The organism is Pseudomonas sp. LBUM1671 (genome assembly GCF_059695685.1).
On the sequence record NZ_CP166782.1, the window covers coordinates 1206838 to 1263781 of the forward strand.

The following is a 56944-nucleotide window of genomic DNA, read 5'->3' on the forward strand; positions in this document are numbered from 1 at the left end:
TCGCGGCAACAGGAAGTGGCGCAGGGCAGCCCGGTAGAACAGGCGCTGCTGGTGTCTGTGGCGGGGATTGCTGCCGGATTGCGAAATACCGGCTAAGGTTTTCGTCGTGGGGGAAGGCGCCCGACGCGAGGTTCGGGTGCCGGTGGGCGAGGGGCGGAAAAGGTCTGCCAGGCGACAGTTAATGATGGGGTTGCGACTTGGGGTACCCCGTCGCAAGGTCACGCAAGGCGCGGGTTTCTCCGACTTTCGGCGGCTTGTGTGGTCCGGGCCTGCTGTGTATCTTGAGCAGCCTTTGACCGTTTGGGCGGTCACGACCCTGTTTTTGAGATTGGCCCCACGAGGCGAATCCGTTGTTATCTATATAAAAAATTGAGGAGCACATCGATGCGCGTCATTCTGCTGGGAGCTCCCGGGGCCGGTAAAGGTACTCAGGCTAAGTTCATCACCGAAAAGTTCGGCATCCCGCAAATCTCCACCGGCGACATGCTGCGTGCCGCGGTCAAGGCCGGCACCGAGCTGGGCCTGATCGCCAAGAGCGTCATGGACAGCGGTGGCCTGGTTTCCGATGACCTGATCATCAATCTGGTCAAGGAACGCATCAGCCAGGCCGATTGTGCCAACGGTTTCCTGTTCGACGGTTTCCCGCGCACCATTCCCCAGGCTGAAGCCCTGGTGAAAGCCGGCGTCGAGCTGGACCACGTATTGGAAATCGACGTTAAAGACGAAGACATCGTCCAGCGTATCGCTGGCCGTCGTGTTCACGAGGCCAGCGGCCGCGTGTACCACATCGTCTACAACCCGCCGAAAATTGCCGGTAAAGACGACATCACCGGTGAAGAGCTGGTACAGCGCAAAGACGACACCGAAGAAACCGTGCGTCATCGCCTGTCGGTCTACCACGCCCAGACCGAGCCTCTGGTGAAGTTTTACCAGGAGCTGTCCGTCGCTCAAGGCAAACCGAAGTACAGCCACGTCGAAGGTATTGGCTCGGTTGAAGCGATCACCGGCAAGGTGCTTGAAGCGCTGAACTGAAAAGACTGATCCGCTTCATCTTCTACGGCCCGCTTGCGGGCCGTAGTTGTTTATACTGGCGCACTTTTTCTGACCTCTCTTACGGAAACATCGATGAGCACCTTGCTGGCCCTGGACACCGCGACTGAAGCTTGCTCCGTTGCCTTGCTGCATGACGGCAAGGTCACGAGCCATTACGAGGTGATCCCGCGCCTGCATGCGCAGAAACTGTTGCCGATGATCCAGCAGTTGCTCGCCGATGCCGGGACCACCCTGCAAGCGGTCGATGCCATCGCATTCGGTCGCGGGCCGGGCGCATTCACCGGCGTGCGGATCGCCATTGGCGTGGTGCAAGGCCTGGCGTTTGCACTGGAACGCCCGGTGCTGCCGGTGTCCAACCTGGCGGTGCTGGCGCAGCGAGCGTATCGCGAACACGGCGTGAGCCAGGTTGCGGCCGCCATCGATGCGCGCATGGATGAAGTGTATTGGGGTTGCTACCGCGAAACGGCGGGCGAGATGCGCTTGGTGGGTAATGAGGCGGTGTTGGCGCCGGAAGTGGCGGCGTTACCGGCCGATGCCAGCGGTGAATGGTTCGGCGCTGGCACGGGTTGGGGATATGCCGAACGCATCGCCGTCAGCCTGAGCGGGCAGGACGCGGGCATGCTGCCCCACGCTGAAGACTTGCTGACGCTGGCGCGATTTGCCTGGGAACGCGGCGAGGCGATTGTGGCGGATGAGGCTCAGCCGGTTTATCTGCGCGATAAAGTGGCGACGCCGAAAGCGCGTTGATCCGAGACCGAGTTGAACCCTTCGCGGGCAAGCCTCGCTCCTACAGGTTTGAGCCGATCGCAAAATGCGTGAACGACACAAACCCTGTAGGAGCGAGGCTTGCCCGCGAAAGCGATCTAACAGAAGTAGCCAATCGTCGATTTATCCCGCCGCTTTTAAACCTTTTCGTATTTCTGTGTTCTAGTTATCACTCGGCGGTTTGCGAAGTGGGTTATGTGCCACTAGACTGCCACTACTGATACCGGACATGTACTCCATGCGTATAGACGGCGTTTCCTCCCAGTCCTACCCCATCAAGCGCAAGCCCCGCAAAGGCTCGGTGGCGGATGACGACTACGTCGATATCGACGGCGAGCTGGAAATCCCGTCCGAAGAGCAAATGGCCGCCCGTGCCGCCAAAGCCTCCGCGCAACGCCTGAGCAACCTTCCGGCCCGTCAGCAAGACATGATCTACCACCGCGCCATGAGCAAAAGCGTCGCCACGGCACTCGCCAGCTACCTGAGCACTGCCGGTTTTGTCGATTGGGATACCGATGTAATGGGCCTCGACCTGTACATCTGATGTTGCTGCCTTACTACCTCGGCTGCCCGTCCTGGAGTGAAAACTCTTGGCGCGATTATCTGTATCCGCCGGACGCCAAACCCGCCGAATTTCTGAATCTCTATTCCCAAGTATTCAACGCCGTAGAAGGCAATACGACCTTCTACGCGAGCCCGGCTGCCAGCACGGTGCAGCGCTGGGCCGAGACCATGCCCGAACACTTTCGCTTCACCGCCAAGTTTCCCGGCGACATCAGCCACGGCGGTGACCTGCGCGAACAACTGACCGCCGCCGACACCTTCCTGCAGTTGCTCAGCCCACTCGGTGAGCGGGTTTCGCCGCTGTGGCTGCAACTGTCCAAAAGCTTCACCCCGCACCGATTGCCCGAATTGGCCGGCTTCATCGATGCACTTGAGCGACCGCTGGCGGTTGAAGTGCGGCATGACGAGTTCTTCGCCAAAGGTGATAGCGAGCGAGTGCTCAATCGTCTGCTGCTGGACCGTGGCGTCGAGCGCATTTGCCTTGATCCACGAGCGCTGTTCAGCTGCACGTCGACCGATCCTTCGGTGCTTCACGCCCAATCGAAAAAGCCCAGGGTGCCGACGCGTCCGGCAGCGTTTACCCAATTCCCGCAGGTGCGTTTCATCGGCCATCCACAGCTTGAGGCGAACGATCCGTTCCTGGAGCCCTGGGTCGAGAAAATCGCCGTGTGGATCGAAGAGGGCCGTACACCCTACATCTTCCTGCACACCGCCGATAACCTGCTGGCCGCCAGACTGGCGCAACGTTTTCACGCAAAACTGATGCTGCGTTTGCCTGGCTTGCCGCCGTTGCCTGAGCTATACAGAGAGCCCGCCGCCGAGCAACTTGGCCTGCTCTGAGGCGGACTCGTCCCCCATTCAGGAGCCTGCCAATGGATGCGCAAACCCTTCGAGCCCAGACGTTCAAAGCACTGCACGAACGCGAGGGCGCTTTTGTCATTCCCAATCCGTGGGACGCCGGCTCGGCGAAGATGCTCGCCAGCCTGGGGTTCGAGGCGCTGGCGACCACCAGTGCCGGTTATGCCTTTTCCAACGCGCGGCCCGATGGCGGGTTGACGCTGGACGATACGCTGGCGAACGTCCGGGCGATTGTCGCGGCAACCGACTTGCCGGTGGCAGTGGACCTGGAAAACGGTTTTGCGGACGACCCGGCCGAATGCGCGCAAAGCATTTTGCAGGCTGCGGCGGCGGGCGCTGTTGGTGGCTCGATCGAAGATGCCACGGGCCGTGAAGACGCGCCAATCTACTGCTTCGAACATGCCGTGGCGCGCATTGAAGCCGCCGTCGCAGCGGCGCGCAGCTTGCCTTTCCCTTTTGTCCTGACCGCCCGTGCCGAGAATTTTCTGCACGGCAATCCTGACCTGGCCGATACCATTCGCCGTTTGCAGGCATTCGCTGAGGCGGGGGCCGACGTTTTGTATGCGCCGGGTCTGCGCAGCGCTGACGACGTGTTGGCGGTGGTCCGCGCCGTGGCGCCGAAACCGGTCAACGTGTTGATGTCCGGCGGACTCAAATTGACGGTCGGGCAGTTGAGCGAGATGGGCGTCAAACGCGTCAGCGTCGGTTCGGCCCTGGCCTTGGCGGCGTATGGCGAGTTTTTCCGTGCGGCCGAAGAGATCAAGACGTCGGGCACCTTCGGGTTCACGTCGCGGTCCATGCCCTATGCGCAGGCCAATCAATTGTTCAAAGGCTGACGATGCGGTTTCGGTGGTGGCTGTTGTTGATGCTGTTGATCATCGGTGCGGCGGGCGCGAGCGTCTGGCGCGGCTGGATTTCGCTGCCGCCCCAATGGAACCCTTGGGCACCGCTGGACGTGAAGGCCAAGCCGAACGTTCTGACGCGCTACAAACTGATGCGCCTGCGTGATGATCCGCAATTGTGTGATCAGGCCTTGAGCAGTTCCGGGTTGCGGGTCACGCATCAGGCCGACAGTCCCGGCGCGACGTGTCCATTGATCAACAACTTGCGTGTGCAGGGCGGTGATGTCGCGCTAAGCAGCAGCTTTCTCGCCAGTTGCCGCCTGGCGGTTTCGTTTGCCCTGTTCGAACACCATGCCCTGCAACCCGCCGCACAAGCGGTGTACGGGCAGTCCGTCAGCCGGGTCGATCACCTCGGCAGCTTTGCCTGCCGCAACGTCTACGGCCGCGAAAACGGCAGACGAAGCCAGCACGCCAGCGCCGATGCGCTGGACATTGCCGGTTTCCGCCTGGCGGACGGTCGAGCCATCAGCGTGCTCAAGGATTGGCCGAAGGATAATCAGGACGCACGGTTTCTGCGCCAGGTTCGCGATGGCGCCTGTGGCTTGTTCAGTGTGGTATTGAGCCCGGACTACAACGCCGCCCATCGCAATCACTTTCATGTCGATGTCGGGCCGTGGTGGGTGTGTCGCTGACTGCCTGTTATTAACGATCAGGCGGCGATGCGCAGGTTCTGCAGGACGATCGGGCGAGCCCAGCCGTTATCGAAGTCGAGTTGTTTCTGTTGCTCCACCAGTTCTTCGGGGGAGAACGGCGGGAACGGTTTGTCCAGCAGGTCCATTTCGAATTCAGCGATCGGCAAGCGCAGCGGACGCGGTTGTGGCGCCGGGCCGGCTTCTGGCACGGGCTGGCCGGCGGTGAGCACGATCGGACGCACCCAGCCACTTTCGAAGTCTTGTTGTTTCTGTTGCGCGACGATTTCTTCGGCCGGGAACGGTGGGAAAGGTTTGTCGGCCAGGTCCATTTCGAACTCGGCGATCGGCAGGAACAGCGGCTCGGGTGGCTTGACTTCGGTTTCTTTCACATCGCATTCGCGCTGGCTGACGATGTGCGCCAACAGCTCGCTGCCGACGGTAGGCTCGACCGGGCTTTCAAGATCAACCGGTGGAAAAGTCCCACACGCCGGCACCACATCGGTCGACTGTTCGGCCAGGGCCTGGGCAAAAAAATCCTGCCACAGGTGACTGACGCCGCTCAGTGCCTGTGAATTTCGCAGGCCATAATCGCCATGACGCGATAGGTAGCCTACGGATGTGGATTGAATGCCTGACATTTTTCTCGGTCGACGCTCAGCTCTGGCAAAATGCTCGTTAGTTTTGTTATCGGCCGTTTTTGCCGATCATTAATTTTTTGAGCGTGTTTTCCCATGATTGAGCAACCTGCGGCTTGCCGCATCCACGTCGAGGCCTCGGCCCCGGCGTTTCAGCCACAAGCGGAGCAATGGGCCGAACGCCTGGGCTTGCCTTTGCATGTGGATGACGGCGAGTTTGCCTTGCAGGTGGGCGAACAGGGTTTGCAGCTGCAACAGCTCGGGCCGGACGCACCGGGGCCGGTGCGGGTGGACTTCGTCGAAGGTGGTGCGGCGCATCGCCGGTTGTTCGGTGGTGGCACCGGGCAGATGATCGCCAAGGCGGTTGGCATTGCCCAGGGCGTACGTCCGCGGGTGCTGGATGCCACGGCGGGGCTGGGCAAGGATGCGTTCGTGTTGGCGAGCCTGGGCTGCGAGATGAGCCTGATCGAGCGTCAGCCGTTGATTGGGGCGTTGCTTGAGGATGGGCTTGCCCGTGGCGCGGAAGATTTCGACGTGGCACCGATTGTGGCGCGGATGAAGTTGCTCAAGGGCAATTCGATCGAGGTCATGCGCAACTGGGAAGGCGAGCCGCCACAGGTGATCTACCTCGACCCGATGTTCCCGCACCGTGAGAAAACGGCGTTGGTGAAGAAGGAAATGCGCTTGTTCCGGCCGTTGGTCGGCGATGATCCGGATGCGCCGGCATTGCTCGAAGCCGCGTTGGCACTGGCCAGCCATCGGGTAGTAGTCAAGCGCCCGCGCAAGGCGCCTTGTATTGCGGGGCCCAAGCCGAGTCATGCGCTGGACGGGAAATCCAGTCGGTATGATATTTATCCGAAGAAAGCGCTTAAGCCATAAGACCGTGTCGCGCCCTTCGCGGGCAAGCCTCGCTCCTACAGAATCTGTGCTAAACCCTGTAGGAGCGAGGCTTGCCCGCGAAGGCGTCAGTCCAGACAACCAGAACCCATCAGTCTGTCCCAGGCCTGTAAGCCCGCATAAACAACCCCACCACTTCCCGCACATGCTCCTCGGCCGCATCGCCGGTCACCGGCTCGCCGCAGCCATACAGCAAGCGGAAATTCCCGGCGCCCTTGAGCAGGCAGAAGAAATGCTCGGCTGCATTGCGCGGTTTATCGATGCTCAACGCGCCGCACTGATCAACCTTGGTCAGCAACCGCTCCATGCCGTGCAGCATGCGTTGCGGTCCGGCCTCGAAGAAGATCAGCGAGAGTTTCGGGTCCTGGCTGCCCAGGGCCATCATCAGCCGATGCAGGTTCACCGATTCATCGCTGTTGATCAGCTGATGAAAGCCGCGCGCGATGTTCAGCAGTACCGTTTCTACCGAAATGCCGTCCGGCAATTCGAAAAACAGCGTGGGCAACTGCTCTTCGCACTTGGCCATCACGGCGGCGGAGAACAGCGTCTCTTTGTCGTTGAAATGGCTATAGACCGTGAGCTTCGACACACCGGCTTCCGCCGCCACTGCATCCATGCTGGTGCTGGCGTAACCATTACTCAGAAACAGAATTTTCGCCGCATCGAGGATGGCCTGGCGCTTGGCCAGATCCTTTGGACGGCCCGGACCGTTGGGTGCTGAAAGATTGTTCGACATTCTTCGCTTTAATACTGGACTGGTGAGTTTGCTATTAATAACATACTCACCAGTATAATTATTCCAAGCACCATTAGCGAAAGGTCCTTCACCATGTTCCGCTATGCCTTGCCCCTCGCGTTGCCAGTCTGTCTGGCGTTTTTATTGTCTGCGTGTGGCCACGAAGAGGCGCCTAAAGCCACTGTCCGCCCGGCGATGGTCGTGCAGCCAGAGCCTTCGGCCCAGGCAATGGAAAGTTTTCCCGGTGAAGTACGGGCTCGTTATGAGCCGGACCTGGCGTTTCGCATTGGCGGCAAAGTCAGCCGACGACTGGTTGAAGAAGGGCAGCGGGTCAAGGCCGATCAGCCACTGGCCGAACTCGATCCTCAGGACGTACGCCTGCAACTGGAAGCCACCCGTGCCCAAGTGGCCGCCGCCGAGGCCAATCTGAGCCTGGTGCGCGCCGAGCGTGATCGCTACAAGACCCTGATGGACCGTCAGATGGTCAGCCGTTCGCAGTACGACAATGCCGAAAACCTTTACCGATCCGGTGAAGCGCGCCTCAAGCAAATCAAAGCCGAATTTAACGTGTCGACCAATCAGGCCAGCTACGCGGTGCTGCGTGCACCCCAGGATGGTGTGGTTGCTAAACGCGCAGTTGAAGTCGGACAAGTGGTGGCGGCCGGGCAAACCGTGTTTACCCTGGCCACCGATGGCGAGCGGGAAGTGTTGATCAGCCTGCCGGAGCAGAGTTTCGGCCGCTTCAAGGTCGGTCAGCCAGTGTCGGTAGAGCTCTGGACCCAACCCGATCAGCGTTTCGCCGGGCGCATCCGTGAGCTGTCGCCCGCTGCCGATCCCAAGTCGCGCACCTTCGCGGCCCGGATTTCGTTCACTGGCGGCAAGGTCCCGGCCGAACTCGGCCAGAGCGCCCGGGTGTTCGTCCAGACCGCTGACGTGATACCGCTGTCTGTGCCGCTGTCGGCACTGACGGCGGAAAACGGCGCGACCTACGTCTGGGTCGTCAGTGCCAACAATACCTTGAAGAAAACCCCGGTCCGGGTCGGTGCCTTCGGCGAGAAAACCGTCCCAGTGCTCGAGGGCCTGAATGCCAGCGACTGGGTGGTGGCCGCTGGCGTCCATGTCCTGCTCGAAGGGCAGCAAGTGCGCCCGGTGGATCGCTCCAACCGCGTGGTCAATCTGGCGGACAAGGAGTAATCCCCGATGGGTTTCAATCTTTCCGAATGGGCGCTGCGCAATCGCCAGATCGTACTGTTCCTGATGCTCTTGCTGGCCGTCGTCGGCGCGCTTTCCTACACCAAACTCGGCCAAAGCGAAGACCCGCCGTTCACCTTCAAAGCCATGGTGATCCGCACCAACTGGCCGGGCGCCACGGCGCAGGAAGTCTCGCGCCAGGTCACCGAGCGCATTGAAAAGAAGCTGATGGAAACCGGCGAATACGAGCGCATTGTCTCTTTCTCGCGCCCCGGCGAATCCCAGGTGACCTTCATTGCCCGTGACTCCATGCATTCGGTACAGATTCCGGACCTGTGGTATCAGGTCCGCAAAAAGGTCAGTGACATTCGGCACACTTTGCCGCCGGGTATTCAGGGGCCGTTTTTCAACGATGAGTTTGGCACCACCTTCGGCAATATCTACGCGCTGACCGGCGACGGTTTTGATTACGCAGTGCTCAAGGATTACGCCGACCGCATCCAGATCCAGCTGCAACGGGTCAAGGATGTGGGTAAGGTCGATCTGCTCGGGCTGCAGGACGAGAAGATCTGGATCGAACTCTCCAACGTCAAACTCGCCACGCTCGGCTTGCCATTGGCCGCTGTGCAGCAGGCGCTTGAAGAGCAGAACGCGGTGTCCACGGCCGGGTTCTTTGAAACCACCAGCGAGCGATTGCAGCTACGGGTTTCGGGGAATTTTCAGACCGTCGACGAGATCAAGAACTTCCCGATCCGCGTCGGTGACCGTACCTTCCGCATCTCCGATGTGGCGGACGTGCGCCGTGGATTCAACGACCCACCGGCACCGCGCATGCGTTTCATGGCGGAAAACGCCATCGGTCTGGCCGTGGCGATGAAGGACGGCGGCGACATTCTGGTGCTGGGCAAGGCGCTGGAAATCGAGTTCGACCGCATTCAGAAAAACCTCCCGGCCGGCATGCAACTGCGCAAGGTTTCCGATCAGCCTGCCGCAGTGAAAACCGGCGTTGGCGAGTTCGTTCAAGTGCTGGTGGAAGCCCTGGCGATTGTGTTGCTGGTGAGTTTTTTCTCCCTCGGCGTGCGCACCGGCATGGTGGTGGCGCTGGCGATTCCGCTGGTGCTGGCGATGACCTTCGCCTGCATGTATTACCTCGGCATCGGCCTGCACAAAATTTCCCTCGGTGCGCTGGTTTTGGCGCTGGGCTTGTTGGTGGACGACGCAATCATCGCCGTGGAAATGATGGCGATCAAAATGGAGCAGGGCTTCGACCGCATCAAGGCGGCCAGTTATGCCTGGACCAGCACCGCGTTCCCGATGCTCACCGGCACCCTGATTACCGCTGCCGGGTTTCTGCCGATCGCCACTGCGCAGTCGGGCACCGGCGAATACACGCGCTCGATCTTCCAAGTGGTGACCATCGCGTTGTTGGCCTCATGGATTGTCGCGGTGGTTTTCGTGCCGTACCTGGGGGAAAAACTTCTGCCGGACCTGGCGAAAATTCATGCCGCCAAACATGGCACCGGTCAGCCCGACCCTTACGGCACGCCGTTCTATCAGCGGGTCAGGCGTTTGGTGGAGTGGTGCGTGCGCTGGCGTAAAACCGTCATCGTGCTGACCGTGGTGTTGTTCATCGGCTCCATCGTGCTGTTCCGCTTTGTGCCGCAACAGTTCTTCCCGGCTTCGGGGCGGCTCGAGTTGATGGTCGATCTGAAACTCGCTGAAGGCGCGTCCCTGAGCAACACCGCCGACGAGGTCAAACGCCTTGAAGCGCTTCTGAAGGATCACGCCGGCATCGACAACTACGTGGCCTACGTCGGCACCGGTTCGCCGCGTTTCTACCTGCCGCTGGATCAGCAACTGCCGGCGGCGAGCTTCGCCCAGTTTGTCGTCCTGGCCAAGACCATCGAGGAGCGCGAAACCCTGCGCACCTGGCTGATCGAAACTCTCAACGAACAATTCCCGACCCTGCGCTCGCGGGTTACACGCCTTGAAAATGGTCCGCCGGTTGGCTATCCGGTGCAGTTCCGGGTGACCGGCGAGCACATCGAGGAAGTCCGCGCGCTGGCCCGCAAAGTGGCGGCCAAGGTTCGCGAAAATCCGCATGTGGTGAACGTCCATCTGGACTGGGAAGAGCCGAGCAAAGTCGTCTACCTTAACGTTGATCAGGACCGCGCCCGGGCGCTGGGTGTGAGCACGGCCAACCTGTCGAAGTTCTTGCAAAGCTCCCTGACCGGTTCCAGCGTCAGCCAGTACCGCGAAGACAACGAGTTGATCGAGATCCTGCTGCGCGGCACGTTGCATGAACGGACCGAACTGTCGTTGCTGCCGAGTCTGGCGGTGCCGACCGACAACGGCCGCAGCGTGGCGCTGTCGCAAATCGCGACGCTGGAATACGGCTTCGAAGAAGGCATCATCTGGCACCGCAACCGCCTGCCGAACGTGACGATCCGCGCCGACATCTATGGCAAGGAACAACCGGCGACGCTGGTGCAGCAGATCATGCCGACCCTCGACCCGATTCGCGCCGAACTGCCGGACGGTTACTTGCTGGACGTCGGCGGTACGGTGGAAGACTCGGCCCGTGGCCAGAACTCGGTGAAGGCCGGCGTGCCGCTGTTCATCGTGGTGGTGCTGACTTTGCTGATGCTGCAATTGCGCAGTTTCTCACGCACGGTGATGGTGTTCCTGACCGCGCCGCTGGGCTTGATCGGGGTGACGCTGTTCCTGATGGTGTTCCGCCAGCCGTTCGGCTTTGTGGCAATGCTCGGGACCATCGCGCTGTCCGGGATGATCATGCGTAACTCGGTGATCCTGGTGGACCAGATCGAGCAGGACATCGCCGCCGGGCTCAAGCCGTGGCAAGCAATTATCGAAGCCACGGTGCGGCGTTTCCGGCCGATCGTGTTGACGGCACTTGCGGCAGTGCTGGCGATGATCCCGTTGTCCCGCAGCGTGTTCTTCGGGCCGATGGCGGTGGCGATCATGGGCGGGTTGATCGTGGCGACGGCGCTGACGCTGCTGTTTTTGCCGGCGTTGTATGCGGCGTGGTTCAGGATCAAGAAAGAGTCGGTGTAATCTCGGCGGCCTTCGGGCCGCCCGCTCTCTTGCTGACGTTCACCGCTCTAAATTGTGGGAGATTCTATGTTGCCCGGCAACCCTGAATTCTCAGGCTGACAGGTATTTGCTCTGATTTTTCATCAGGGCAAATGCCACTCGACAGAGCTTTCGGGCCAAGGCAACCAAGGCCTGGGTTTTCGAGAAGCCTCTAGCCAGGTATGCCTCGTAAAACGGCTTCCATTTAGGCGAGCGACACGCCGCCATTGCGGCGTTGTACGCCAAACGACGAACCTCCGGATCTCCTTTTTTGGTCAGGTACCGCTGCCCATTCTTCTTGCCGGAGTCTTCGACTGCCAAGTCCATTCCCAGGAATGCGATGAACGCATCGCTGTTCGCAAAATCGCCCCGCATAAAGGTCGTCGCCAACCCGGTTGCGGTCAGTTCCCCAACGCCTTCGATGGCTTTGCAGCGATCAATATTCGCCTCAATTCCCGCCTCTTTGCTGACCTTGCGCAGCAGTTTCTGAATCGCCTGATCCGCTTGCTTGAACGCCTTCTGCTGAGCGACCTGCACTTTCTTCAACAAGGGTTCATTGGCCCAACTCAACATCAGCCCAGCATGGTTCTGGATCAGCGTTGCACGTCTGTGAAGCAGGCTTTTCAGCGAGCTGTAGGCCTTGGGTGGCGGGCTCCAGACCCGCAGTTTGCTTTGTTCATTCTCCAGGTAACGCGCCAGCAAACGCGCATCGCAGGGATCGTTCTTGGCTCGTTGACCAACGCCACGGCGGTAATGACTCACGCGATAAGCATCCACCACGTAGACCTGATGACCCATCTCATGGGCCAGCTCTACCGTGTCCAAGTGGTAGATGTTGGTGGCTTCAACGGCGATAGCGCTTTGGGCAGGCAGGGTTTTAAGCCAACGCTTGAGGGCGGTTCGATCGTTCTTGATGTCTTGAATGATTTGCAGGTCGGTGCGATAGACAGCAATTTGGGCCTTGGCGATATCGATACCAACAACCGTCTGCGAAGTAAGGATTGTCATGACGAATCCTCGGAGCTAGGGTTTAAGTGCTTGTTGGGGGCTACCGTTGCGCTGGCTTGTCTCTATCGTCGGTTTACCGATGAATTCCTTATCGGCGCTTTGGGTAGAAGGGGCGGGACGAGAAGTCTCCCACAGTCTGTACTGGTCAGAGTCAGAATCGAGTCTGTAGTCCCACCCACCCCTTCAAGTCTAAACATACAAGCGAGCCTGCTCGCGATGGCGTCGTGTCAGGCAATACATTTCGCAAATGGACGACCGCTTTCGCGAGCAGGCTCGCTCCCACAGTTAATCTTCTGAATACAAATACCGTGTACGACACAAAACCCTGTGGGAGCGGGCTTGCCCGCGATGGCGATCTGGCAGGCGACTATGTTTAAAGATCTGCCAAAACATCAGAACCTTCCCACGAAATTTTCAGGTTGTCTGTCGGAAGCGCGATCTCTAGGCTTTTGGGTGTCGCTGCAAAAAGCAGCGACCGGGTTTCGCAGCCCGGTTAAACTTCAGACGCACAGCGTCCACCATCCGAAAGCGGGCGTTTTTTTATGCCTGTGTTATGGCGGCTGTGCGCGGGAGATCTTCGGGTCTGCCGGGTTCCTGAAGTCCCGGTCTGCGAACCTGCGTACAGCTGCCACCTTATGTTCGTTTCGCAGCGAACGGTGACAGCTCCACTACTTCAGGAGTTACACGATGATTAAAGACAGCCCAAATCCTCCATACACGGAAGCAGAACTGGAAAAAGAAACCGACCCGGTTTCCCCCTACGCCTTTCTCGATTCCAAAAAACTCCACGACGCGGCAATTCGCGCTCTTGATCACTATTTGGCGCCACCACCCGAAAAAAAGGCTAAAGCTGACCGTCGTCCCAGCTCGGTTTTCGTCATCGCCCCCAACGTTGATTCCGAAACCCTTTTGGCTCACGCCTGCGAAACCCTCGCTTCGGCAAATGTGATGGCCAGTGAGTTAGCCTTCGGTTTGAACGGACCGAAATGCAATCTTATGTTGGCGGTTCAACAGATGATTTCGCTGGCGGAGTTATCGGTAAATCGCGTTCTGGATCAGGTTGATCCGCACCAGTAGCGCAAACGGAAAAAGCCCACTGACCTGTAAAGACCAGTGGGCTTTTTTGCGAGTTTCAATTGCCTGGAATTAAAGCGTACCAAAGACTTTCTTCGCCAGACTCGTCGCCGCAGCCGCCGGATTCTGGCGGATGGTTTCTTCCTGTTTACCGATCATCTCGAACAAACCGTTCAACGCCTGCTCGGTCACGTAGCTTTCGATGTTGGCGTTCTTCGCATCCAGCACGCCCATGGTCGCTGCCTGGCCCGCGAAGGTGTTGTATTGCTTGGCCAGGCCGACCTGGTCGGTGGCTTGTTTGACGATAGGGAGGAACTTGACGCGAATCTGTTCGCGGCTGGTTTTGCTCAGGTATTGGGTGGCCGAATCTTTGCCGCCGCTGAGAATCCCTTTGGCGTCCTCGACGCTCATCTTCTTGACCGCTTCCACCAGAATTGGCTGGGCCTGGGTCACGGCGGTTTCCGCCGCTTTGTTCATGCTGGTTTCCAGCTGAGTGACCTGGTCGCCCATGCCGAACTGTTTCATTTTGCTGGCGACTTTGCCCAGTTTGCCCGGCAGTTCGATTTTCACGTCCGGGTTGTTGCTGAAGCCGCCCGGCGTGCCGAGTTGTTTGACGGCCAGCTGCGCGCCTTGGGTCAGGGCGTCTTTGAGGCCGCCGGTGGCGTCTTTTTGCGACAGGTCGTTGAGCGACAGCGCCAGTGCGCTGGCGGAGATCATCAAGCCTGCGAAAAGGCCGGCGAAGCGAAGGGTAGGGCGGAGCATGGCGGCTTCCTTGTTCAAAAAAAGAAATTAGCGAACGGCGTCGACGCGGATTTTCAGGGGTTGCGGATCGCGGCCATCAAGCTGCACGGCGTGGTGTTCGGTGGTGATGAATATCAGCTTGCCGTCGACTTCGATGCGCGCGCTGACCGAATAGCGATGACCAGGTTTGACCTGGGCCGGATCGTAACTCAGATGAAACGGCAGTGGCACCTGGCCTCTGACCGGGCCTTTCTGTTCATTGAGGATAACGGCGGGCGCATCCGCGAGCGACACGTCCTGCAGGCTGACGCTCAAGGTGGCGCTCGCCGGCAGGGCGATGCGTTGGAGGTAGAAGACTTCGCCATCGAGGCTGGTTTTCGCGGCAGGTTGCAGGGTCTGGCAGGCGCTGAGCAAAGCAGCCAGTCCCAGAAGCGAGCATTTTTTCATGAACTTGATCCTTGTCCCTGGCGCCCGAAGAAGACCGGCGCCAATGACAATTTAACGGATTTTTTCAGCTCAAGACTTAGAAGTTACTGTCTGGTTTCGTACGAACGTTGCGGACAATAACGTCCTCGGGACAGAGGTGGTCGACACCCAGTTGCACTGCGTGATCCTTCGTGGTCGCGAAGATCACTTGTTCGGTGGTTTCGATCCGCGCACGGATGGCATAGCGGTGATCAGGCAGGACATCGGCAACCTTGTACAGCAAGTTAAAGTCCAAGCCCGTTGTCTCTGCGTTAGGGATGACTTGCCTTGCGAGTTCTTTGGCCGGAGCGTCTGTGGAAGTGACATCCAGCAGATTGACGTGAAGTGTTGAGTTGGGTGGTAACTGAATTCTCAACAGATAGTGCACGGTGCCGCCGATGCTCTTTTCATATTCGTTGCTCATTTTGATTTCCTTATCAAATGAATCGTCGGGAATGACGAATTGTCAGCATATCGTCGAGAGCCGCGAACGCTATGTAGGGTATTTCCTTACTTGTTGACCGAATAGGCTGCGAAATAGATGGCGCGCAACAAATTACATTTTTCGACTTTCTTTCAAGTCGTGCTGAAGGGCTTCAATACAACGGAGCCCGGATAGACCGCTATTGAATTCAGGTATTCGTTTTCAGTGGCGGTCAGGGTGTAGCGTTTACCGGGGACGACAGTGGCTGGATCGTATTCCAGGTAAAACGCCTGCGCCTGATTTTCGCTGATATGTATCTGAGTGACGAGGGCTTGGGTGTCGTCGTGCTCGTGGGCGGCAACGGTGACGGCGTGTTCGGGTTCGACCGCTCGAGGTGCTTGCGCCTGTATGTAGAGACGGCCTATCGGGCTCAGGTGCAGGATCTGTCGGTGCGGCGCGTGGTGGACGATCACGAAGTAGTCCAGGTCAATCAACAGGGGAACTCCGTTATGGGTCATGTTGATGGTCACAAGGTATTTGACGCTGATATCGGAATAGTTGTGTGGGAACGAAAAGTTCCAGGATCCGCTGTACAGGTTTGGTGTACGCGATTGCGCCACGTTGATGGGGAAGGAGGAGTTGGCAGTTTGCACGCCTATAAAGGTTTCGCCGTTGCCATCGTCTGGGGGCAGAAAGTCTTCAGGCAAACTGAAAGTGAGGGTGACGTAGTTGCTAGTGTTTTCAAGCGGGGTCATCGCGATATCCATATCGGAATTTAAGAGGGCCTCTATTAATTCATAATTGACAGATTATAAGAACATCCGTGTTCTTATAGTCATTGTCAGAAAGTTACAACCGACTGCAACTAAGCCTGGTCCGCCGCATCTTCACTTCGATGCAAGGCCACCTGGCGGATCGACAACCGGATCTCCGCCGGCAGCACCCGTTTGGCCGCACCTTCCGCCAGTTCACCCAGCAACTCGTGATAGCTCAACTTGCCGGCTTCGTCGCGCTTGAGCACGTCGAGATCCAGCATCGTCTGAATGAAGTGGCGGAACAGACTCTTGTCGAAGAACTCCGGGGCATTCAGGCCATGGAGGATCGACAGGCGCTGAGCCATGACGGTGCACAGGTCTTCCAGTTCTTCGGCGCTGATGCTGTTCTGGCCGCTGTTGAGCAGCAGGGACACGGTCATGTAGAAGCGTTGCAGCGTCTGGGCGATGCTCTTCGACAACAACGTCAGCAACACAAAATGCCGTGAGCTTGGTGCCGGGCGCAGGTAAACGTCGTTCTCGAAACGCAGCAGACCTTGCTCGACGAACGCGTCGAGCCATTGATCGATCACGCCATCCAATTCATCCAGCGTCCAGCGAATGAACAGCTCCGATTGCAGGTACGGATACAGCGCCCGGGTGTAGCGCAGGATCTGTTCGCGGCTCATGCGCGACGCGCTCTGGAAGAAACTCGCGAGCAGCGCCGGCAGGGCGAAGATGTGCAGCACGTTGTTGCGGTAGTAGGTCATCAGGACGGCGTTCTGCTCGTCCAGATACAGAATCTTGCCCAGCGCATCGCTCTGTTCGGACAGCAGGTCCATGTCCTTCACATGCTCGATCAGCGCCCGGCCATCACCTTCCGGCAGCGTGGTGTGCGGCGAATACGGCACCTTGCGCAACAGCGCCAGATACAAATCCAGTACCCGCGCCATGGCGCGATCATCCAGGGCCAGACGGGTGGTGGACAGCAGCGCCAGGGCGACCAGGTTCACCGGGTTGATCGCCGCCGCTTCGTTCAGATGCTGCGCGACTTTCTCGCCGAGACGGTTGGTGGTTTCGTTGAGCCACGCGGGTTTGAACTGCGGGCCGAGTTCCTGTTTACGCCAGTCGGGCTGTTCGCTGTCGAGGAATTCCGCGAGTTTGATCGGCTCGCCGAAGTTCACCGCCACCTGACCAAAACGCTGCTTGAGCGCGCCGATGACTTTGAAGATGTCGAAGATCGATTCTTTCTTCTTGCTCGCGCCGCGCAGTTCGCCGAGGTAGGTCCGGCCTTCCAGCACACGCTCGTAACCGATGTACACCGGAATGAAGACGATGGGCATGCGCGACGAACGCAGGAAACTGCGCAGGGTAATCGCCAGCATCCCGGTCTTCGGTTGCAGCATGCGCCCGGTGCGCGAACGGCCGCCCTCGACGAAGTATTCGACCGGGAAACCTTTGGTGAACAAGGTGTGCAGGTATTCGTTGAACACCGAGGTGTACAGCGGGTTGCCCTTGAAGGTGCGGCGCATGAAGAACGCGCCGCCACGCCGCAGCAGGCTGCCGATCACCGGCATGTTGAGGTTGATCCCGGCGGCGATGTGCGGCGGGGTCAGGCCGTTTCGGAACAGCAAGTAAGACAGCAGCAGGTAGTCGATGTGGCTGCGATGGCACGGCACATAGATCACTTCGTGACCCTGAGCGACTTTCTGCACGCCTTCGATGTGGTTGACCTTGATCCCGTCGTAGATCTTGTTCCAGAACCAGCTCAGCACCACTTCCAGGAAACGGATTGCGGTGTAGGTGTAGTCCGAGGCGATCTCGTTGCCGTAGCGCAGGGCCTGGGCCTTGGCTTTCTCCGGGGAGATGTTTTCCCGTTCGGCTTCGTCGAGGATCGCTTGCTTGACCAACGGCTGATTGAGCAAGCCTTTGACCAGGTTGCGTCGGTGGGAAATGTCCGGGCCTATCACCGCGGCCTTGAGGTTGCGGAAGTGCACGCGCAGGATCCGCTGGGCCATGCGCACGGTGCGCTCGTGGCCTTTGTTGTGGTCGATCAATTCGCGCAGGTGAATCGGCGCGGAGAACTGCACTCGGGTCTTGCGGCCCAGCACGATGATGCTGAGCAACCGACGCAGGCGACCGGTCACGGCCCAGCTATCGGCAAAAAGTAGCTTCCACGGGCTCGATTCGCTGTCCGGCGACTGCCCCCAGAACACGCTGACCGGAATGATCTGCGCGTCTTCGGCGGCATTCTGGCTCAGGGCGCTGACCAGGCGGGTCAGCGTCGGCGGTGCGCCACGTTTGTCCTGGCGGCCGAGCCAGTCGGGCTCCGGCGTGAGGTAGAAAAACGCGGCGGGTTCCACCAGGTTGCCTACCGACACGGGCAGCACCGGGCGGGGCAGGCCGGCCTTGCTGCATTCGGTGTCGACCACGGCCAGGTCGGTCAGCGAAGGGTTTTGCAGGACGTAGAACACCGGACGACTGCGGTCGAGGTTGAGGGTGAACGACGACTGATTGATCGTCTCCGAGCGAACCCAGAGATAGAGCAGTCGGCGCAGGGTGCCAAACACAAGACGGCGGAACGGGGAACGGGTCATACGGCATCTGCGTGAGTGAATAAAACCGAGCGTTTGCTCGGGCGGCCGATAGTGTGCCGGATTCGCCGAAAATCGGCAAAAAAGCGGGTAAGTAAAGTTGAGTTGAGAGTTTTGGCGCCTGTCATATACTCGGCGGCTCAACAATAAAAAGAAGGGGGTATCGATTCATGGCTACGCGCGAAACCGGCAATGTGAAGTGGTTCAACGACGCCAAGGGCTACGGCTTCATTCAGCGCGAGGACGGGGTGGACGTGTTCGTGCATTACCGCGCGATCCGCGGCGAGGGGCATCGTTCGCTGGCTGAAGGTCAGCAGGTTGAATACGCCGTGGTGACGGGCGAGAAGGGGTTGCAGGCTGAGGATGTGATAGGTCTGTAAACCCACCTTCCAGTTCACCCAAAACCACTGTGGGAGCGGGCTTGCTCGCGAATGCGGTGTCTCAGTCAACATCTTTGCTGCCTGACACACCGCATTCGCGAGCAAGCCCGCTCCCACATGGGGTTGGTGTCGTTCTTACGCGGTTTTCCAGGTGATCTCTTCTTCACCGTCGGCGCTGATGCGCATCCAGCGATCCGCCGTCTCTTCACCTTCTTCCTCGACCCACGTACCCGGCGCACAACGCACTTCGACGTTCAGCGCGGCAAACGCGGCGCGGGCGCAAGCGATGTCGTCTTCCCACGGGGTCTGGTCGCTGTCCAGGAACAGGCTGTTCCATTTGCCGACGGCTTTTGGCAGCCAGGTGACGGGCACGTTGCCGGCCTTGCACTTGTAGGTCTGGCCCTTCTTGACCCATTCACTGCACTGGCCCAACGCTTCGCTAAGCCAGTCTGCGACGGCCTTGTAGTCGACGTCGGCGTCTTTCAGGTAAATCTCGATATCGGGTTGGCGCATGGATGTCCTCACTGCGGGTCTGAAAAATCCATTCGCGGATTTAGCCGGCCTCGAGCCATTGCTCAAGACCAAAAATTATTGAAGCACGAAGTAATCGTAGCGCATCGAAACGGTGACCTCGAACGGCTCAACCTGCTCGATGACCGCCGCTCGGCGTTCGGCACTGGCGCGCCAGCCGTGGGGCGTCATGGCCAGCAGGTTGGCGCGATCCTGACCCTTTGAAAGCGTCAGTTTGAATTCCAGGGTTTCGCTGTGTTGCAGCGCCATGCCTTCCGGCACCAGGGCCAGATGCTTGTCGTCGGTGTATTCACGGACTTCGTCGTACAGCCGCTCGCGCAATTCCATCAGATGGCCGCTGGTCGGCCCGACTTTCATCAAGCCGCCGCCGGGGCTGAGCAAGCGCTTGGCTTCCTCCCAATCCAGCGGACTGAAGACGCTGGCGAGAAACTGGCAGCTCCCCGAGGCCAACGGCACCCGCGCCATGCTGGCGATCAACCAGGTCAGCTGCGGGTTGCGTTTGCAGGCGCGTTTCACCGCTTCCCGGGAGATGTCCAGGGCGTACCCGTCAGCGTTGGGCAAGGCCTCGGCGATTTGCGCGGTGTAATAACCCTCGCCACACCCGATGTCCAGCCAGCGCTGCGGCGCGTATTGCGCAGCCAGCTCTGCCAGGCGCTTTGCCACCGGTGCGTAATGGCCGGCGTTCAGGAAGTCGCGACGGGCTTCGACCATGGCGAGGTTATCCCCTGGGTCGCGGCTGTTCTTGTGCTGCACCGGCAGCAGGTTCAGGTAACCCTGCCGCGCACGGTCGAAACGATGCCCGGCGGGGCAGGCCACGCCGTTGTCCACCGCGTTCAGCGGTTCGCTGCAGATCGGGCAGGCGAGCATCAGGCGAGCAACTTGATCAGGGTCTGGTAGTAGATTTCGGTCAGCACGTCGAGGTCGGCAGCCAGTACGCGCTCGTTGACCTGGTGGATCGTCGCGTTGACCGGGCCCAGTTCAACCACCTGAGTGCCCATGGTCGCAATAAAGCGTCCATCGGAGGTGCCACCGCTGGTGGAGGCTTTGGTGTCGCGACCGGTTACGTCCTTGATGCTTGAAGCGACGGCATCCAGCAACGCGCCCGGTTCGGTCAGGAACGGCAGACCGGACAGCGCCCAGTCGATGTGCCAGTCCAGGCCATGTTTGTCGAGGATGTCGGCGACGCGCTTTTGCAAGCCTTCAACGGTGGATTCGGTGGAGAAACGGAAGTTGAACACCGCCACCAGGTCGCCCGGAATCACGTTGGTCGCGCCGGTGCCGGAATTGACGTTGGAGATCTGGAAACTGGTCGGCGGGAAGAAATCGTTGCCGTGGTCCCAATGCTCGGCGGCCAGTTCGGCCAGGGCCGGGGCGGCGAGGTGGATCGGGTTCTTCGCGAGATGTGGATAGGCCACGTGACCCTGCACACCGCGTACGGTCAGCTTGGCGCCGAGGGAGCCACGACGGCCGTTCTTGACCACGTCACCCACCAGGGTGGTGCTCGACGGTTCGCCGACGATGCACCAGTCCAGACGTTCCTTACGGGCGGCAAGGCGTTCGACCACTGCCTTGGTGCCGTGGTGCGCCGGGCCTTCTTCGTCGCTGGTGATCAGGAAAGCGACCTTGCCCTTGTGGTCCGGGTAGTCGGCGACAAAGCGCTCGGCCGCCACTGTCATCGAGGCGAGGCTGCCTTTCATGTCCGCCGCGCCACGGCCACAGAGCATGCCGTGTTCGTCGATCAGCGCGTTGAACGGGTCGATCTGCCAGGCGGTTACCGGGCCGGTCGGCACCACGTCGGTGTGACCGGCGAAGCACAGCACCGGGCCGTCGTGTTTGCCGTGGGTGGCCCAGAAGTTATCCACATCTTCGATGCGCATCGGTTCCAGGGTGAAGCCGGCATCGCCCAGGCGCTGCATCATCTGCTTCTGGCAATCGGCGTCAACCGGCGTCACGGACGGACGGCGGATCAGGTCGATGGCGAGTTGAAGGGTCGGCGAAAGGTCGGCGTGGGCCGTCATGGAAAACTCCGGAAATCTTGAATATGGGCGCGGACTAAATGTGGGAGCCAGCCTGCTGGCGATGGCGGTGTGTCAGTCAACATAAACGTTGATTGTTACATTGCCATCGCCAGCAGGCTGGCTCCCACAGGGATGGATATCACGCCAAGCCCCGCAAAATGGCGGTTATCTTAAAGCAAAACGGCGACCATTGGCCGCCGTTTAGTGCATCTGTAGAGATTTAGACTGCCGGTGCCGTCTCTGTCGCGACCACCGGTTTCGGCAGCGAAGACAGGAACGCCATGATCAGCGCCGCCAGGTACGGCAGCGACTGAACCAGCAACATGGTCACCCAGAAGCGCATGTCGTTGCTCGGCATGCCGTTCACCAAGTAAATCCCCAGTGCCGCGCCCCACAACAGCAGCATGATGAACACCTCTTCGCGCGCCTCCGAGATCGCCACCCAGAAACCGTGGTTATCGGCGTTCTTCGGTGTGCGGAAAAACGGAATGCTGCTGGTGAAGAAGCCGTACAGCACCGCTTTGGCGATGGTGTGCGACAACGCCAGGCCGGCCAGTGCCGCGCAGAACGCATCCTTGAGGTTGACCCCCACTGCACGACGGTAGAGGAAGATGATCTTGCCGACCTTGAACACGAACAGCGCCAGTGGCGGGATCGCGAAAATCAGCAACGGCGGATCGACCCGCTGCGGCACGATGATCATCGCCGCCGACCACAACAAGGCGCCCACGGTGAAGAAGATGTTCATGCCGTCCGCGACCCACGGCAACCAGCCCGCGAGGAAGTGGTAACGCTGGCCACGGGTCAGCTCGGTGCCCTTGCCGCGAAGCAAGCTGGTGGTGTGACGCTTGATGATCTGAATCGCGCCATAGGCCCAGCGGAATCGCTGTTTCTTGAAGTCGATAAAGGTATCGGGCATCAGGCCTTTGCCATAGCTGGTGTGGTAATACGCCGCCGACAGGCCTTTCTCGAACACGCGCAGACCCAACTCGGCGTCTTCACAGATGCACCAGTCGGCCCAGCCCAGTTCCTCGAGCACAGAGCGTCGGGTCATCGTCATGGTGCCGTGCTGGATGATCGCGTCACGGTCGTTGCGGGTGACCATGCCGATGTGGAAGAAGCCTTTGTATTCCGCGTAGCACAGCTTTTTGAAGGTGCTTTCGTTCTGGTCGCGGTAATCCTGTGGCGACTGCACCACGGCGATTTTCGGATCGGCGAAGTGCGGCACCATGTGCTTGAGCCAGTTCGGGTCGACGCAGTAGTCCGAATCGATCACCGCAATGACTTCGGCATCCTTGGCGGTGTGCGGAATCAGATAATTCAGTGCACCACCCTTGAAACCGGCCAACGGCGCGACGTGGAAGAACTTGAAGCGCGGGCCGAGGGTTTCGCAGTAATCGCGCACCGGTTCCCAGACCGCCGGGTCCTTGGTGTTGTTGTCGATGATCAGGACTTCGAAGTCCGGATAGTCGAGGTTGGCCAGGGCGTTGAGGGTCTGTTTGACCATCTCCGGCGGCTCGTTGTAGCAAGGGACGTGGATCGATACCTTCGGTCTGTAGTCCGATTCGCCGACCACCGGCAGGAATTCACGCCGGCGCTTGTGGGTCCAGACCGCCTCGGCCAGTTCATGCGCCTCGGTCAGTAGCACGATAAAGACCCCGAGTGCGCCGAGTGCGAGTAGGCCCCCGACCGTCAGGCTGAACCAGGTGCTGTATTGCAGGCTGTAGTCGTAACCGATCCACACCAGCACCGATCCGCAAAGGAAGGCGATAAAGGTCAGGAAGGTGCGGCCGCGTTGACGCAGGGCCGAGCCGTCGATCATCAGCAGGGTCAGGGACAGCAGCGCCAGGACCACCGAACCGACCGCCAGCACGCGCCATTGCGGGATCGCAACGACCGGGCCTTCGAAGTTGAATTTCTGCTGGCGTGCGGCGTTGAAAACACCCCAGTAAGCGCCCACCGAACCTTCGTCGCTGGCCTTCCATGGTTGGTCAAACGCTTCGATCACGAAGTAGTTGAAACCCTGGCGGTTGAGCTTGTTGACCAGTGTGCGCAGGTAAATCGCCTGGTCTGCCGGCGATGCATCGGCACCGCCGCGCATACGACCGTTGCTCGGCCAGCCGACTTCCGACAGCAACAGCGGTTTTTTCGGGAACATTTTTTTCAGATCACGGGCACGGTCCAGTACGAACTGCCCGGATTGCTCCATCGGCACATGTTCCCAGTACGGCAGGACGTGGGCAGCGATCAGGTCGACGTGCTTGGCCAGGCTCGGGTTTTCTTCCCAGACGTGCCATTGCTCGGACGTGGTCACCGGCACTTTCACCGCCGCGCGAACGCGATCCAGAATAATGCTGAGTTCTGCAGCGGTAATTTCCTTACGGAAGATCGCCTCGTTGCCTACAACCACGCGAACCACGCTGCGGGAGGTGTTGGCGAGTTCGATGGCGCGCAGGATCTCACGCTCGTTGCGCTCCTCGTCCGGGCTGATCCAGATACCGAGGGTGACCCGCAGACCGAATTCTTCCGCCAGTTTGGGGATGTCTTGCAGGGAGCCGTCGACCGAGTAAGTACGGATGTTGTCCGTCAGCTTGCTCATGATCTCCAGGTCGCGACGCATTTCATCGTCGGTCGGATACTGCTCTTTTTGTGGGTACTGACCCTGCTGGAACGGCGAGTACGAAAAGCCGGAGATCTGCTCAGGCCAGTTGGGAGCGGTGACCGGGCGATTGATCAGCGCCCAGAAGCCGGTAAACAAGGCTGCGATGGCGAGCACCACGACCAGGTTGAGTCCAAATTTACGCGATGACATAGTTATTTCAGGTTCCAAAGGCTGTGGAACGAAGGACCGGTCGGCGTGTGCCAAGGGGCGCGCATCCTACACCGGGCATTCCTTGAGCGTATAGCTGGCAGGGAAATGCCCTACGTTTGGCAATCCCGTTTCGCATAAGTTCTTTCGCTTGTCGCGGTAACTTAGATCTTGTTGCAGTACTAGCCCTATAATGCGCGCCGGTTTTTGGGGTAATGGTCATGAGTACAGAAGATCCGCGGTTTGCAGGCATCGCCCGTTTGTATGGCATCGACGGCCTGGCGCGCCTGCGCGCAGCCCATGTGGCGATCGTCGGCGTCGGTGGCGTCGGTTCCTGGGCGGCGGAAGCCATCGCCCGGTGTGGCGTGGGCGAGATTTCGCTGTTCGACCTCGATGACGTCTGCGTCAGCAACGCCAACCGTCAGTTGCACGCGCTGGACAGCACCGTCGGCAAACCCAAGGTCGAGGTGATGGCCGAGCGTTTACGCGGTATCAACCCGGACTGCACGGTGCACGCGGTGGCGGATTTCGTCACGCGCGAAACCATGGCCGAGTACATCACGCCGAACATCGACTGCGTGATCGACTGCATCGACAGCGTGAATGCGAAAGCGGCGCTGATTGCATGGTGCAAACGCCGCAAGATCCAGATCATCACCACCGGCGGGGCGGGCGGGCAGATCGACCCGACGTTGATCCAGGTCTGCGACCTGAACCGGACTTTCAATGATCCACTGGCGTCGAAAGTGCGCTCGACCCTGCGCCGGGACTACGGCTTCTCGCGCACCGTCACGCGTCATTACAGCGTGCCGTGCGTGTTTTCCACCGAACAACTGCGCTACCCGAAGCCGGATGGCAGCATTTGTCTGCAGAAGAGTTTTGTCGGCGATGGCGTGAAGCTCGACTGCGCCGGCGGGTTTGGCGCGGTGATGATGGTGACGGCGACGTTCGGCATGGTCGCGGCGACCAAGGCTGTGGATAAGATTGTGGCGGGTGTGCGGCGGCCGGCGGATCGGGTCAAACCTCAAGTTTGATGGTGTGGTTGATGGCCCTCTTCGCGAGCAAGCCCGCTCCCACGTTGGAATGCATTCCCCTGTGGGAGCGGGCTTGCTCGCGAAGGCGATTAGCCTGCCAACTCATTCATTCGCTGTAATACAGCATTGAGACCATTACTGCGCGAAGGCGACAGTTGCCGCGAAAGCCCAAGCTGACTGAACCACTCCGGCAAATCCACCTGCCGCAACTCATCCGCCGACAACCCGTTGACCCGCGCCAGCAGCAAGGCCACCAACCCGCGGATCAACCGTGCATCGCTGCTCGCCGCAAACTGCCAGTGACCGTCATCCAGCGAACCCACCAACCACACCTGGCTTTCACAGCCATGCACACGGTTGGCGTCGATTTTATCCACATCGTTCAAGGCAGGTAGACGGTCGCCCCATTGCATCAGCAACCGCGCCCGCTGTTCCCAGCCCGGCGCATTCTGAAAGGTTGCTAGTGCGATAGCGGCATCGGCCGGCAAGCTCATCGCAACAACTCCAGCGCCTGATCCAGCGCTTCAAAGAATCGCTCCAGATCTTCAGAGTCGTTGTACAGCGCCAACGACACCCGGATCGCCCCGGCCAGCTCGAAGCTTTTGAGCAACGGCATCGCGCAGTGATGTCCGGCGCGCACCGCGATCCCCTGTTCGGTCAGCAAATGCGCCAGATCAGAGTTATGCACACCCTCGACGACAAAACTGGCCAAGGCCAGTTGCGGCTTGCCCAGCAGCCGAATGCCATTGCGCGCTTCAAGACCTTTCAACAAATAGTCATGCAGCGCCGCTTCATGGGCAGACACGGCGTCCTGATCAAGCCCCGCCAGATAATCCAGCGTTGCCCCAAGGCCGATCACACTGGCAATCGGCGGTGTGCCCGCCTCGAAACCCAATGGGGCAGGGCGAAAGCGTGAACTGTGGTAATCCGCATCCAGCACCATCTCGCCGCCAAACTGCCAATGGCGCAGTTGTTTGAGCGCTTCATGGCGACCGAACAACACGCCCAGACCGTCGGGGCCATAGAGCTTGTGGCTGGAGAACACATAAAAGTCGCAACCTAGCGCCTGCACGTCATGCCGGCCATGAACCACGCCTTGTGCGCCATCGACCACGGTCAATGCGTCGTGCGCCTTGGCCATCGCCAGCAAGGCGGGCAAGGGCTGCCAGGCGCCGAGCACGTTCGATAGCTGACTGACCGCCAGCAAACGGGTGTGCGGACTGATCAATTGCGCGGCGGCATCAAGGTCGATCAAACCGTCAGCGTCCAGCGGCAGAATCACCAGTTTCAAGTCGCGACGCAGAGCCAGTTGCTGCCACGGCAGCAGGTTGGCGTGGTGCTCCAGGGCGCTGATGACAATTTCATCGCCCGGGTTGAATAAGTGCTCCAGGCCATACGCCAGGAGGTTCAGCGCGGAAGTCGCGCCGTGGGTAAAGATGATTTGCCCGCAATCGCCGGCATTCAGCCATTGGGCGACTTTGCTGCGGCTGGCCTCGAACGCCTGGGTGGCATGGGCGCCGGGCAAGTGTTGCGCCCGATGCACGTTGGCCGCGCCATTGGCGTAGTAATGCGCCAAAGCGTCCAGCAGGGCTTGAGGTTTTTGCGTGGTAGCGGCGTTGTCCAGATAGGTCTGGTCCTGCCGTTGCAGCGCGGCGATGGCCGGGAAGTCGGCGCGCCAGGGGGAGGGAATCATCATGTTATGCGGCCCTGGTCAACATGGGCGGGTGTACGCCTGACCTGATGGTCGGGCCTACGCCGAACCTGTAGGAGCGAAGCTTGCACGCGAAGCTTTTTGGCGGCCTCAAGGGCCCTTTCGCGAGCAAGCTTCGCTCCTACAGGGTAATCCGTGTGGCGCTGCTTAGTTGTGAGCGTGCAGCGCTTCGTTCAGTTCGATCGCCGATTTGTGGGTTTTGCATTCCACAGCACCGGTTTCCGAATTGCGGCGGAACAGCAGGTCAGGTTGCCCCGCCAGTTCTCGGGCCTTCACGACTTTGACCAGCTGATTTTTTTCATCCAGCAGCGCGACTTTGGTACCCGCGGTCACGTACAAACCCGACTCAACGGTATTGCGATCGCCCAACGGAATGCCGATACCGGCGTTCGCACCGATCAGGCAGCCTTCGCCGACCTTGATCACGATATTGCCGCCGCCCGACAGGGTGCCCATGGTCGAGCAACCGCCGCCCAAGTCGGAACCCTTGCCGACGAACACGCCAGCCGACACACGACCTTCGATCATGCCCGGGCCTTCGGTGCCGGCGTTGAAGTTGACGAAACCTTCGTGCATCACGGTGGTGCCTTCGCCGACATAAGCGCCCAGACGAATACGCGCCGCGTCAGCGATACGCACGCCAGCCGGAACGACGTAGTCGGTCATTTTCGGGAACTTGTCCACCGAGAACACTTCCAGCAGCTCGCCGCGCAGGCGGGCTTCCAGTTGATGCTCGGCCAGTTCGGCGAGGTCGATGGCGCCCTGGCTGGTCCAGGCCACGTTCGGCAGCAGCGGGAACACGCCCGCCAGGTTCAGGCCGTGGGGCTTGACCAGGCGATGGGACAGCAAATGCAGCTTGAGGTAAGCCTCAGGCGTGGAGGTCAGCTGAGCGTCTTCGGCCAGGATGGTCGCGACCAGCGGCTTGTGGCTCTCGGCCAGGCGGGTCAGCAAAGCAGCCTGAGCCGCGTCGACGCCTTTCAGCGCTTCAGCCAATTGCGAAGCCTGAGCGGTGCTGAACGCGATGGCCTGATTGCCTTCGGCGTAGCCCAGAACTGGTGCGATAGCCGCGACCAGTTCGGCAGACGGGTTAAGCAGTGGCTGTGCGTAAAACACTTCCAGCCATGCGCCTTGACGGTTTTGAGTGCCGACACCAAAGGCCAGGCTGAACAGGGTAGTGGACATGTTGATACCTCTAACAAAATGGAACGGGCTGCCTTACTTGAGCGCTGCCGCGTAGATATCTGGCTTGAAGCCAATCAGGGTTCGTTCACCGAGATCAAGCACCGGGCGCTTGATCATCGAGGGTTGTGCGAGCATCAGTTCGATCGCTTTCGCTTGGTCGAGATCGGCTTTGCGTTCGTCGTCGAGTTTGCGAAAGGTCGTGCCTGCACGGTTCAACACCACTTGCCAGCCGTGCTCGTCGCACCATTGGTTCAGGTGTTCACGGTCGATTCCGGCCGTCTTGTAATCATGGAAGTCATAGCTGACAGCGTGTTCATCGAGCCAGGTGCGCGCCTTTTTCATGGTGTCGCAGGCTTTGATGCCGAAAAGGTGCAACGTTTTGCTTGAAACGGTCAAGGAATTGCCCCCTTTGCAGGTGCTGGAAATTAAAGGTGACGGATTATGCCATGACCGAGCGGTTTCGCGTCGGCCGTGGTTGTCATGCCACCGCAAAACCTGTGGGAGCGGTGTGTCAGGACGATGCGACATGGGCTCAACGGCCAGCCCGCAGTCTAAGTGGCTAATATGGCACTTCAATGCTGTCGATTGCCTGGGCGCCGCGTTTTATGCAAACCGCCTGCAACGTCCGGGTTCGCTTTGGTTGGCAATAACAGGCGTGTATCACTGGCCAACGCCGATGTGGCGTTCGTAAAAGGCGCTGCGGGCGCAGCGCCTGGAGTTGTATAGTCTCTGTCGTCATCACCAGATGGGTGATGACGTATTACAAGAGGTGTCGTGTGGGCCGGATTTGAGTGAGACCAATCCCGGATCGGTCAAATAGGCCTCCAAGGCCAATAGCGAGGTGACACAGGCTGCTGGGCCTGAATCAGACGGCGTCGATCGATCGAAACTTCGGATAGGCTTTGCGCATGACTCGCCTGTCCAGCATGCTGATTTTTGTGTTGATACCCACCTCCCAATCCTCAGTCGTCAACTCGTTCGGAACCGGGTAGTGCATGATCGAATCCTTATCGTAGGGGCCCGATAAATAGTCGCTGCCTTGAAGGGGCGTCAGGACATTAAGGTCCGTGTCTTCATCGGTCCACCCATAGTTGGTTTTATAAAATTCGTAGACTTTCGGTTTGTCCCAGGGAATGTTTGCCTTTGGGTGTTGCTGCTCGTGCTTTAGCCCCAGTGCGTGACCGAACTCGTGCAGGACGGTTGCTTCGAATTCTGGATGGTCCATTTCAATGTTCAGATTCAGCGTCGGCTGGTGTTGTTCGTACAACAGCGCATCGGTTCCCACTGCGGAGTCGTTGGTTGCGCTGGATGTGGAAATCCTGATCTCGCTTTCACCGTCATCAACAAATTCGAAGTGCAAGTTGACTGAGGGTTGCCATTGTTTGATCAACGCTTCGATGGCTAGCCGTTTCGTTTGAGTTGGAGTATCCACGAACGCGATTCTTAACGTCCGGCCGTTACCCCAGAATTTGCTCCAGATGCCGATGGCGCGCTTGGTACGTCGACCCGCAGAAGAGGGTTGGGCGTTGCGGGGGTTTTCCAGGATGGCTGCATCGTAAGAGGCGAGTTCATCACTGGGGTGGATTGTTTTGCATGGAGTAATAGAGTGCATGATTAACTTACTTGTCGTTCGCTTGCTGAGGTTTTGTCCGTTGGCGTAAGAACGGGGACTTTGTTTTCGATGGCCATGACAAATTAACTGCGTTCTGTGAAAGCCGGCGACTTACTCATTGTCGGGATACGGATAAGCCTTCGCCATGAAAGCCTTGTCTTTTTCGCTGAGATCAAAATTGAGAAAAACCTGGAAGTCGCCTTCGGTCCAGGATTGCTGGATGACGTAGTGCATGATTGACTTTCGGTCGTACTCTGAATAAACGCTTGCGTCGGGGGCTGCGCGATCCAGGTACCATTGGTGCAGTCTTTCTCGCGTCACTCTGGCGCGGTAGTTGTCTTCTTCAGGGTTGTCGGTTATTCCATGTTGCGCATAAAGGGCTGACGTGTTCCAGGGGATGTTTGCCGTCGGGTGGGTCTGCTCATGTTCTGCCCCCAGCATATGTCCGAATTCATGCATCACATTGGCTGCAAAATAACGAGCGTGGATGGGTGAGTGTGGCCAGAGCCTCATTGTCGGCTCATCTGCAGATAACAGTGCATCTGTGCCGACTTTAGACGAGAACGTTCCTTCCTCGCTCAGTATGCGGATGTCGCCTTCTTTACCTTCGACGAATTCGAATTTCAAGTTGATGTGCGGTAGCCAATGGCTGGCTGCAGAGATGGTCGCGGCTTTAAATTCTTCGGTGCCATTGAGAAAGGCGATGCGAAGAGTGCGGCCGGGAGTCCAGAACTTGGAAGGATTTTTCTTGGCCCACATTATTTTGCAACTCCTGGGGAAACCTGAGTTGGCGTGTGCGCTGTATTTGCAAAGTGACAGAGGGCGTCGAAGTCTTCGGGCGCTATTATAGAAAAAGTTACGCTGTAATCCATGGTCTAACTTCCTTGTTTGATTAATAGGGGTGCGGCTTTTTACGGAAGTAGAATTTAGTGTTGGTGACAGGTTTAGTAAAGTGGAAAACTTGCGGGGTGTGTTACTTGGTGTTGTTAGAATTGTCGGGTATTGCACTCGACAAACAATATGGCTTTGTAAACGCTGTAGTGTCTTGTGATGGAGTAGGGCTTGTTGTATTGAAGTCGGATCTGGTCATACAAGTTGCCGTGCCAGATTGACTGGCACGGCTTCATGGATTACTGCTTGCGGGTAATAAACGCGCGAATACGTTCGGCGGCTTCCACGCATTCCGCCAGAGGCGCGACCAGCGCCATCCGCACTCGACCGGCACCTGGGTTGACGCCATCCACCTCACGGGACAGGTAAGAACCCGGCACCACCGTCACATGTTCTTCAACAAACAGATCACGGCAAAACGCTTCGTCGTCGCCCTCAACATTCGGCCACAAATAAAAACCGCCGTCTGGACGCTGCACGTCCATCACTGGACCGAGGATCTCCAGCACCGCATCGTACTTCTCGCGGTACAGCGCTCGGTTGGCGCGTACATGCACTTCGTCATTCCACGCGGCGACGCTGGCCAGTTGGGTCTGAACCGGCATGGCGCAGCCGTGGTAGGTGCGATAGAGCAGGAAACCTTTGAGGATGTCGGCATCACCGGCGACAAATCCTGAGCGCAGGCCTGGCAGATTGGAGCGCTTGGACAAGCTGTGGAACACCACGCAGCGCTTGAAGTCCTTGCGGCCCAGTTCCACGCAGGCACTGAGCAGACCGGCCGGCGGGGTTTGTTCGTCGAAGTACAGTTCGCTGTAGCACTCGTCGGCGGCAATCACGAAGTCGTATTCGTCAGCCAAGGCGATCAGCTTCTTCAGGGTGTCGACTGGAATCAGCGCGCCGGTCGGGTTGCCTGGTGAGCACAGGAACAGGATCTGGCAGCGTTTCCAGATGTCTGACGAGACCGCGTCGAAATCGGGGTTGAAGCCGTTCTCGTCCAGGCACGGCAGGTAATGTGGCTTGGCCCCGGCGAGGAATGCCGCGCCTTCGTAGATCTGATAGAACGGGTTCGGGCTGACCACCAGGGCGTCTTCGCCACGGTTGACCACGGTCTGGGTGAAGGCAAACAACGCTTCACGGGTGCCGTTGACCGGCAGCACGTTGCGCGCCGGGTCAAGCCAGCCGGTCGGAACGTTGAAGCGGCGTTCGCACCATGCAGCGATGGCTTCACGCAAAGCCGGGATGCCGAGCGTGGTCGGGTACACGGCCATCTGATCCAGATTGCTTGCCAGGGCTTCGGCGACGAAGCTTGGCGAACGGTGCTTCGGCTCGCCAATGGACAGCGCGATGGCGCGCTTGTCCGGGTTTGGCGTGACGCTGCCGAGCAGGGCGCGGAGCTTCTCGAACGGGTAGGGCTGCAACTGGTTCAGAGCGTTGTTCATGGGGGCCTCTTCTAATGTGGGATCGAGCTTTTGTGGTGAGGGGATAAATTCCCTCACCACAAAAGCTCGATCCCACAGGGAAAGTTGGTTAGTTCAAATACTCAAGCGTGACAATTTGATATCGGGTTCATTACTGACAGTCAGCTGTTCAACGATCGCATCCTGCAAGCGGGTGCACAGCAACGGGTCGGACAGCGGATGGTTGTTCGCGTCGGTGATGAAGAACACGTCTTCCACGCGTTCGCCGAGGGTCGCAATCTTGGCGTTCTGCAGCGACAGGTCGAACTCGAGGAAGATCGTGCCGATTCGCGCCAGCAGCCCCGGGCGATCCGGCGCGCTGAGTTCCAGCACTGTCACCGGGCGCTGCGCGTCATTGTGGATCGTCACCTGTGGCGCAAAGGCGAAATGCTTGAGCTGGCGCGGCACGCGGCGCTGGATGATGGTCGGGTAGTCGTCCGGATTGCGCAACGCTTCGGTCAGGCCTTCGCGGATCTGTTTGACCCGTGCCGGGTTATCGCCGATCGAGTCGCCGTCAGTGTCGAGCACGATGTAGGTGTCGAGGGTGAACTGGCTGCTGGAGGTGATGACCCGGGCGTCGTGAATGTTCAGGTTGAGCTGGTCCATCGCGGCCACGGTCACGGCGAAGAAGTCGTGCTGGTCGGGCGCATAGATGAAGATCTGCGTGCCGCCCTCGAATTCGCGCTGGGTGGTTTCCTTGATCAATACCAGCGGCCCGCCATCGGCTGGTTGCTGGAGGATCGCGTCACTGTGCCAGGCGACGTCGCCGGCGGTGTGACGCAGGAAATAGTCATCGCCCAATTGCGACCACAGCTGTTCGACATCGTCCGGATCGGTACCGCCGCGCACAAGAATGTCCAGGGCTGCACTTTGGGTCTGGCGGATCTGCATTTCGCGATCCACCGGGTTTTCCAGGCCGCGGCGCAAGGCGCGCTTGGTCTCGGTGTAGAGCTGGCGCAAGAGGCTGGCCCGCCAGGAGTTCCACAGCGTCGGGTTGGTGGCGTTGATATCGGCGACGGTCAGCACATACAGATAGTCGAGACGGGTTTCGTCGGCGACGGCTTGTGCGAAGTCATGGATCACCTGCGGGTCGGACAAGTCCTTGCGTTGGGCGGTGGTCGACATCACCAGGTGATTCTGCACCAGCCAGACGATCAGGCGGCTGTCCCACACCGGGAGCTGGTGGCGCTGGCAAAAGGCTTCGGCATCCACCGCACCGATTTCCGAGTGATCGCCATGCCGGCCCTTGCCAATGTCGTGGTACAGCCCGGCCAGATAAATCAGCTCGGGTTTGGGTAGCTTGGCCATGAGCTTGCTGGCCAGCGGGAATTTTTCCGACACTTGCGTGTACTGCAACTTGCGCAGGTGCTTGATCAGATTCAGGGTGTGGGCGTCGACCGTATAAATGTGAAACAGGTCGTGCTGCATCTGCCCGACAATGAAGCCGAACTCCGGCAGATAACGCCCAAGGATGCCGTAGCGGTTCATTCGGCGCAGGTTGCGGTGGATGCCGATCCTGCACTTGAACAGCTCGATAAACAGACTGGTGTTGCGGATGTCATTGCGGAAATCGTCATCGATCAGGTGACGGTGCTCGCGCAGCAGGCGAATGGTATCGGCGCGCACGCCTTTGATTTCAGGCTGCTGGGCCATCAGCACGAAGATCTCGAGCATGGCGAACGGCGTGCGGCGGAACACGTTGTCGTTGCGCGCCTCGATGTAACCGTCGTGCAGCTGGAACCTCGAGTTGATCGGCTGCGGCGGCGCTTCGTCCTCCGGGGCGAGGATGACTTCTTCGAAGTGCTGAATAATCAAGTCGCTGAGCTGGGCAATGCTCATGACCACCCGGTAATACTGCTGCATGAAGTTTTCGATGGCTTGCTTGGCGTCATCGCCCTCGAAACCCAGCAGCCCGGCAATCGAGCGCTGGTGGTCGAACAGCAGGCGGTCTTCGGAGCGCCCGGCGAGCATGTGCAGCGCGTACCGGACCTTCCACAAAAACTCTTGGGACGAGGCCAGCAGGGCGTTTTCGCTTTCGACCAGGAAGCCTTCACCGGCCAGGGCCCGCAGGTTCAGGGTGCCGTATTCGCGGCGGGCCACCCACAGAATCGTCTGAATATCCCGCAGGCCGCCAGGCGAGCCTTTGACGTTGGGTTCCAGGTTGTATTCGGTATCGTTGTATTTGTGGTGACGGGCCTTTTGCTCGGCGCGCTTGGCCAGGAAAAAGTCCTTGCTCGGCCACATGTGCGCGGTACTGGTGACGTCGAGCATGCGCTGGCGCAAACGCTCGGGGCCGCAGATGGTACGGCTCTCCATAAGGTTGGTGACGACTGTCAGGTCGGCGCGGGCCTCGACGGCGCATTCGTCGACCGAGCGAACGCTCTGACCGACTTCCAGGCCGATGTCCCACAACAACGTCAGAAAACGCTCGATGGAGTCACGGAAAACTTCGTGATCGGCGCTGTCTAGCAGGATCAGCAGGTCGATGTCGGAATAAGGGTGTAACTCGCCGCGACCGTAGCCGCCGACCGCAACCAGTGCGATGTCGGCATCTTCGCTCCAGTTGAATTGCTCCCAGGCCTTTTGCAGGATGTTATCGACGAACCAGGCGCGATCCTCGATCAGCCGGCGAATGTCGCGGCCGCTGCGAAAGCGCCCGTCGAGCACCTCGCGGGCCTGGCGGATCGCCTTCTTGAAGGCCGCGATCGGGCTTGCCTTCAGGGCCAGTTCTGCCTGGAACTGGCCGCGGTCGAAGAGTTCGGGATCCACCTGCGGCATCGATTGGCTTTCCTATCTATCTATAAGGCTGGGAGCTGCCTGGGGGCGGATCAGGCCGAAACGCGCGGGATGGTGTCATCGGCGCGCAAGGTGAAGATCTCGTAACCGGTTTCTGTCACCAGCAGGGTGTGTTCCCACTGGGCCGACAATTTGCGGTCCTTGGTGATCGCGGTCCAACCGTCGCCCAAGACCTTGGTGTCAGCCTTGCCCTGGTTGATCATCGGCTCGATGGTGAAAGTCATGCCTGCTTTCAGTTCCATGCCGGTGCCGGCGCGGCCGTAGTGCAGGATCTGCGGCTCTTCGTGGAATACCTTGCCGATACCGTGACCGCAGAACTCACGAACCACCGAGAAACCGTTCTTTTCAGCGTGTTTCTGGATGATTTCACCGATGTCGCCCAAGCGGCAGCCGGGTTTGACGATCTCGATGGCCTTGTACATGCATTCCTGAGTCACCTGCGACAGGCGCTCGGCCCAGACAGGCACAGTGCCGACGTGGAACATGCGGCTGGTGTCGCCGTGGAAACCGTCCTTGATGACGGTGACGTCGATGTTCAGGGTGTCGCCATCCTTCAGCGGCTTCTCGTTCGGGATGCCATGGCAGACCACGTGGTTGATCGAGGTGCAGATCGACTTCGGGTAGCCTTTGTAGTTGAGCGGGGCGGGGATGGCTTTCTGCTCGTTGACGATGTAGTCGTTGCAGATGCGGTCCAGTTCTTCGGTGGTGATCCCCGGCTTGACATGTTCGGCAATCATTTCCAGCACATCGGCGGCCAGTTTGCCGGCGACACGCATCTTTGCGATGTCGTCGGGGGTTTTGAGGGTGACGGTCATACAGGCTCTCTCTGCGCTCGATGGCGCTTGCTAAAACGAAATGGGCATTGCGCGTTCGATCTTCGCGGCCCTGAAAAACGCGATTCTAACAGACGATCAGCGCAAATCTGAGCCTCTGTGCATCGCTTCTCTCTATAGATTGGCGCATTCTTGGGCGATTCCAAGGGCCCTGTTGAAGTCACGGACCAGGAATCGAGAATCCGGGTTCCGTTTTTGCAAGCCTTGTGGTATAAAATGCGCCGCTTTCCGGGGATACCCCCGAAAGGCTTAAATCCACACACGTGTCGACACGATGACCTGGGTGCCTTCAGCTGATGCTGCTGGTTGGTCATTGGGATACGTGGAGGCCAAACCCGACTTATTAAGGAACTATCATGTCCCAAGTCAACATGCGCGATATGCTGAAGGCCGGTGTGCACTTCGGTCACCAGACCCGTTACTGGAACCCGAAAATGGGTAAATACATTTTCGGCGCGCGTAACAAGATCCACATTATCAACCTTGAAAAAACCCTGCCAATGTTCAACGAAGCTCTGACTTTCGTAGAGCGTCTGGCCCAGGGCAAAAACAAGATTCTGTTCGTCGGCACCAAGCGTTCCGCTGGCAAGATCGTTGCTGAAGAAGCAGCACGTTGCGGTTCGCCGTACGTCGATCACCGCTGGTTGGGCGGCATGCTGACCAACTTCAAAACCATCCGTGCTTCCATCAAGCGTCTGCGTGACCTTGAAGTGCAAGCCGAAGACGGTACTTTCGCCAAGCTGACCAAGAAAGAAGCGCTGATGCGCACTCGCGATCTTGAGAAGCTCGATCGTTCCCTGGGTGGTATCAAGGACATGGGCGGTCTGCCAGACGCTCTGTTCGTTATCGACGTTGATCACGAGCGCATCGCGATCACCGAAGCCAACAAGCTGGGTATCCCGGTTATCGGCGTAGTCGATACCAACAGCAGCCCGGAAGGCGTTGACTACATCATCCCAGGCAACGATGACGCAATCCGCGCTATCCAGTTGTACATGGGTTCGATGGCTGACGCAGTCATCCGCGGTCGCAACCACGTTGCTGGCGGCACCGAGCAGTTCGTTGAAGAAGCTCCGGCAGCTGCAGCTGAGTAATTGACGCCCTGGCGTTGACTCAGTAAGCAAAAAGGGGGCTTGGCCCCCTTTTTGCCACCTCGAAAACCGTTTGTGAGCAGCGCAGCTACAGCCTTTGTAACGTGCAGCCGCTAACAAGTGGGGTCGGGAAGAATTGATCGCCCGTTCGATCGGGTGGAATGGTTGAAAACCTATCCAAGAGGAATTTTAAAATGGCAGAGATTACTGCAGCGTTGGTTAAAGAACTGCGTGAGCGTACTGGCGAAGGCATGATGGACTGCAAAAAGGCCTTGACCAAGGCCGGCGGCGACATCGAAAAAGCCATTGATGATATGCGTGCTTCGGGCGCCATCAAGGCTGCCAAGAAAGCAGGCAACGTAGCTGCTGAAGGCGCGATCGCTCTGAAAGAAGACGGTAAATCCGCCGTTCTGCTGGAAGTGAACTCGCAGACCGACTTCCTGGCTCTGCAGGACGACTTCAAGGCATTCGTTGCTTCCAGCGTTGAAAAAGCATTCGCTGACAAGCTGACTGATGTTGCTCCGCTGATCGAAGCACAAGAAGCTGATCGCCTGGTTCTGGTCGGCAAGGTTGGCGAAAACGTCAACATCCGTCGCCTGGCTCGCGTTGAAGGTGATGTTGTTGGTGGTTACCTGCACGGCAACAAGATCGGTGTTGCAGTTGTTCTGAAAGGCGGCAACGTTGAGCTGGCCAAGGACATCGCTATGCACGTAGCGGCCACCAACCCTGAATTCCTGCTGCCATCGGAAGTTTCCGCTGAAGCGGTCGAGCGCGAGAAAGGCGTGTTCCTGACCCTCAACGCTGACAAGATCGCCGGCAAGCCGGAAAACATCGTTGAAAACATGGTCAAAGGCCGTATCAGCAAGTTCCTGGCTGAAGCGAGCCTGGTTGAGCAGGCGTTCGTCAAGAACCCTGAAATCAAGGTTGGCGAACTGGCCAAGAAAGCCGGTGCAGAAATCGTTTCTTTCACCTACTTCAAGGTAGGTGAAGGCATCGAGAAGCCGGTCGACAACTTCGCTGAAGAAGTTGCTGCCCAGCTGGCTGCCGCCAAGCAATAAGACGGTTTTTAACTGTCGCCCTGAAGAGGCTGCCCGCTAACGCGCGCAGCCTCTTTTCAGATGGGGCACCAATTTTTATTGGTTTCCCTTTGGAACTGGCTTACAAAGCCATGTTCCGATGGCGCTGAAGCAGCGCCAAGCTAGAGTGAACGCCAGCTGTAAACAGCTCGCAAAGAATTTTTAAAATACGCCGCAGGAGAGATTCGCAATGGCTCAGCAGGGCAGTGGTTATCAGGCTCGCTATAAACGCATTCTACTCAAGCTTAGCGGCGAGGCCCTGATGGGCTCGGAAGAGTTCGGGATCGATCCGAAAGTTCTGGATCGCATGGCGCTTGAAGTCGGCCAACTGGTCGGCATCGGTGTTCAGGTCGGTCTGGTGATCGGCGGTGGCAACCTGTTCCGCGGTGCAGCGCTGAGCGCGGCCGGCATGGATCGGGTAACTGGCGACCACATGGGCATGCTGGCCACTGTGATGAACGCCTTGGCGATGCGCGATGCGCTGGAACGTGCCAATATCTCGGCCATCGTGATGTCGGCCATTTCCATGGTGGGCGTGACCGATCATTACGATCGCCGCAAAGCCATGCGTCACCTGAACGCCAAGGAAGTGGTGATTTTCGCGGCCGGTACCGGTAATCCGTTCTTCACTACGGATTCGGCAGCCTGCTTGCGAGCGATCGAAATCGATGCCGATGTCGTGCTCAAGGCGACCAAGGTCGATGGCGTCTACACCGCTGACCCATTCAAAGACCCGCATGCCGAGAAGTTCGATCATCTGACTTACGATGAAGTGCTGGATCGCAAGCTGGGCGTGATGGATCTGACGGCCATTTGCCTTTGCCGCGACCACAAGATGCCGTTGCGTGTCTTTAACATGAACAAGCCCGGCGCCCTGCTGAACATCGTGCATGGCGGCGCTGAAGGGACCCTGATCGAGGAAGGCCAACAATGATCAATGAAATCAAGAAAGACGCTCAAGAGCGCATGAAGAAATCCGTGGAATCGCTGCTGCACAACTTCGGCCGTATTCGTACCGGCCAGGCGCACCCAAGCATTCTTGAAGGTGTGATGGTGCCGTATTACGGTTCCGACACCCCGATCAAGCAAGTGGCGAACATCACCGTCAAAGACGCCCGTACCCTGCAAGTTGTTGCCTTTGAGCGCAACATGCTCGGTGCCGTCGACAAAGCCATTGGTAGCGCGGGTCTGAACCTCAACCCGACCAACCTGGGTGAGTTGCTGCTGATCTCCATGCCGGCCCTGACTGAAGAAACCCGCAAGGGCTTCACCAAGCAGGCTCGCGATGTCGCTGAAGATGCCCGTGTTGCCGTGCGCAACATCCGTCGCGATGCCAACAGCTCGCTGAAGGATCTGGTCAAGGAAAAAGAAATCAGCGAAGACGAAGAGCGTCGCGCCACTGGCGAGATCGACGATTTGACCAAGAAGTACGTGGCTGAAATCGACTCGCATCTGGCACAGAAAGAAAAAGACCTGATGGCCGTATAAGGGTCGCGTTTTCATGGAAAAGACTAAGCAGACTGTGCCGTCCGCGGTGCCGCGCCATGTCGCGATCATCATGGATGGTAATAATCGCTGGGCGAAAAAGCGCTTTATGCCGGGTGTTGCCGGGCATAAAGCGGGCGTGGATGCGGTTCGCGCAGTGATTGAAGTGTGCGCCGAGGCCGGGGTCGAGGTATTGACCCTGTTCGCCTTCTCCAGTGAGAACTGGCAGCGCCCGGCCGATGAGGTCAGTGCCTTGATGGATCTGTTCTTCAAGGCGTTGCGTCGTGAGGCCAAGCGCCTCAATGACAACAACATCAGTCTGCGCATCATCGGTGATCGTTCGCGCTTTCATCCCGAGCTTCAGGTCGCCATGCGTGAAGCCGAGGCGATGACCGCCGGTGCCAACCGCTTTGTCTTGCAGATCGCCGCCAACTACGGCGGTCAGTGGGACATCGCGCAAGCCGCGCAGCGTCTGGCGCGTGAAGTTCAGGCCGGGCATCTGCGTCCGGAGGACATCACGCCGGAGCTGTTGCAGACCTGTCTGGCCACCGGTGACCTGCCGTTGCCGGACTTGTGTATCCGCACCGGTGGCGAACACCGCATCAGCAACTTCCTGCTCTGGCAACTGGCTTATGCCGAGTTGTACTTCTCCGACCTGTTCTGGCCGGACTTCAAACACGACGCCATGCGTAACGCGCTGGCCGATTTCGCTTCTCGCCAGCGTCGCTTCGGTAAAACGAGCGAGCAGGTCGAGGCTGGAGCCCGGGTTTAATGCTCAAACAACGAATCATCACCGCGCTGATCCTGCTGCCGATCGCTTTGTGCGGGTTTTTCCTGCTTGAAGGCACGGGCTTTGCGCTGTTCATCGGGCTGGTCGTGACCCTCGGCGCATGGGAGTGGGCTCGCCTGGCAGGCTTCAATGCCCAGCCGATGCGCGTTGCCTACGCGGTTGTGGTCGCATTGATGCTGTTTGTCATGCACATCCTGCCGGGGCTCGCGCCCTGGGTGTTGGGGGCTTCGGTGCTCTGGTGGGGCGTGGCGACCTATCTGGTGCTGACCTACCCGAGTTCCAGCGAACACTGGTCCAGCGCCGCCTGCAAGCTGGTGATCGGTTTGCTGATCCTGCTGCCGGCCTGGCAAGGTCTGGTCCAGATCAAGCAGCAACCCTTGGGTAACTGGCTGATCATGGCGGTGATGGTGCTGGTCTGGGGGGCCGATATTGGCGCGTACTTTTCCGGTCGTGCATTCGGCAAGCGCAAGCTGGCGCCAATGGTCAGTCCTGGCAAGAGCTGGGAAGGCGTGTACGGCGGCTTGCTGCTGAGTCTGGTGATTACGGCGATCGTTGGCTTTGTGCGCGACTGGAGTTTCGTGCAGATGCTGATGGGCCTGATCGGTGCGGCAGTGATCGTATTCATCTCGGTCGTGGGTGACCTCACTGAGAGCATGTTCAAGCGTCAATCCGGGATCAAGGACAGTAGTAATCTGCTGCCGGGGCACGGCGGTGTGCTGGATCGCATCGACAGCCTGACGGCCGCGATCCCCGTATTTGCCGTGCTGTTGTGGATGGCCGCACCGTGAGCCGCCCACAGCAGATTACCGTTCTGGGGGCGACCGGCTCGATCGGTCTGAGCACCCTGGACGTAATCGCTCGTCATCCAGAGCGCTATCAGGTGTTCGCGTTGAGTGGTTTCACGCGCCTGAGTGAGTTGCTGGCCTTGTGCGTGCGTCATACGCCACGGTTTGCCGTCGTGCCGGAGGTGGGCGCTGCCCGGACCTTGCAGGACGACTTGCGTGCTGCAGGCCTGTCGACCCGCGTATTGGTGGGGGAAGAGGGCCTGTGTCAGGTGGCTTCCGACCCTGAGGTCGATGCGGTCATGGCGGCCATCGTTGGTGCGGCGGGCTTGCGTCCGACCCTGGCGGCGGTCGAGGCGGGCAAGAAGATCCTACTGGCCAACAAAGAAGCGTTGGTCATGTCGGGTGCGCTGTTCATGCAGGCGGTGCGCAAAAGCGGTTCGGTGCTGCTGCCGATCGACAGCGAACACAATGCGATTTTTCAGTGCATGCCACAGGATTTCGCTCGCGGGCTTGGCGCGGTCGGTGTGCGTCGGATTCTGCTGACAGCCTCTGGCGGTCCGTTCCGACAGACGCCGATGGCCGAGTTGGTGCATGTTTCCCCTGAGCAAGCGTGCGCGCATCCGAACTGGTCCATGGGTCGCAAGATTTCGGTCGATTCGGCCAGCATGATGAACAAAGGCCTCGAGTTGATTGAAGCCTGCTGGTTGTTCGACGCCAAGCCGTCCCAGGTCGAAGTGGTGATTCACCCGCAGAGCGTGATTCATTCGCTGGTCGACTATATCGATGGCTCGGTGCTCGCACAGTTAGGCAATCCGGACATGCGCACGCCGATCGCCAACGCCCTGGCCTGGCCGGAGCGTATCGATTCGGGTGTAGCGCCGCTGGATCTGTTTGCCATCGCGCGCCTGGACTTCCAGGCGCCCGATGAAGAACGCTTCCCTTGCCTGCGCCTTGCGCGTCAGGCCGCCGAAGCCGGCAATAGTGCACCGGCCATGCTCAATGCGGCGAATGAAGTGGCTGTCGCGGCGTTTCTCGACGAGCGGGTTCGCTACCCGGAAATCGCGAGTATCATCGAGGAAGTGCTAAACCTCGAGCCAGTCGTTGCGGTGGATGATCTCGAGGCGGTGTTTACGGCCGACGCGAAAGCGCGAGAACTGGCCGGGCAATGGTTGAGCCGTCACGGGCGGTAAGTGCTGCAATACGTTGGCCCATGCGGCACTGGATAGGATTGCGGAGAAAGTAGATGAGCGCGCTCTATATGATTGTCGGCACCCTGGTTGCATTGGGCGTGCTGGTCACCTTCCACGAATTCGGTCATTTCTGGGTCGCACGTCGCTGTGGGGTCAAAGTGCTGCGTTTCTCCGTGGGCTTCGGCATGCCGCTGCTGCGCTGGCACGACAAGAAAGGCACGGAGTTCGTAGTGGCCGCCATTCCGTTGGGCGGCTACGTGAAGATGCTCGACGAGCGCGAAGGCGAAGTGCCGGTTGATCAGGTCGATCAATCCTTCAATCGCAAATCTGTCCGTCAGCGTATTGCCATCGTGGCGGCTGGGCCGATCGCCAACTTTCTATTGGCCATGGTGTTTTTCTGGGTGTTGGCCATGCTCGGCAGCGAGCAGGTGCGCCCGGTCATCGGCGCGGTCGAATCCGGCAGCATTGCCGCCAAGGCCGGTCTGAGCGCAGGGCAGGAAATTATTGCCATCGATGGCGAGCCGACATCCGGCTGGGGCGCGGTGAATTTGCAGCTGGTCCGTCGTCTTGGCGAGAGCGGTTCTCTTCAGTTGTTGGTGCGTGAGCAGGGCTCCACCGCGGATTCGCCCCGTGAGCTGATGCTGGATAAATGGCTCAAGGGCGCTGACGAGCCGGATCCGATTCGTTCGTTGGGTATTCGTCCATGGCGTCCGGCATTACCGCCGGTGTTGGCTGAACTTGATTCGAAAGGGCCGGCCCAGGCGGCGGGGCTGAAGACCGGTGATCGGCTGTTGGCGCTTGATGGCAAGTCACTTGATGACTGGCAGCAGGTGGTCGACACCGTTCGTATGCATCCAGATACCAAAATCATGCTGCGTGTTGAGCGCGATGGTGCTCAAATCGACGTCCCTGTGACCTTGGCTGCTCGCGGCGGGAGCAAGGCACCCACCGGTTATCTGGGCGCAGGGGTGAAAGCGGTCGATTGGCCGCCAGAGATGATTCGCGAAGTCAGTTATGGTCCTGTGGCCGCAATTGGCGAGGGTGCTCGACGCACCTGGACCATGAGCGTACTGACGCTCGATTCGCTCAAGAAAATGTTGTTCGGCGAGCTCTCGGTAAAAAACTTGAGTGGACCGATAACCATTGCTAAAGTGGCGGGCGCTTCTGCCCAGTCGGGTGTCGCTGATTTCCTGAATTTCCTTGCTTATCTGAGTATTAGCCTGGGGGTTCTGAATTTGTTGCCCATTCCTGTACTGGATGGGGGGCATTTGTTGTTTTATCTGATCGAGTGGGCGCGTGGTCGTCCCTTGTCAGATCGGGTGCAGGGTTGGGGGATACAGATCGGTATCAGTTTGGTGGTCGGGGTGATGTTGCTTGCTCTGGTCAATGATTTGGGCCGTCTGTAACACTTCGCTGAATTGCGAATCTGCCGCATTTTGCGGCAGTTTGTTTATTGCCAGTTGGAATAAGAAAGGACTTCATGAAACGTCTGCTGCTAACTGCGGTTCTCACCGTATTGATGATCGCCGAAGTTCACGCCGAGTCCTTCACTATCTCTGATATTCGCGTCAATGGCCTCCAGCGGGTCTCCGCGGGTAGCGTCTTTGGTGCTTTGCCGTTAAACGTCGGTGAACAGGCGGATGATCGTCGCCTGGTGGAATCCACTCGTGCGCTGTTCAAAACCGGGTTCTTTCAAGATATCCAGCTGGGCCGCGATGGCAACGTCCTTGTCATTACGGTAGTCGAGCGTCCGTCGGTCGCCAGTATCGAGATCGAAGGTAACAAGGCGATCTCTACTGAAGACCTGATGAAGGGCCTCAAACAATCCGGTCTGGCCGAAGGCGAGATCTTCCAGCGTGCCACCCTCGAAGGTGTCCGTAACGAACTGCAGCGTCAATATGTCGCCCAGGGTCGCTACTCGGCTACCGTTGACACCGAAGTGGTGCCGCAGCCGCGTAACCGTGTCGGCCTGAAGGTCAACATCAACGAAGGTACCGTTGCGGCTATCCAGCACATCAACGTGGTGGGTAACACGGTCTTCCCTGAGGAAGACCTGATCGACCTGTTTGAATTGAAGACCACCAACTGGTTGTCGTTCTTCAAGAACGATGACAAGTACGCTCGTGAAAAACTGTCCGGTGACCTGGAGCGTCTGCGCTCCTACTACCTGGACCGTGGCTATATCAACATGGATATCGCTTCGACCCAGGTGTCCATTACCCCGGACAAGAAACACGTCTACATCACCGTCAACGTCAACGAAGGCGAGAAATACACCGTTCGTGACGTCAAGCTGAGCGGCGACCTGAAGGTTCCTGAAGACCAGGTCAAGTCCCTGCTGCTGGTTCAGAAAGGTCAGGTGTTCTCGCGCAAGCTGATGACCACCACGTCCGAACTGATTACCCGTCGCCTGGGTAACGAGGGCTACACCTTCGCCAACGTCAACGGCGTGCCTCAGCCGAACGATGAAGATCACACCGTCGATATCACGTTCGCCGTCGATCCGGGCAAACGTGCTTACGTCAACCGCATCAACTTCCGTGGCAACACCAAGTCCGAAGACGAAGTGCTGCGCCGCGAAATGCGTCAGATGGAAGGCGGTTGGGCTTCGACCTACCTGATCGATCAATCCAAGACCCGTCTTGAGCGTTTGGGCTTCTTTAAAGAAGTGAACGTTGAAACCCCTGCTGTACCGGGTGTCGATGACCAGGTTGACGTGAACTACAGCGTTGAAGAACAGGCTTCCGGTTCGATCACTGCCAGCGTCGGCTTCGCCCAGAGCGCCGGTCTGATCCTCGGTGGTTCGATCACTCAGAACAACTTCCTGGGTACCGGTAACAAGGTCAGCGTCGGTTTGACCCGCAGTGAATACCAGAGCCGCTATAACTTCGGTTATGTCGACCCGTACTGGACTGCTGATGGCGTGAGCCTGGGTTACAACGCGTTCTATCGCACCACCGACTATAAAGACCTTGATGTCGACGTAGCCAGCTATGCCGTAGACAGCCTGGGTGCTGGCGTTAACGTCGGTTACCCGATCAGTGAGACTTCGCGTCTGACCTTTGGCTTGAGCGCGCAACAGGACAAGATCAAGACCGGTCAGTACACCGTTGACGAGATTTTCGACTTCGTTAACCGTGAAGGCGACAGCTACCTGAACTTCAAGGCGTCGGCCGGGTGGTCCGAGTCGACTTTGAACAAAGGTGTGCTGGCGACCCGTGGCCATTCCCAGAGTCTGACTCTGGAAACCACGACGCCGGGTAGCGACCTGTCGTTCTTTAAACTGGATTACCGTGGTCAGCTGTTCCAGCCAATCACCGAAAACTACACCGTTCGTCTTCACACCGAACTGGGCTACGGCGACGGCTACGGTTCCACCGATGGCTTGCCGTTCTATGAAAACTACTATGCTGGTGGTTTCAACTCGGTTCGTGGCTTCAAGGACAGTACCCTGGGGCCGCGCAGTACACCTAGCCGTGGTCAGGCTGAAACGGGTAACGCCGGTACACTCGCCGACCCGGACCAGGATCCGCTGCCGTTCGGTGGTAACGTTCTGATCCAGGGTGGTGTCGAGTTGCTGTTCCCGCTGCCATTCGTCAAGGATCAGCGTTCACTGCGTACTTCGGTATTCTGGGACGTGGGTAACGTATTCGATTCCAAGTGCGACAAAACGACGAACGCCAATGTCGGTTCGAGCTCTCAAACAGAGTGCAACGACATCAGCTTGAGCAACGTTGCGAGCTCTGTCGGTGTAGGCGTGACCTGGGTCACCGCACTGGGTCCCCTGAGCTTCGCGTTGGCCATGCCGATCAAGAAGCCGGATGACGCTGAGACTCAAGTGTTCCAATTCTCTCTCGGCCAGACGTTCTAAGCGTCTGCCTCAAAATAACGACAATGGATTTTGTAGGAGTACATCGTGCGTAAGTTGACTCAATTGGTTCTCCTGGCGACCGTACTGGTAGCAGGACCGGCTTTTGCCGACATGAAAATCGCCGTTCTGAACTATCAGATGGCCCTGCTGGAATCCGACGCGGCCAAGAAATACGCTGTGGATGCCGAGAAGAAGTTTGGTCCGCAACTGTCCAAGCTCAAGACGCTGGAAAGCAGCGCCAAAGGTATCCAGGACCGTCTGATGGCCGGCGGCGACAAGATGCAGCAAGGCGAGCGTGAACGTCTTGAGCTCGAGTTCAAGCAAAAGGCCCGCGACTTCCAGTTCCAATCCAAGGAACTGAACGAAGCCAAAGCCGTTGCCGACCGTGAAATGCTGAAGCAGCTCAAGCCGAAACTGGACAGCGCTGTGGAAGAAGTCATCAAGAAAGGTGCTTTTGACCTGGTCTTCGAGCGTGGCGCAGTGATTGATGTCAAACCTCAGTACGACATCACTCGCCAGGTTATCGAGCGCATGAATCAGCTGAAGTAATCCATGACAGCGACTATAAAGCTCGGCCAGTTGGCCGAGTTCCTCGGCGCCACACTACGTGGCGACCCGGAGAAAGAAATTACTGGGCTAGCCACTTTGCAAGAGGCTGGCCCAGCTCAGTTGAGCTTTCTCGCAAACCCCCAATACCGTAAATACCTGGTGGACTGCCGGGCCGCAGCCCTGTTGCTGAAGGCCGCAGACGCTGAAGGTTTTGCCGGCGATGCCTTGGTGGTGCCTGATCCGTACCTGGCCTACGCACGTATTTCCCATCTGTTCGATCCCAAGCCCAAGGCGCCTGCCGGTATTCACCCGACAGCGGTAGTGGCTGCGGACGCAGTGGTTGACCCGGCTGCGAGCATCGGTGCCTTTGCGGTGATCGAAAGCGGCGCGCGTATCGCTGCCGGTGTCACCGTGGGGGCGCATTGCTTCATCGGGGCTCGGTGCGAAATCGGCGAGGGCGGCTGGCTGGCCCCACGGGTCACGCTGTACCACGACGTGCGCATCGGCAAACGGGTCGTGATTCAGTCCGGTGCCGTACTTGGCGGCGAAGGCTTCGGTTTTGCCAACGAGAAAGGTGTCTGGCAGAAAATTGCCCAGATCGGTGGTGTATTGGTCGGTGATGATGTGGAGATTGGCGTGAATACCGCTATCGACCGCGGCGCGCTGGCCGATACCGTATTGGGTAACGGCGTGAAGCTCGACAATCAGATTCAGATCGCCCACAACGTGCAGGTCGGCGATCACACCGCCATGGCCGCGTGCGTGGGAATCTCCGGCAGCACCAAAATCGGCAAGCATTGCATGCTCGCCGGTGGCGTAGGGCTGGTGGGGCATATCGAAATCTGCGACAACGTATTTATCACCGGGATGACCATGGTGACCCACTCGATTACCGAAAAGGGTTCCTATTCTTCCGGTACGGCGATGCAACCAGCAGCCGAATGGCGCAAAAGCGCGGCCCGTATCCGTCAGCTCGATGACATCGCACGACGTTTGCGACAGCTGGAAAAGCGTGTAGGGGACGTGACCCCTGACGGTAATGCTTCATCAGATGGCTGATACCATTTCCATATCAAGTGTGCACAGCCGCTAGACTGCCTCCTTGATTTGCTAGAGGGGTGCGCGTCAGTCGCGCGCTCCCAATCTTTACATAGGCTTCCCCCCGAAATGATGGACATCAACGAGATTCGCGAATACCTGCCTCACCGTTACCCGTTCCTGCTGGTGGACCGGGTCGTGGATCTGGATGTGGAAGGCAAGCGCATTCGCGCCTACAAGAATGTCAGCATCAACGAACCGTTCTTCAATGGTCACTTCCCTGCGCATCCAATCATGCCGGGCGTACTGATCATCGAAGCGATGGCTCAGGCTGCCGGTATCCTTGGCTTCAAAATGCTCGACGTGAAGCCTGCCGACGGCACGCTCTACTACTTCGTCGGCTCCGACAAGCTGCGTTTCCGCCAGCCCGTCACTCCAGGCGACCAATTGATCCTCGAAGCCCGCTTCATCAGCTGCAAGCGTCAGATCTGGAAGTTCGAGTGCCAGGCTTCGGTCGATGGCAAGCCAGTCTGCTCCGCTGAAATCATCTGCGCGGAACGCAAACTATGAGTTTGATTGACCCTCGCGCAATCATCGATCCGACGGCCGTTCTGGCCGAAGGTGTCGAGGTCGGCCCATGGTCGATCGTCGGCGCAGGTGTGGAAATCGGCGAGGGGACAGTGATCGGGCCGCATGTGATTCTCAAGGGCCCGACCCGAATCGGTAAGCACAACCGCATCTACCAGTTTTCTTCGGTAGGTGAGGACACGCCCGATCTGAAATACAAAGGCGAAGAAACCCGTCTGGTCATCGGTGACCACAACATCATCCGTGAAGGCGTGACGATTCACCGCGGGACCATTCAGGACCGCTCGGAAACGACTCTGGGTGATCACAACCTGATCATGGCCTATGCCCACATCGGCCACGACAGCGTGATCGGCAATCATTGCATCCTGGTCAACAACACCGCGTTGGCTGGCCACGTGCATGTGGAAGACTGGGCGATCCTGTCCGGTTTTACCCTGGTCCACCAGTATTGCCACATCGGTGCCCACAGCTTTTCCGGCATGGGGACCGCCATTGGCAAGGACGTTCCAGCGTACGTCACGGTGTTCGGCAACCCCGCCGAAGCCCGCAGCATGAACTTCGAAGGCATGCGCCGTCGTGGTTTCAGCGAAGACGCGATCCACGCCCTGCGTCGTGCCTACAAGGTGGTTTACCGCCAGGGCCTGACGGTTGAGCAGGCGCTCGCCGAATTGGCCGAGCCCTCGGACCAGTTCCCGGAAGTCGCGGTGTTCCGTGATTCCATCCAGTCTTCGACCCGCGGCATCACACGTTAATCATGGCTAATCTGCGTATTGCGCTGGTGGCGGGTGAGGCTTCCGGTGACATTCTGGGTGCGGGCCTCATGCGCGCACTCAAGGCTCAGCATCCGGCGGTGGAGTTCATCGGTGTCGGTGGCCCGTTGATGCAGGCCGAAGGCCTGACTTCTTATTTTCCGATGGAACGTCTTTCGGTCATGGGCCTGGTGGAAGTGCTGGGTCGATTGCGCGAGCTGATGGCGCGTCGTAAAAAGCTGATCGCCGACCTGATCGCCGAAAAGCCGGACGCGTTCATCGGCATCGATGCTCCGGACTTCAACCTCAATATCGAACTCAAGCTGCGTCAGGCCGGTATCAAGACCGTGCATTACGTCAGCCCGTCGGTGTGGGCGTGGCGGCAGAAGCGGGTATTGAAGATTCGCGAAGGCTGCGACCTGATGCTGACGCTGTTTCCGTTCGAAGCGAAGTTCTATGAAGAGAAGGGCGTGCCGGTGCGGTTTGTCGGGCATTCCCTGGCGGATGCGATCCCGCTTGAAGCCGATCGCGCCGCCGCACGGGCTGAACTCGGTTTGCCCGACGGGCCGCTGGTTGCATTGATGCCGGGCAGCCGTGGCGGTGAAGTTGGCCGTCTCGGTGCATTGTTCCTCGATACCGCTCAACGCCTGCGGGCCTTGCGCCCAGGTGTGCGGTTCGTCATGCCTTGCGCCAGTCCGGAACGCCGCGTGCAGCTTGAAGAGTTGTTGGCTGGTCGCGATCTGCCGCTGACCCTGCTCGATGGCAAATCCCACCTTGCCCTTGCAGCCTGCGACGCCGTGTTGATTGCCTCCGGCACGGCGACCCTTGAGGCGCTGTTGTACAAGCGGCCGATGGTGGTCGCTTATCGCCTGGCGCCGCTGACGTTCTGGATTCTCAAGCGCATGGTGAAAAGCCCTTACATCTCCCTGCCAAACTTGTTGGCCCAGCGCCTTTTAGTACCCGAGTTGCTGCAGGACGATGCGACGGTTGAGGCCCTGGCCCAAACCTTGTCGCCGTTGATCGAGGGCGGCGCAGAACAGACCCGCGGCTTTGACGAAATCCACCGGACCTTGCGCCTGGATGCCTCCAACCAGGCGGCGGATGCCGTGCTGAAACTGATCGGCCAAGTACAATGAGTAAGACAAGCATGCAGATGGGGCTGGATTTCACCTTGGTCGCTGAAGTCGAAGATTTGGTTGCCGGTGTCGACGAAGTCGGTCGCGGTCCGCTCTGCGGTGCCGTGGTCACGGCTGCGGTGATTCTCGATCCGAATCGGCCGATCCTCGGCCTGAACGACTCGAAGAAGCTCACTGAAGCCCGGCGCGAAAAGCTCTACGACGAAATCTGCGAAAAAGCCCTGAGCTGGTGCATTGCCCGGGCCGAAGTCGAAGAAATCGACGAGCTGAACATCCTGCATGCCACCATGCTGGCCATGCAGCGCGCCATCGAAGGCCTGCACATCCAGCCGAAACTGGCGATGATCGACGGCAACCGCTGCCCGAAACTGTCCATGCGCGCCGAAGCGGTGGTGCAGGGCGACGGCAAGGTGCCGGCTATCGCTGCCGCATCGATCCTGGCCAAGGTCAGCCGCGATCGTGAAATGGCTGCTTTCGAATTGATTTACCCGGGTTACGGGATCGGCGGCCACAAAGGCTACCCGACCCCCGTTCATCTGGAAGCCCTGGCCCGCCTGGGGCCGACGCCGATTCATCGCCGTTCGTTCGCCCCGGTGCGCCTGGCTTACGAGGCTCGCGAAAACCTGATCGAGAGTTAGTCGCAAGGCTGATGTTTTTACCAAGGCCCGGTACAATCCGGGCCTTGTTGTCTTCATGTTCACAGACAGGATCACTATGCCGGCTTCATTCGTTCATCTACGCCTGCACACTGAATATTCCCTGGTCGACGGTCTGGTGCGGATCAAGCCGCTGGTCAAGACCCTGGTCGGCATGAACATGCCCGCCGTTGCGGTCACCGACCAGAACAACATGTGTTCTCTGGTCAAATTCTATAAAGCGGCCATGGGCGCAGGCATCAAGCCGATCTGCGGCGCCGACCTGTGGCTGTCGAACAAGGATCCGGACAACGCCCTGAGCCGGATCAGCCTGCTGGCGATGAACGCTGTCGGCTATCGCAACCTCACCGAACTGATTTCCCGCGGCTTCATCGACGGCCAGCGCAATGGCTCGGTCATCATTGAGCGCGAGTGGGTGGCCGAGGCCAGCGAAGGCCTGATCATGCTGTCGGCGGCGAAAGAGGGCGAAATCGGCCTGGCCATGCTCAGTGGCAATCCGGCAGAAGCGGAAATCCTCGCCCGCGAATGGATGGCCGTGTTCCCGGATCGTTTCTATCTGGAAATCCAGCGTACCAACCGCCCCAACGACGAAGAACAGTTGCACGGCGCCGTGGCCCTGGCCGAAAAAATCGGTGCGCCGCTGGTCGCGACCAACGACGTGCGCTTCATCAAGCAGGAAGACTTCGCCGCTCACGAAACCCGCGTCTGCATCGGTGAGGGCCGCGCCCTCGACGATCCGCGGCGTTCGAAGAATTACAGCGATCAGCAATACCTCAAAAGCGCCGAGGAAATGGCCGAGCTGTTCAGCGACATTCCCGAGGCGCTGGCGAACACCGTCGAGATCGCCAAGCGCTGCAACATCGAAGTGAAGCTGGGCACTCACTTCCTGCCCAACTTCCCGATCCCTGATGGCATGACCATCGACGAGTATTTCCGCAAGGTCTCGTTCGACGGTCTGGAAGAGCGCCTCAGCGTTCTGCTGCCCAAAGACACCACCGAAGATTACGAATCCAAGCGTCAGGTCTACGTCGACCGGCTGAATTTCGAGCTGGATATCATCATCCAGATGGGTTTCCCGGGTTATTTTCTGATCGTTATGGACTTTATCCAGTGGGCCAAGAGCAACGGCGTGCCGGTGGGGCCTGGCCGGGGGTCGGGTGCCGGGTCGCTGGTGGCCTATGTGCAGAAGATCACCGACCTCGATCCGCTGGAATATGACCTGCTGTTCGAACGTTTCCTTAACCCGGAACGGGTCTCCATGCCCGACTTCGACGTCGACTTCTGCATGGACGGCCGTGACCGCGTGATCGATTACGTGGCCGAAAAATACGGTCGCAACGCGGTGAGCCAGATCATTACCTTCGGTTCCATGGCCGCCAAGGCTGTGGTCCGTGACGTGGCGCGAGTACAGGGCAAGTCCTACGGTCTGGCGGATCGTCTGTCGAAGATGATTCCGTTCGAAGTCGGCATGACCCTGGAAAAAGCTTACGAGCAGGAAGAAATCCTCCGCGACTTCATCAAGGTCGATGAGGAAGCCGCGGAAATCTGGGAAATGGCGCGCAAGCTTGAAGGCGTTGTGCGTAACGTCGGCAAGCACGCCGGGGGTGTGGTAATCGCCCCGACCAAGCTGACTGACTTCTCGCCAATCTATTGCGATGAGGCCGGCGACGGTCTGGTGACCCAGTTCGACAAAGACGACGTTGAAGCTGCCGGCCTGGTGAAGTTCGACTTCCTCGGTCTGCGGACCCTGACGGTCATCGACTGGGCACTGAAAACCATCAACCGCGACCGCGCCAAGGTCGATGAGCCGCCGCTGGATATCGCGTTCATCCCGCTGGATGACAAACCGACGTACCAGTTGCTGCAAAAAGCTGAAACCACCGCGGTGTTCCAGCTCGAGTCACGCGGCATGAAAGAGCTGATCAAAAAGCTCAAGCCCGACTGCCTGGAAGACTTGATCGCACTGGTGGCCCTGTTCCGTCCGGGCCCGTTGCAATCGGGCATGGTGGACGACTTCATCAACCGTAAGCACGGCCGCGCCGAACTGGCGTACCCGCACTCGGACTACCAGTACGAAGGCCTCAAGCCCGTATTGGCACCGACTTACGGCATCATCCTGTATCAAGAACAGGTGATGCAGATTGCCCAGGTCATGGCCGGTTACACCCTCGGCGGTGCGGACATGCTGCGTCGGGCCATGGGTAAGAAAAAGCCTGAGGAAATGGCCAAGCAGCGCGGCGGTTTCATTGACGGTTGCAAGACCAACAATATCGACGCTGACCTTGCCGGTAACATTTTCGACCTGGTGGAAAAGTTCGCCGGTTACGGTTTCAACAAATCCCACTCCGCCGCGTATGGCCTGGTGTCGTACCAGACCGCGTGGCTGAAAACGCACTACCCGGCGCCGTTCATGGCCGCAGTACTGTCGGCGGATATGCACAACACCGACAAGGTCGTGACCTTGATCGAAGAAATTCGCACCATGAAGCTGCGTCTCGACGCGCCGGATGTGAATACTTCGGAGTTCAAGTTCACGGTGAATGACGAAGGCCGGATTATTTACGGCCTCGGCGCGATCAAGGGTGTCGGCGAAGGGCCGGTGGAAGCGATCACTGAGGCGCGTCAGGACGGCCCGTTCAAGGACCTGTTCGATTTCTGCGCCCGTGTCGACCTCAAGCGAATCAACAAACGCACCCTGGACGGTTTGATCCGCAGCGGTGCTCTGGATCGTCTCGGGCCTTACTTCCATGACGAGCAGAAAGCCTATCAGGCCAATATCGACCGCAACCGCGCGGTCCTGCTGAACGCCATGGAAGGGGCGATCAAGGCCGCCGAACAAACCCTGCGTACCAAAGACAGCGGCCACGTCGATCTGTTTGGCGGTCTGTTCGTCGAAGAAGACGCCGATGTCTACGCCAATAACCGCAAGGCCAAGGAACTGACCCTCAAGGAACGCCTGAAAGGGGAGAAAGACACCCTGGGCCTGTACCTGACCGGTCACCCGATCGACGAATACGAAGGCGAGATCCGCCGTTTTGCCCGCCAGCGCATTATCGACCTGAAGCCGGCTCGCGATACGCAGACCGTCGCGGGCATGATCATCGCCTTGCGGGTGATGAAGAACAAAAAGGGCGACAAGATGGGTTTCATCACCCTCGATGACCGCTCCGGTCGGATCGAGGCTTCGCTGTTTGCCGAGGCGTTCCATTCCGCGCAGTCGCTGTTGCAGACCGACGCGATGGTGGTGGTCGAAGGTGAAGTCAGCAACGACGACTTCTCCGGCGGCCTGCGGCTGCGGGTCAAGCGGGTGATGAGCATGGAAGATGCGCGCACCAACCTCGCCGAAAGCCTGCGCCTGAAACTGCAGACCAAGGATTTGAAGGGCGATCAGCTACGCTGGCTGGGTGAGTTGTTCAAGCGTCACCGCGGCGCGTGCCCGATCACCATGGAGTACACGAGCCCCGATGCAAAGGCCTTGCTGCAGTTTGGCGAGACCTGGCGAATCGATCCGGCGGATGCGTTGATTCAAGCCTTGCGTGACCAGTTCGGGCGAGACAACGTCTTCCTCCAATACCGTTGACGGTCAGGTTCCGCCGAAGGCCCTGATCTCGACCTGAATTTTTAATCTCGACCTGAACGCGCCTGTCCCTTAAGGTAGGGCGCGAATAGACAACCGGCCGGCCCAAGCTCTCTTGGACGTCGACCCAAGACGGACGCCTATGAACCCGAATTTTCTAGATTTCGAACAGCCGATCGCCGACCTGCAAGCCAAGATCGAAGAGTTGCGCTTGGTCGGTAACGACAATTCGCTGAATATCGGCGATGAGATCTCCCGCCTGCAGGACAAAAGCAGCACGCTGACCGAAGACATCTTCGGCAAGCTGACCAGCTGGCAGATCGCACGTCTCGCGCGTCACCCGAAACGTCCGTATACCCTGGACTACATCGAACACATCTTCACCGAGTTCGACGAATTGCACGGCGACCGTCACTTCTCGGACGACGCTGCGATCGTGGGCGGCATTGCCCGTCTGGACGATCAGCCGGTGATGATCATCGGTCACCAGAAAGGCCGTGAAGTACGCGAGAAAGTTCGCCGCAACTTCGGCATGCCGCGTCCGGAAGGCTACCGCAAGGCGTGCCGCCTGATGGAAATGGCCGAACGTTTCAAAATGCCGATCCTGACCTTCATCGACACCCCGGGCGCTTACCCTGGCATCGACGCTGAAGAGCGCAACCAGAGCGAAGCGATTGCCTGGAACCTGCGTGTCATGGCCCGCCTGAAAACTCCAATCATCGCCACCGTGATCGGTGAAGGTGGTTCCGGTGGTGCTCTGGCGATCGGCGTTTGCGATCAACTGAACATGCTGCAGTACTCGACTTACGCGGTGATCTCGCCGGAAGGTTGCGCTTCGATCCTGTGGAAAACCGCCGAGAAAGCACCGGACGCCGCAGAAGCCATGGGCATCACCGCCGAGCGCCTGAAAGGCCTGGGCATCGTCGACAAGGTGATCGGCGAGCCATTGGGCGGCGCGCATCGCGATCCGGCGGCTGCTGCTGCTTCGATCCGTGCCGAGCTGAGCTCGCAACTGGCGATGCTGAAGAAGTTCGATAACGAAGCGCTGCTGGCCCGTCGTTACGAGCGTCTGATGAGCTACGGTCTCTGATCTGACCTCGGCCTGAATGTGGGAGAGGGCTTGCTCGCGAAGGCGGTGTGTCAGTCAACGATGATGTTGAATGTGATGGCCTCTTCGCGAGCAAGCCCGCTCCCACATTTGTTTTGTGTGGAGTGATCGATATGAGTCGGCCCATGATTGATCTACCGGCCAGGCTGCTCCTGAACCTGAAACCGTGGCGCAACGCTAAGGCCTGGCGCATCGCCTTCAGTGGCGGTCTCGACTCCACCGTCCTGCTGCACCTCCTCGTCCATCTCGCAAAAACCGAATCCCTGCCCGCGATCAGCGCCATTCATGTCCATCACGGCCTGCAGGCTGCGGCTGATGCGTGGCCACAACATTGTCAGTCGGTCTGTGACGCGTTGGGTGTGCCGCTACAGGTGGTTCGCGTTCAGGTTCAGCCCGGCGCCAGCCTTGAACGTGCCGCCCGGGATGCGCGCTATGGCGCCTTCGTTGAAGCCACTCAGGCCAATGAACTGCTGCTGACCGCGCAACACCGCGACGATCAGGCGGAAACCCTGCTGTTCCGGCTGTTGCGCGGGGCAGGGGTGAGAGGGTTGTCGGGCATGCCTCGCGAGCGGGTCCTGGGTCGCGGGCATCTTCTGCGTCCGTTGCTTGATGTCGCGCGCGCCGAGCTTGAGGCTTACGCGACTGAGCATCAGTTGAAGTGGGTTGAGGACCCAACGAACCAGGACCACCAATTCTCGCGCAATTACCTGCGGTATCAAGTGTTCCCGGTCCTGACCGAGCGCTGGCCGCAAGCCATGGCGACCATGGCCCGCAGCGCCTCGCATCTGAGCGAAGCGCAGGGGTTGCTCGATGAACTGGCACAAATCGATCTGGCCAGCGCCAGCACCGTCAGTGAGTTCGATTGGCTGGGTGTGCCGTCTCTGGATCTGGCGCCGCTGGCAAAACTCTCTGCCGCGCGCCAGCGCAACGCACTGAGTCACTGGCTGACAGCACTGACACGGCTCCCGGACAGCGACCATTGGTCGGGTTGGGACGATTTGCGCGATGCCACTGGAGATGCACGTCCAGTCTGGCGGCTGGCCGGTGGCGAATTGCATCGGGCGGGGGGGCGTATCTGGTGGCTCTCCGGCGCATGGCTGCGCAATCCGCCACACGCCGGCGCATGGGCTGATCCCTCGACAGCGCTGGTGTTACCGGAAAATGGCGTACTGACGTTCACTGGCCAAATCCCCGATGGCTCGCTGCAGATCCGCTATCGTGAGGGGGGAGAGGTCATGACTCTGCCTGATCGCGGCCACCGGGATCTCAAGCGTTTGCTCAACGAACGCGGTGTTCCAGGCTTCGTCCGTGGCAGATTGCCGCTGCTCTACCGAGACACGCAATTGCTGGCGGTGGCCAGCCTGCGGGGTCTCGATGGCTGTGAGCCGCAGGGCTGGCATTTGCATTGGGACCCACTGAGCGAAGATCAAGGTTTGAGCTGAAAGGGGCTTTCCGGTAGACTACGCTCCCTTCTTGATACAACTTCTGTGGATTCGCCTGAATTACAGAAGTTGCCGATTACCAAGCAGTCTTTGCTGGGCGATTCCAAAAAATGTGTAGCGAGCAACGTACCGGTGTTTCATCTGCCGGTCTGTCCCAACGCGGCGGTTTTTT

Annotated in this window: 52 protein-coding genes (1 of these 52 cut by a window edge); 31 read left to right on the top strand and 21 right to left on the bottom strand. The window is 59.0% G+C overall.

What is annotated here, in order from left to right:
* The 7 genes from ppc to ACA060_RS05345 all read left to right on the top strand — a co-directional run.
* Positions 1 to 96, top strand: partial view of a phosphoenolpyruvate carboxylase gene (gene ppc, locus ACA060_RS05315; RefSeq protein WP_497315853.1) — the final stretch only. The gene continues 2535 nt to the left of window position 1, outside the view; the window shows 96 of its 2631 coding nt (coding positions 2536-2631); the start codon falls outside the window, past its left edge; its stop codon occupies positions 94 to 96.
* Positions 97 to 384: 288 nt separating this feature from the next.
* The gene (gene adk, locus ACA060_RS05320; RefSeq protein ID WP_109628179.1) at positions 385 to 1032 is read left to right on the top strand and encodes an adenylate kinase; all 648 of its coding nucleotides are present in this window, start codon (positions 385 to 387) and stop codon (positions 1030 to 1032) included.
* A gap of 93 nt (positions 1033 to 1125) precedes the next feature.
* A complete protein-coding gene (gene tsaB, locus ACA060_RS05325) occupies positions 1126 to 1800 on the top strand; it encodes a tRNA (adenosine(37)-N6)-threonylcarbamoyltransferase complex dimerization subunit type 1 TsaB (RefSeq protein ID WP_497315855.1) in 675 nt (224 codons plus the stop codon).
* A 256-nt stretch (positions 1801 to 2056) separates the two neighbouring features.
* Positions 2057 to 2362, top strand: a complete 306-nt coding sequence (locus ACA060_RS05330; RefSeq protein ID WP_109635961.1) for a hypothetical protein — start codon at positions 2057 to 2059, stop codon at positions 2360 to 2362.
* Complete coding sequence (locus ACA060_RS05335) at positions 2362 to 3222, top strand: DUF72 domain-containing protein (RefSeq protein ID WP_497315857.1); 861 nt, start codon at positions 2362 to 2364, stop codon at positions 3220 to 3222. Before ACA060_RS05330 ends, ACA060_RS05335 begins: the two co-directional genes overlap by 1 nt.
* A 32-nt stretch (positions 3223 to 3254) precedes the next feature.
* Positions 3255 to 4076: an isocitrate lyase/PEP mutase family protein gene (locus ACA060_RS05340; RefSeq protein WP_497315859.1), complete on the top strand. Its 822-nt coding sequence runs from the start codon at positions 3255 to 3257 to the stop codon at positions 4074 to 4076.
* A gap of 2 nt (positions 4077 to 4078) precedes the next feature.
* Positions 4079 to 4774: an extensin-like domain-containing protein gene (locus ACA060_RS05345; protein WP_497315861.1), complete on the top strand. Its 696-nt coding sequence runs from the start codon at positions 4079 to 4081 to the stop codon at positions 4772 to 4774.
* A gap of 17 nt (positions 4775 to 4791) precedes the next feature.
* Here ACA060_RS05345 and ACA060_RS05350 read toward each other — a convergent pair whose 3' ends face one another.
* Positions 4792 to 5412, bottom strand: coding sequence for an energy transducer TonB (locus tag ACA060_RS05350; protein ID WP_497315863.1), 621 nt, complete (start codon positions 5410 to 5412; stop codon positions 4792 to 4794).
* Positions 5413 to 5505: 93 nt separating this feature from the next.
* On the opposite strand from ACA060_RS05350, the gene ACA060_RS05355 reads away from it, so the two are divergent.
* Positions 5506 to 6288, top strand: coding sequence for a class I SAM-dependent methyltransferase (locus tag ACA060_RS05355; protein WP_010462878.1), 783 nt, complete (start codon positions 5506 to 5508; stop codon positions 6286 to 6288).
* 109 nt (positions 6289 to 6397) lie between these two features.
* Here ACA060_RS05355 and ACA060_RS05360 read toward each other — a convergent pair whose 3' ends face one another.
* Entirely contained in the window at positions 6398 to 7042 is a 645-nt protein-coding gene (locus tag ACA060_RS05360; RefSeq protein ID WP_497315865.1) for a TetR/AcrR family transcriptional regulator, read from the bottom strand.
* 93 nt (positions 7043 to 7135) lie between these two features.
* Between ACA060_RS05360 and ACA060_RS05365 the strand changes: the two genes are divergently transcribed.
* Together ACA060_RS05365 and ACA060_RS05370 are read left to right on the top strand one after the other, a co-directional pair.
* A complete protein-coding gene (locus tag ACA060_RS05365; protein ID WP_497315867.1) occupies positions 7136 to 8236 on the top strand; it encodes an efflux RND transporter periplasmic adaptor subunit in 1101 nt (366 codons plus the stop codon).
* A 6-nt stretch (positions 8237 to 8242) separates the two neighbouring features.
* A complete protein-coding gene (locus ACA060_RS05370; RefSeq protein ID WP_109628187.1) occupies positions 8243 to 11308 on the top strand; it encodes an efflux RND transporter permease subunit in 3066 nt (1021 codons plus the stop codon).
* 90 nt (positions 11309 to 11398) lie between these two features.
* Here ACA060_RS05370 and ACA060_RS05375 read toward each other — a convergent pair whose 3' ends face one another.
* Positions 11399 to 12334 carry an IS110 family transposase gene (locus tag ACA060_RS05375; RefSeq protein ID WP_497314510.1) on the bottom strand — a complete coding sequence of 312 codons (936 nt, stop codon included), beginning with the start codon at positions 12332 to 12334 and terminating at the stop codon, positions 11399 to 11401.
* A gap of 687 nt (positions 12335 to 13021) precedes the next feature.
* Between ACA060_RS05375 and ACA060_RS05380 the strand changes: the two genes are divergently transcribed.
* Positions 13022 to 13411, top strand: a complete 390-nt coding sequence (locus tag ACA060_RS05380; protein ID WP_497315869.1) for a DUF6124 family protein — start codon at positions 13022 to 13024, stop codon at positions 13409 to 13411.
* A 69-nt stretch (positions 13412 to 13480) separates the two neighbouring features.
* Here the strand turns inward: ACA060_RS05380 and ACA060_RS05385 are convergent, their stop codons facing one another.
* The 5 genes from ACA060_RS05385 to plsB all read right to left on the bottom strand — a co-directional run bounded on the left by ACA060_RS05385 (position 13481) and on the right by plsB (position 18387).
* Positions 13481 to 14170, bottom strand: coding sequence for a DUF4197 domain-containing protein (locus ACA060_RS05385; RefSeq protein WP_497315871.1), 690 nt, complete (start codon positions 14168 to 14170; stop codon positions 13481 to 13483).
* Positions 14171 to 14197: 27 nt separating this feature from the next.
* The gene (locus ACA060_RS05390; protein ID WP_497315873.1) at positions 14198 to 14596 is read right to left on the bottom strand and encodes a YbaY family lipoprotein; all 399 of its coding nucleotides are present in this window, start codon (positions 14594 to 14596) and stop codon (positions 14198 to 14200) included.
* A 76-nt stretch (positions 14597 to 14672) separates the two neighbouring features.
* Positions 14673 to 15038 (bottom strand): YbaY family lipoprotein, encoded by a 366-nt coding sequence (locus ACA060_RS05395; protein WP_497315874.1) that lies wholly within the window; start codon positions 15036 to 15038, stop codon positions 14673 to 14675.
* Positions 15039 to 15190: 152 nt separating this feature from the next.
* Positions 15191 to 15793 carry a hypothetical protein gene (locus ACA060_RS05400; RefSeq protein ID WP_497315876.1) on the bottom strand — a complete coding sequence of 201 codons (603 nt, stop codon included), beginning with the start codon at positions 15791 to 15793 and terminating at the stop codon, positions 15191 to 15193.
* A 110-nt stretch (positions 15794 to 15903) separates the two neighbouring features.
* Positions 15904 to 18387, bottom strand: coding sequence for a glycerol-3-phosphate 1-O-acyltransferase PlsB (gene plsB, locus ACA060_RS05405; RefSeq protein ID WP_497315877.1), 2484 nt, complete (start codon positions 18385 to 18387; stop codon positions 15904 to 15906).
* 167 nt (positions 18388 to 18554) lie between these two features.
* Here plsB and ACA060_RS05410 point away from each other — a divergent pair, with 167 nt between their 5' ends.
* On the top strand, positions 18555 to 18764 hold the full coding sequence (locus ACA060_RS05410; protein ID WP_497315879.1) for a cold-shock protein: 210 nt from the start codon (positions 18555 to 18557) through the stop codon (positions 18762 to 18764).
* Between the two features lie 135 nt (positions 18765 to 18899).
* Here the strand turns inward: ACA060_RS05410 and ACA060_RS05415 are convergent, their stop codons facing one another.
* The 4 genes from ACA060_RS05415 to ACA060_RS05430 form a co-directional block, all read right to left on the bottom strand.
* Positions 18900 to 19277, bottom strand: a complete 378-nt coding sequence (locus tag ACA060_RS05415; protein WP_128872768.1) for a hypothetical protein — start codon at positions 19275 to 19277, stop codon at positions 18900 to 18902.
* A gap of 75 nt (positions 19278 to 19352) precedes the next feature.
* A complete protein-coding gene (locus tag ACA060_RS05420; protein ID WP_497315881.1) occupies positions 19353 to 20162 on the bottom strand; it encodes a putative RNA methyltransferase in 810 nt (269 codons plus the stop codon).
* On the bottom strand, positions 20162 to 21313 hold the full coding sequence (gene dapE / locus ACA060_RS05425) for a succinyl-diaminopimelate desuccinylase (protein ID WP_497315883.1): 1152 nt from the start codon (positions 21311 to 21313) through the stop codon (positions 20162 to 20164). The genes ACA060_RS05420 and dapE overlap by 1 nt, the downstream gene beginning before the upstream one ends.
* Positions 21314 to 21533: 220 nt before the next feature.
* Positions 21534 to 24125 (bottom strand): glycosyltransferase, encoded by a 2592-nt coding sequence (locus ACA060_RS05430; protein ID WP_109628196.1) that lies wholly within the window; start codon positions 24123 to 24125, stop codon positions 21534 to 21536.
* A 218-nt stretch (positions 24126 to 24343) separates the two neighbouring features.
* On the opposite strand from ACA060_RS05430, the gene tcdA reads away from it, so the two are divergent.
* Complete coding sequence (gene tcdA / locus ACA060_RS05435; protein ID WP_497315885.1) at positions 24344 to 25156, top strand: tRNA cyclic N6-threonylcarbamoyladenosine(37) synthase TcdA; 813 nt, start codon at positions 24344 to 24346, stop codon at positions 25154 to 25156.
* A gap of 89 nt (positions 25157 to 25245) precedes the next feature.
* On the opposite strand, the gene ACA060_RS05440 is transcribed toward tcdA, so the two are convergent.
* The 9 genes from ACA060_RS05440 to map all read right to left on the bottom strand — a co-directional run bounded on the left by ACA060_RS05440 (position 25246) and on the right by map (position 35620).
* Positions 25246 to 25650: a SufE family protein gene (locus ACA060_RS05440; protein WP_109628198.1), complete on the bottom strand. Its 405-nt coding sequence runs from the start codon at positions 25648 to 25650 to the stop codon at positions 25246 to 25248.
* Entirely contained in the window at positions 25647 to 26852 is a 1206-nt protein-coding gene (locus ACA060_RS05445) for an aminotransferase class V-fold PLP-dependent enzyme (protein WP_497315887.1), read from the bottom strand. The genes ACA060_RS05440 and ACA060_RS05445 overlap by 4 nt, the downstream gene beginning before the upstream one ends.
* 162 nt (positions 26853 to 27014) lie before the next feature.
* Positions 27015 to 28049, bottom strand: a complete 1035-nt coding sequence (dapD, locus tag ACA060_RS05450; RefSeq protein ID WP_497315889.1) for a 2,3,4,5-tetrahydropyridine-2,6-dicarboxylate N-succinyltransferase — start codon at positions 28047 to 28049, stop codon at positions 27015 to 27017.
* Between the two features lie 33 nt (positions 28050 to 28082).
* Positions 28083 to 28445 carry an ArsC family reductase gene (locus tag ACA060_RS05455; protein WP_497315891.1) on the bottom strand — a complete coding sequence of 121 codons (363 nt, stop codon included), beginning with the start codon at positions 28443 to 28445 and terminating at the stop codon, positions 28083 to 28085.
* 469 nt (positions 28446 to 28914) lie between these two features.
* On the bottom strand, positions 28915 to 29661 hold the full coding sequence (locus ACA060_RS05460; protein WP_497315893.1) for a M12 family metallopeptidase: 747 nt from the start codon (positions 29659 to 29661) through the stop codon (positions 28915 to 28917).
* 111 nt (positions 29662 to 29772) lie between these two features.
* Positions 29773 to 30420: a zinc metalloprotease gene (locus ACA060_RS05465; RefSeq protein WP_497315895.1), complete on the bottom strand. Its 648-nt coding sequence runs from the start codon at positions 30418 to 30420 to the stop codon at positions 29773 to 29775.
* A 371-nt stretch (positions 30421 to 30791) separates the two neighbouring features.
* Positions 30792 to 31991 (bottom strand): succinyldiaminopimelate transaminase, encoded by a 1200-nt coding sequence (gene dapC, locus ACA060_RS05470; RefSeq protein WP_497315897.1) that lies wholly within the window; start codon positions 31989 to 31991, stop codon positions 30792 to 30794.
* Positions 31992 to 32084: 93 nt separating this feature from the next.
* On the bottom strand, positions 32085 to 34787 hold the full coding sequence (locus ACA060_RS05475; protein ID WP_109628205.1) for a [protein-PII] uridylyltransferase: 2703 nt from the start codon (positions 34785 to 34787) through the stop codon (positions 32085 to 32087).
* Positions 34788 to 34837: 50 nt separating this feature from the next.
* On the bottom strand, positions 34838 to 35620 hold the full coding sequence (gene map / locus ACA060_RS05480) for a type I methionyl aminopeptidase (RefSeq protein ID WP_497315899.1): 783 nt from the start codon (positions 35618 to 35620) through the stop codon (positions 34838 to 34840).
* A 374-nt stretch (positions 35621 to 35994) separates the two neighbouring features.
* On the opposite strand from map, the gene rpsB reads away from it, so the two are divergent.
* The 18 genes from rpsB (at position 35995) to tilS (ending at position 56772) form a co-directional block, all read left to right on the top strand.
* Complete coding sequence (rpsB, locus tag ACA060_RS05485; protein WP_007907989.1) at positions 35995 to 36732, top strand: 30S ribosomal protein S2; 738 nt, start codon at positions 35995 to 35997, stop codon at positions 36730 to 36732.
* A 191-nt stretch (positions 36733 to 36923) separates the two neighbouring features.
* Positions 36924 to 37787, top strand: coding sequence for a translation elongation factor Ts (gene tsf, locus ACA060_RS05490; RefSeq protein WP_063342635.1), 864 nt, complete (start codon positions 36924 to 36926; stop codon positions 37785 to 37787).
* 208 nt (positions 37788 to 37995) lie between these two features.
* A complete protein-coding gene (gene pyrH / locus ACA060_RS05495; protein ID WP_003172271.1) occupies positions 37996 to 38739 on the top strand; it encodes a UMP kinase in 744 nt (247 codons plus the stop codon).
* The gene (gene frr, locus ACA060_RS05500; protein ID WP_109628207.1) at positions 38736 to 39293 is read left to right on the top strand and encodes a ribosome recycling factor; all 558 of its coding nucleotides are present in this window, start codon (positions 38736 to 38738) and stop codon (positions 39291 to 39293) included. The genes pyrH and frr overlap by 4 nt, the downstream gene beginning before the upstream one ends.
* A gap of 13 nt (positions 39294 to 39306) precedes the next feature.
* On the top strand, positions 39307 to 40062 hold the full coding sequence (uppS, locus tag ACA060_RS05505) for a polyprenyl diphosphate synthase (protein ID WP_109628208.1): 756 nt from the start codon (positions 39307 to 39309) through the stop codon (positions 40060 to 40062).
* Entirely contained in the window at positions 40062 to 40868 is an 807-nt protein-coding gene (locus tag ACA060_RS05510) for a phosphatidate cytidylyltransferase (RefSeq protein ID WP_109628209.1), read from the top strand. Before uppS ends, ACA060_RS05510 begins: the two co-directional genes overlap by 1 nt.
* A complete protein-coding gene (gene ispC / locus ACA060_RS05515) occupies positions 40865 to 42055 on the top strand; it encodes a 1-deoxy-D-xylulose-5-phosphate reductoisomerase (protein WP_109628210.1) in 1191 nt (396 codons plus the stop codon). Before ACA060_RS05510 ends, ispC begins: the two co-directional genes overlap by 4 nt.
* Positions 42056 to 42108: 53 nt before the next feature.
* On the top strand, positions 42109 to 43461 hold the full coding sequence (rseP, locus tag ACA060_RS05520) for a sigma E protease regulator RseP (RefSeq protein WP_497315903.1): 1353 nt from the start codon (positions 42109 to 42111) through the stop codon (positions 43459 to 43461).
* 74 nt (positions 43462 to 43535) lie between these two features.
* Positions 43536 to 45926 carry an outer membrane protein assembly factor BamA gene (gene bamA, locus ACA060_RS05525; protein WP_497315905.1) on the top strand — a complete coding sequence of 797 codons (2391 nt, stop codon included), beginning with the start codon at positions 43536 to 43538 and terminating at the stop codon, positions 45924 to 45926.
* A gap of 45 nt (positions 45927 to 45971) precedes the next feature.
* A complete protein-coding gene (locus tag ACA060_RS05530) occupies positions 45972 to 46475 on the top strand; it encodes an OmpH/Skp family outer membrane protein (protein WP_010462812.1) in 504 nt (167 codons plus the stop codon).
* A gap of 3 nt (positions 46476 to 46478) precedes the next feature.
* Positions 46479 to 47534 carry a UDP-3-O-(3-hydroxymyristoyl)glucosamine N-acyltransferase gene (gene lpxD, locus ACA060_RS05535; RefSeq protein ID WP_497315907.1) on the top strand — a complete coding sequence of 352 codons (1056 nt, stop codon included), beginning with the start codon at positions 46479 to 46481 and terminating at the stop codon, positions 47532 to 47534.
* 108 nt (positions 47535 to 47642) lie between these two features.
* Positions 47643 to 48083, top strand: coding sequence for a 3-hydroxyacyl-ACP dehydratase FabZ (gene fabZ / locus ACA060_RS05540; RefSeq protein ID WP_008154051.1), 441 nt, complete (start codon positions 47643 to 47645; stop codon positions 48081 to 48083).
* Positions 48080 to 48856 carry an acyl-ACP--UDP-N-acetylglucosamine O-acyltransferase gene (gene lpxA / locus ACA060_RS05545; RefSeq protein WP_109628214.1) on the top strand — a complete coding sequence of 259 codons (777 nt, stop codon included), beginning with the start codon at positions 48080 to 48082 and terminating at the stop codon, positions 48854 to 48856. Before fabZ ends, lpxA begins: the two co-directional genes overlap by 4 nt.
* Before the next feature lie 2 nt (positions 48857 to 48858).
* Positions 48859 to 49989, top strand: coding sequence for a lipid-A-disaccharide synthase (lpxB, locus tag ACA060_RS05550; protein ID WP_497315909.1), 1131 nt, complete (start codon positions 48859 to 48861; stop codon positions 49987 to 49989).
* 11 nt (positions 49990 to 50000) lie between these two features.
* Positions 50001 to 50627: a ribonuclease HII gene (gene rnhB / locus ACA060_RS05555; protein ID WP_010462803.1), complete on the top strand. Its 627-nt coding sequence runs from the start codon at positions 50001 to 50003 to the stop codon at positions 50625 to 50627.
* A 76-nt stretch (positions 50628 to 50703) separates the two neighbouring features.
* Entirely contained in the window at positions 50704 to 54225 is a 3522-nt protein-coding gene (dnaE, locus tag ACA060_RS05560) for a DNA polymerase III subunit alpha (protein WP_109628216.1), read from the top strand.
* Between the two features lie 139 nt (positions 54226 to 54364).
* Positions 54365 to 55312, top strand: coding sequence for an acetyl-CoA carboxylase carboxyltransferase subunit alpha (locus tag ACA060_RS05565; RefSeq protein WP_010462799.1), 948 nt, complete (start codon positions 54365 to 54367; stop codon positions 55310 to 55312).
* 131 nt (positions 55313 to 55443) lie between these two features.
* Entirely contained in the window at positions 55444 to 56772 is a 1329-nt protein-coding gene (gene tilS, locus ACA060_RS05570; RefSeq protein ID WP_497315911.1) for a tRNA lysidine(34) synthetase TilS, read from the top strand.
* The last annotated feature ends 172 nt before the right edge of the window (positions 56773 to 56944 follow it).

Bases quoted from the DNA above. Each gene is read 5' to 3' on its own strand.
- dapE (WP_497315883.1), bottom strand. From the start codon at position 21,313: ATGACGGCCCACGCCGACCTTTCGCCGACCCTTCAACTCGCCATCGAC.
- fabZ (WP_008154051.1), top strand. From the start codon at position 47,643: ATGATGGACATCAACGAGATTCGCGAATACCTGCCTCACCGTTACCCG.
- tsf (WP_063342635.1), top strand. From the start codon at position 36,924: ATGGCAGAGATTACTGCAGCGTTGGTTAAAGAACTGCGTGAGCGTACT.
- ACA060_RS05345 (WP_497315861.1), top strand. From the start codon at position 4,079: ATGCGGTTTCGGTGGTGGCTGTTGTTGATGCTGTTGATCATCGGTGCG.
- lpxB (WP_497315909.1), top strand. From the start codon at position 48,859: ATGGCTAATCTGCGTATTGCGCTGGTGGCGGGTGAGGCTTCCGGTGAC.
- pyrH (WP_003172271.1), top strand. From the start codon at position 37,996: ATGGCTCAGCAGGGCAGTGGTTATCAGGCTCGCTATAAACGCATTCTA.
- rseP (WP_497315903.1), top strand. From the start codon at position 42,109: ATGAGCGCGCTCTATATGATTGTCGGCACCCTGGTTGCATTGGGCGTG.
- ACA060_RS05440 (WP_109628198.1), bottom strand. From the start codon at position 25,650: ATGAGCTTGCCGGCCGATGCCGCTATCGCACTAGCAACCTTTCAGAAT.
- adk (WP_109628179.1), top strand. From the start codon at position 385: ATGCGCGTCATTCTGCTGGGAGCTCCCGGGGCCGGTAAAGGTACTCAG.
- uppS (WP_109628208.1), top strand. From the start codon at position 39,307: ATGGAAAAGACTAAGCAGACTGTGCCGTCCGCGGTGCCGCGCCATGTC.
- dapC (WP_497315897.1), bottom strand. From the start codon at position 31,991: ATGAACAACGCTCTGAACCAGTTGCAGCCCTACCCGTTCGAGAAGCTC.
- ACA060_RS05370 (WP_109628187.1), top strand. From the start codon at position 8,243: ATGGGTTTCAATCTTTCCGAATGGGCGCTGCGCAATCGCCAGATCGTA.
- ACA060_RS05420 (WP_497315881.1), bottom strand. From the start codon at position 20,162: ATGCTCGCCTGCCCGATCTGCAGCGAACCGCTGAACGCGGTGGACAAC.
- ACA060_RS05380 (WP_497315869.1), top strand. From the start codon at position 13,022: ATGATTAAAGACAGCCCAAATCCTCCATACACGGAAGCAGAACTGGAA.
- dnaE (WP_109628216.1), top strand. From the start codon at position 50,704: ATGCCGGCTTCATTCGTTCATCTACGCCTGCACACTGAATATTCCCTG.
- tilS (WP_497315911.1), top strand. From the start codon at position 55,444: ATGAGTCGGCCCATGATTGATCTACCGGCCAGGCTGCTCCTGAACCTG.
- ACA060_RS05340 (WP_497315859.1), top strand. From the start codon at position 3,255: ATGGATGCGCAAACCCTTCGAGCCCAGACGTTCAAAGCACTGCACGAA.
- rpsB (WP_007907989.1), top strand. From the start codon at position 35,995: ATGTCCCAAGTCAACATGCGCGATATGCTGAAGGCCGGTGTGCACTTC.
- ACA060_RS05460 (WP_497315893.1), bottom strand. From the start codon at position 29,661: ATGCACTCTATTACTCCATGCAAAACAATCCACCCCAGTGATGAACTC.
- ACA060_RS05330 (WP_109635961.1), top strand. From the start codon at position 2,057: ATGCGTATAGACGGCGTTTCCTCCCAGTCCTACCCCATCAAGCGCAAG.
- plsB (WP_497315877.1), bottom strand. From the start codon at position 18,387: ATGACCCGTTCCCCGTTCCGCCGTCTTGTGTTTGGCACCCTGCGCCGA.
- ACA060_RS05375 (WP_497314510.1), bottom strand. From the start codon at position 12,334: ATGACAATCCTTACTTCGCAGACGGTTGTTGGTATCGATATCGCCAAG.
- ACA060_RS05445 (WP_497315887.1), bottom strand. From the start codon at position 26,852: ATGATGATTCCCTCCCCCTGGCGCGCCGACTTCCCGGCCATCGCCGCG.
- map (WP_497315899.1), bottom strand. From the start codon at position 35,620: ATGACCGTCACCCTCAAAACCCCCGACGACATCGCAAAGATGCGTGTC.
- ACA060_RS05385 (WP_497315871.1), bottom strand. From the start codon at position 14,170: ATGCTCCGCCCTACCCTTCGCTTCGCCGGCCTTTTCGCAGGCTTGATG.
- tcdA (WP_497315885.1), top strand. From the start codon at position 24,344: ATGAGTACAGAAGATCCGCGGTTTGCAGGCATCGCCCGTTTGTATGGC.
- ACA060_RS05415 (WP_128872768.1), bottom strand. From the start codon at position 19,277: ATGCGCCAACCCGATATCGAGATTTACCTGAAAGACGCCGACGTCGAC.
- ACA060_RS05430 (WP_109628196.1), bottom strand. From the start codon at position 24,125: ATGTCATCGCGTAAATTTGGACTCAACCTGGTCGTGGTGCTCGCCATC.
- dapD (WP_497315889.1), bottom strand. From the start codon at position 28,049: ATGTCCACTACCCTGTTCAGCCTGGCCTTTGGTGTCGGCACTCAAAAC.
- ACA060_RS05360 (WP_497315865.1), bottom strand. From the start codon at position 7,042: ATGTCGAACAATCTTTCAGCACCCAACGGTCCGGGCCGTCCAAAGGAT.
- ACA060_RS05510 (WP_109628209.1), top strand. From the start codon at position 40,062: ATGCTCAAACAACGAATCATCACCGCGCTGATCCTGCTGCCGATCGCT.
- ACA060_RS05335 (WP_497315857.1), top strand. From the start codon at position 2,362: ATGTTGCTGCCTTACTACCTCGGCTGCCCGTCCTGGAGTGAAAACTCT.
- lpxD (WP_497315907.1), top strand. From the start codon at position 46,479: ATGACAGCGACTATAAAGCTCGGCCAGTTGGCCGAGTTCCTCGGCGCC.
- rnhB (WP_010462803.1), top strand. From the start codon at position 50,001: ATGCAGATGGGGCTGGATTTCACCTTGGTCGCTGAAGTCGAAGATTTG.
- bamA (WP_497315905.1), top strand. From the start codon at position 43,536: ATGAAACGTCTGCTGCTAACTGCGGTTCTCACCGTATTGATGATCGCC.
- ACA060_RS05395 (WP_497315874.1), bottom strand. From the start codon at position 15,038: ATGAGCAACGAATATGAAAAGAGCATCGGCGGCACCGTGCACTATCTG.
- frr (WP_109628207.1), top strand. From the start codon at position 38,736: ATGATCAATGAAATCAAGAAAGACGCTCAAGAGCGCATGAAGAAATCC.
- ACA060_RS05475 (WP_109628205.1), bottom strand. From the start codon at position 34,787: ATGCCGCAGGTGGATCCCGAACTCTTCGACCGCGGCCAGTTCCAGGCA.
- ACA060_RS05365 (WP_497315867.1), top strand. From the start codon at position 7,136: ATGTTCCGCTATGCCTTGCCCCTCGCGTTGCCAGTCTGTCTGGCGTTT.
- lpxA (WP_109628214.1), top strand. From the start codon at position 48,080: ATGAGTTTGATTGACCCTCGCGCAATCATCGATCCGACGGCCGTTCTG.
- ACA060_RS05355 (WP_010462878.1), top strand. From the start codon at position 5,506: ATGATTGAGCAACCTGCGGCTTGCCGCATCCACGTCGAGGCCTCGGCC.
- ACA060_RS05465 (WP_497315895.1), bottom strand. From the start codon at position 30,420: ATGTGGGCCAAGAAAAATCCTTCCAAGTTCTGGACTCCCGGCCGCACT.
- ACA060_RS05565 (WP_010462799.1), top strand. From the start codon at position 54,365: ATGAACCCGAATTTTCTAGATTTCGAACAGCCGATCGCCGACCTGCAA.
- tsaB (WP_497315855.1), top strand. From the start codon at position 1,126: ATGAGCACCTTGCTGGCCCTGGACACCGCGACTGAAGCTTGCTCCGTT.
- ACA060_RS05390 (WP_497315873.1), bottom strand. From the start codon at position 14,596: ATGAAAAAATGCTCGCTTCTGGGACTGGCTGCTTTGCTCAGCGCCTGC.
- ACA060_RS05350 (WP_497315863.1), bottom strand. From the start codon at position 5,412: ATGTCAGGCATTCAATCCACATCCGTAGGCTACCTATCGCGTCATGGC.
- ACA060_RS05400 (WP_497315876.1), bottom strand. From the start codon at position 15,793: ATGACCCCGCTTGAAAACACTAGCAACTACGTCACCCTCACTTTCAGT.
- ACA060_RS05410 (WP_497315879.1), top strand. From the start codon at position 18,555: ATGGCTACGCGCGAAACCGGCAATGTGAAGTGGTTCAACGACGCCAAG.